This is a genomic window from Neobacillus sp. OS1-32 (genome assembly GCF_030915425.1).
Taxonomy (GTDB): Bacteria; Bacillota; Bacilli; order Bacillales; family Cytobacillaceae; genus Neobacillus; species Neobacillus paridis.
Map to the genome: position 1 here is coordinate 3,631,868 of NZ_CP133263.1, position 57,671 is coordinate 3,689,538.

A 57,671-nucleotide genomic window follows, 5' to 3' on the forward strand; every position below is an offset into this window, starting at 1 on the left:
TTAGTAGGGATTATTGTTCTGGCAATCCTGCCAAAATCGCAGGAAATCGCCATCAAGGCCGTCGGTTTTTTAGCGACATTGCCGCCGCTTGCTTTATCATTAGCTGTTTACGCGCATTATCTTGCCGGCAAAAGTCTAAGCGATTTTTCCGTATCCGTTCCTTGGATTCAGTTTCGCGGCTTACAGCCGGACGAACCGGCCTATGCCGTTAACTACGAGCTAGCCATCAGCGGCTTCCAGCTTTTGCTCGTCGTCCTCACGTCGGTCGTTTCGACACTGGCGGCTCTAGGTGCGTGCAGGTTTATCAAAAAAGAATGGAAAGGCTATTTCATGCTCTTCCTTCTTTTAGTGACCGGGATGCTCGGTGTATTTACAGCGGAGAACATGGTGCTGTTCTTTATTTTCTTTGAAGTGACGTTAATCCCAACCTTCTTCCTAATCGGGAAATGGGGTTATTTTGAAAAAGAAAAAGCAGCTTTCAGTTTCTTAATTTATAACGGTTTTGGTTCTGCCGTGTTGTTGATTGTGATTATGATTCTGCTGGAAAAAACCGGAACAACCAATATTGTAATGTTAAAGGAAATCATTGCGGACCCGTCCGTGGGGCTATCGGCCGACTTTAAGCTGGGGCTGTTCATTGCCTTGCTCATAGCCTTCGGGGTCAAACTGCCGATTTTTCCATTGCACAGCTGGATGCTGCGCGTGCACGTTCAGGCACCGCCATCCGTTGTGATGATACACTCCGGTATTTTGTTAAAAATTGGTGCCTACGGTTTAATCCGCTTTGGCATGGGAATTTTCCCAGATCAGTTTAAACAGCTGGCGGTATTGCTTGCGATCCTTGGCGTGATTAATCTGCTTTACGGGGCGTTTCTGGCATTTATTCAAACAGACTTTAAAATGGTGTTGGCTTATTCCTCGATTTCCCACATGGGAATCGTGTTGATGGGACTTGCCGCGATGAACGAAGCCGGGATTCAAGGGGCGATTTTCCAAGTGGTATCGCACGGCTTGATATCAGCGCTGCTGTTCTTCCTTGTCGGCGTATTGTACGAGCGGACGGAAACATCGCTCATCGGCAATCTTGGCGGCTTGGCAAAAGGGATGCCGCTTACCGCTGGCTTCCTGCTGGCTGCGGCGATGGCATCACTTGGTCTTCCGGGAATGTCAGGGTTTGTCAGCGAGTTCATGGCCTTCTTAGGTCTGTTTAAAGTTGAGCCGTGGATTGCCGCCGTCGGGTCAATCGGAATTATCATGACAGCCGTCTACCTGCTCCGCGCCGTTCTTGGCATGACCTTTGGCAAAGCATTCCGTGACTTTGACGGGGTGCTCGATCTGCGCGGCCTGGAATTGGTCCCGGTGCTTGTGCTGATGCTGTTGATTGTGTTAATTGGTGTTTACCCAAGTGTCCTGAGTTCACCGCTTCAAGCCACACTTGAGACTATCATGCTTGGGTTAGGAGGGTGATTAGGATTGAGTCTTGAGTCATTTCAACAACTAAACTGGAGCATCATGACACCGGAATTTCTAATCCTCGGTGTGATTGCCATCTTGGTGTTAATGGATTTATTTATGCCGAAGCATATGGATCGAAAAATGATTGGCTGGATCGGGATCGTTGCCATTTTGGCGGCAATGGTCGCAACGGCTTCGATGGTCGGCGGACCGGTTGAGTCGATTTTGCACGACACGTTCCGGATTGACAGCTTTGCGCTTGCTTTTAAACTGCTGCTGCTTGGCGGCGGGGCGCTTGTGCTATTTTTAGCGGTCAGCTATGAACCAAAGGACGGCGTTGAGCGCTATCAAGCTGAGTTCTATTATTTGTTCATGACAGCCTTGCTCGGGGCGATGTTGATGACCTCCAGCGGTGATCTGATTACGCTTTACATTGGGCTTGAGCTGCTCTCCATTCCTTCTTATATTTTAGCGGGAATTCGCAAATTTCATTCCCAGTCCAATGAATCGGCGATGAAATATGTCATCAATGGCAGTATTTCTTCCGCAATTACCTTGTTCGGGATGAGTTATGTGTATGGTTTAACCGGGACAACCAATTTGCTGGACATGGCCAGCAAGCTGGCAACGCTGTCTGACAGCAACCATGTCTACTTGCTGACCTTGGCATTTTTGATGATTGTCGTGGGCTTAGGCTTTAAATTGGCGGCTGCACCGTTCCATATGTGGGCCCCTGACGTTTACCAAGGTGCTCCAACACCGGTAACCGCCTTCTTGAGTGTTGTTTCAAAAACAGCGGGTTTTGTGATTGTGATTCGCATTCTGCTGACGGTGTTTGGCTTTGCCGCTACCGACGGACAAGGCTCGATTCCAATTTTATACAACATGCAAAACTATCTGGCCGTGATCGCCGCCGCAACGATGATTATCGGTAACGTCGTGGCCTTAAAGCAGACGGACATTAAACGGCTGTTTGCATATTCCAGTATCGCTCACGCCGGTTACTTATTAGTCGCATTTACGGCGCTGACCCCGAATATGTTTTATTCGATCTGGTTCTATTTGCTGGCTTATTTGCTGATGAACCTTGGGGCATTTGCGATTATTCAGGTTGTGACGGAAAAAGCCGGCTCTACGAAAATTACTGAATTTGCTGGCTTATATCGCCGCTCTCCGGTGCTGGCAGTGTCAATGGGAATACTACTCATTTCCTTGGCAGGCTTCCCGGGAACAGCAGGCTTTATCGGTAAATTAAATATTTTCCTTGGCGCGCTCTATGCCGAACCGGGACATTATCTGCTGGCATCGATCATGATTGCTGCCACCGTTGTGTCATATTTCTACTATTTCGGAATCATGACGCAAATATTCTTCCGTCCGGCAGCTGATAACAGTAAATTTAATATTCCATTCGGTATTGTCGTTGTATTGCTTGTCGCGGTCGTTGGTTCAGTCCTGTTCGGCATCCTGCCAAACATCGCCTTCGACTTCTTGCAAAACAATCTCGACATCATCGCCGACTTCTTCAAATAGAAAAAGCAAGGCCAAAATTACAAGCCGACCGCACCCCTTATTACGGTGCAGCCGGCTTTTTAACATGTCATGATTTTGTCATGTTTGCAATAATAATTTAAAAATTTTAGAAACAATTCCCATTTTTGTTCGTCTATATGGTAGAATAGTCATTGTGTGTGGAGAAATTTATATAAGCTTTTGTTAATGGAGATTGCTATTGGTGACTGAATCATTGTAAAGGGGGGCAACAGAATGATAAATGATTTTGGGCAGACCGCATTGCTGGGGATCCTGTCTCACTTAGTATTTATCGCCATTTCCTGGTGGGCGTTGCAAGCATTTAACCTAGAAAAATTGCTGCGGCCCAATCGTGTCTTTCAAGCACGGTTGCTGTACATATTATTGGCGATTTTCATTGGATCATCTGTTAGTAACTTTTTCCTTGATTATCTTCAGTGGTCAAGGCAATTACCGCTCATTTTTCAATAGGAAAATATTGCTATTGCGTTAAGACTATTCAACATTTCTGACATTTTTGTGACAGGTCAGTGATAAACACGGAATTAAGTGAAAATGGAAAAAATTTAGGTCTAAGTATGTGTTCCCATTTCTTAATAAATTGAGTACAATCATCATTGTGTGGAAAAACGATATGAATAGGATTGTAAAAGAATCGCTTGAGAACACATAAAAAAATTTCTATGATAAACTTGTCAGACGTATTACAACTATGAACAGACAGCGGAAAATTTTGGTACAAACACAGATTAGGTCATTGCAAGAGTAAATTTTTACCAGCCGAAAAGACCCTGCTCTGGAGTTTGTCTAAAAGTGACGATAATTCCCAAGTATGCTCTCATTCTCCTTGGAAACACTGGTAGTAAGGGGGAGAAGAGAGATGAAAGGAAATTTTTTATGCCTGATAATCCTAATATGTTTAATCCTGGTTGTAATTGGGAACCAGCAAACCGAGGCAGTCGGGGGCCTGAATTTGTTTCAAACTGAAAAATCCAGCGGCGCAGGCGGAACACTTTTTCCAACGGAAAGTGTCAACGATTTAGCGAAAATCGGCTTGATCCTTCATCACGAACATATTCTGCTAAAAAGTTGGTCTTTCTATGCACGCGAACAATTAACAGGCTTCAAAAGTGAAAAAGAAGTACAGGAATACGCGAATAGGCTTCAACGAAGGTTTCCCACATGGGACTGGGCGATTCACAAAACCGCACAAAAGTGGGAAATAACAGCGGTATCTCCAACATCTCAACACCACAATGAAATGCTTCAAATTATGGCAACCCACACAAAACAACCTATTAATGCGTATATTATTTATCGTGTGAGTGGAAAAGAGTGGAACAAGCCAGCGGCAGCTTTTTTCACGACCGAAGATTTTAAACATAAGCTATCTGGCATATTTCGGGGAAAACCGACAGTTTTTTCTTGTATGGAAGGCAAAGTCAGTGATAAGATTGAATCGTCTGTAATGAAGACAGTGGATGCATTATTAACCAGTTTTGACGCAAAAGAAATCGAGTCCCTGAAAGAGGAGACATTCCTATCAGTTTCGGCTGCATCACCAAAATTTATCAATTCTATTGGGAAAATGAATTTACAAATTGGTGCGCGTTCCGAAGGATTGGGCGTTGGGACAACCATTATCGTAGGAACACCTATTATTACGATTGAATATTAATATAGAGAAAATGGACGCGGAGGGGAATACTCTTGGAAAAGATCATCGTCCGCGGCGGAAAAAGGCTTTATGGAACGGTAAAAGTTGAAGGCGCAAAAAACGCCGTCCTGCCTGTTATCGCTGCAACATTATTAGCAAGTGACGGAAAAAGTGTAATACGTGATGTACCTACACTCTCCGATGTATACACAATTAATGAAGTGCTACGCAATTTAAATGCAGAAGTACATTTTGACAATAATACAGTGTTTGTTGATGCATCCAGAGTGTTGAAAGAAGAAGCGCCGTTCGAATACGTTCGAAAAATGCGCGCGTCTGTACTTGTCATGGGATCATTATTGGCACGGAATGGTCGTGCCCGAGTCGCTCTTCCTGGTGGCTGTGCCATTGGCTCCCGGCCAATTGACCAGCATTTGAAAGGCTTTGAAGCCATGGGTGCCAAGGTAAAAGTGGGAAATGGCTTTATTGAAGCAGAAGTAAACGGCCGTCTTCAGGGCGCAAAGGTTTATTTGGATTTCCCAAGTGTTGGTGCAACTGAGAATATCATGATGGCGGCTTCCCTTGCTCAAGGGACAACGACGATTGAAAACGCCGCAAAAGAACCGGAAATCGTTGATTTGGCCAACTTTTTGAATAAAATGGGTGGTCGTGTCAAAGGTGCCGGTACAGGGACAATCAGAATTGAAGGCGTAGATGTGTTATTTGGTGCCGACCATACGATTATTCCAGATCGGATTGAAGCGGGGACCTTTATGGTGGCGGCAGCGATTACCGGCGGAAATGTACTGGTTCAAGGGGCTGTTCCGGAGCATCTATCTTCCTTAATTGCGAAAATGGAGGAAATGGGTGTCACGATAATCGAAGAAGCGGATGGTGTCCGTGTCATCGGTCCGGAACATTTGAAGGCAGTTGATATTAAAACGATGCCGCATCCTGGTTTCCCAACCGATATGCAATCGCAAATGATGGCCCTCCTGCTACGGGCAGAAGGTACTTCCATGATTACGGAAACCGTATTTGAAAATCGCTTCATGCATGTGGAGGAATTCCGTCGCATGAATGCCGACATTAAAATTGAAGGTCGTTCGGTTATTTTAACTGGTCCTTCTGATTTACAAGGTGCGGAAGTTTCTGCAACGGACCTTCGAGCTGCAGCTGCCTTGATTTTAACCGGGCTTGTTGCTGATGGTGTAACACGTGTGACCGAACTGAAACACTTGGATCGTGGATACGTCAACTTCCACGAGAAGCTTGCTGCATTAGGTGCGGACATTGAACGCGTAAAAGAAGCAGAAGAAACCTTCGTCGAACTACCCAAATATGTCACTGACCTCAACGCGTAAAAAGTCAATAGTTACGGAAAAACCAAAGCAACAGGACCTGGTATAAAGCAGGTCCTGTTTTTTAATGCAGCTCGGCGTTTTTTTAGCTTCGTTTCAGCTTTGGTATCGAGTCTGCATTTTAGTAGTTACAGTTTGCCGCCACTAACGGTACTATGTGAAATTTTCACATGGTGCCTGACACCGTTCGTGGACATTTGTCCACGTGGGGAGGACAGTTGCTATTACCCCAAATTAATTGTCATAAATGCTTGTCCGCCTCCATATGTTTTAATGAGACGCACCCGGGCCCAGGCACGAGTTCGGCGTCAATTTTCATTCTGGAGGCACAATCATGGAAAAATTCAAACCATTCATCGTACTTGCATCAATTCTCTTTGCCTTGACTTTAGTAATACCTGCCGTGTTGGTCCTGCCGTTTAACGACGGTAAGGCAAGCGGCAAATTAGGGGAGGAGCTCGCTAAGGGCAAGGCAAGTACCAGTAAAACGGTATCTTCCTCCAAAAAAGAAGCAGCAATCGAGGTCGCCGTGTTTCGTTCGGCTCAATCGAAAATTGAAAAAGTGAAACTGGAAGATTATCTTGTCGGTGTTGTAGCTGCAGAAATGCCGGCAGATTTTAACGAAGAGGCCCTCAAAGCCCAGGCGCTGGCAGCGAGAACCTATATTGTCAACCGGTTGATTAGCAAGACTCAACTGGGGATGCCTAAAAGTGCTTTAGCTAAAGGTGCTTTGGTTACCGATACCCAGCTCCACCAAGTGTACAAAAACGATGCCGAGCAGCGACGGGATTGGGGCAAGGACTATGCCTGGAAAAAGAAACGGGTCCAAGAAGCTGTGCGCGCGACAAGCGGGCAAATTTTAACCTATAAGAATAAACCAATTGATGCCTTGTTTTTTTCCACGAGCAACGGCTACACGGAAAGTTCCGAAGAATTATGGGGCGGTTCTATTCCTTACCTAAAAAGTGTCTCAAGCCCTTGGGATAGAGGAACGGAGAAGTTCATGTCTAAAATGGAAATTCCGATTTCACAGTTTGAAGCTCGGCTTGGCGTGAAGGTCGGTTCAGGAGGCACGATTGGAAAAATTATCGCCAGAACGAAAGGCAAGCGCGTGGCCAAGGTCGATTTTAATGGAAAAATTCTAACCGGCAAAGCGATTCGCGAAAAACTTGATTTAAGGTCGACGGACTTTGCCTGGGAGCGGAAGGGCAACAAAATTGTGATTACCACAAAGGGCTTCGGTCACGGCGTTGGGATGAGCCAATACGGCGCCAACGGAATGGCAGCCCAGGGTAAGAACTATAAGGAAATCGTCAAGCACTACTACCAAGGGGTGCAAATCACCTCCGCCGACAACATGCTGCAAACAATCACAGCGCAAAAATAGACGGAAGCCAGGCTTAATGCCCGGCTTTTTGGCTGTGTAGGGGTGTGATAGATTGTGATTGGTGGTAGTACCTGCCTTCCGGTAATGTGGGAAACTCGGTTGACAAAAGTAGCTTGCCGGTAAAGCGAAAAAATGATTGGTAACAAGAGTTCCGGGGTAGGTAACGGGTGACAATCCTTCGATAAATGCCCAAAAATTCAGGCTCAAAAATCATGATCCCCCAAGCCCGCGTACTCGGCCCAGTACCCTCCCAAGCTTCGCAAACTTTCCGCCGAACAGCGCTCTGCGAATAAAATAGAAGCACACAGCAATCCCCGTAAAGTCCTTAACCAAATCAAATAAGGAAGCGGAGCGGTACGGATAAAATGATTGATGGATTTCGTCGCTGATCCCATATAGGGCGGCAAACAAGGCACAACTGACATTCAAAGCAGCCGTAAACATTCGCCGCCGTGTTAAAAACGCCAGTACCAGCAATACATAAAGGATCGCGAACTCAATTAAATGTAAGGATTCCTTAATCGTGTGGTCGAGCGCCGAATCCGGCAGCTTGACGAACTGATCCGCCGGCAGGCTTGACTGAATCCAAACCGCCGCCATATACAGCAAGGGCAGCAGGCGAAGCGCCCATTTTAAGCTATTTTTCATCAAAAGATCCTCCTTAACGGATTTTTTTTCAAAATACATGCATAAAAACCTCAGCCCTGACAAAAAATAAAAAATTTTTCCAACCATGTGTATATAATTCTACTTATCTGTTCACAATGATTGCTGAGGTGATGAAAATGAGAGAGGAAGAAAATAAACGATCTTCTCAAGGTTCAAAAGTAAAACGCTTCTTCAAAAAGCGTTGGGTGTTTCCAGCCATTTATATTGTTAGCGCAGCAATCATTTTAACCGGAGTCCTTTGGTACCAGTCAGCAAGCAATAACACGGACAAGTATCATTATAAGTCTACTGATTTGACTGGTAAAAAGAATCCGCCGGCCGTTGAAGTCAACAAATCATTGGAAAACTTCAAAATGCCAGTGGCAAACGCAAAGTCTGCTGTGATTAAAACAAAATTCTATGATTTTAATGCAAAAGCAGCAGATCAGGAAGCAGCTCTCGTATTTTACAATAATACGTATTCACCGAACACTGGTGTTGACATCACAATGCCCAATGGCAAAACTTTTGATGTTGTTGCATCTTTAGGCGGAAAGGTTGTCCGTGTAGATGATCAAGACGCTGTTCTCGGCAATGTGATTGAAATCGAACATGCCAATGGTATTGTAACACAATATCAATCTGTGAAAGATATTAAAGTCGCAGTTAACGACGTGGTCAAACAAGGTGATGTGATCGCCAAAGCAGGACAAAGCCTGTTCAATGAGAAAGCCGGCACACATGTTCACTTTGAAATTCGCAAAGATGGCGTAGCGGTGAATCCAACGAAATACTTCGACAAACCAGTAAGCGCCTTATTGGAAGACAATGTATCGAATGTGAAAAAGACAATGGAAACACCAAAATCCGAGCAAACAGAACTCGATAATTCTGAGAAGTCTAAAGATGAGAAGTCAGTCGACAGTGACAAGTCTGTTGAAGACGGCAAGTCCATCGAAAACGACAAGTCCAGTGGCGAAGACAAGTCCACTGACAGTGACAAGAACACCGATGGCAACAAGTCTTCAGGTGAAGACGAATCTTCAAACTCAACTGAAAAGACCAATTCATAATCCAGCAAGCATCTGACAAAACAAAGGCTGGCAACCAAAAATGGATCGTGCGGCTTTCGATATTCAGTGCAAACTGCTAATAGAAGCAAAGCACTATACGGAAGCAAACACAAGCTCAAAGGGGAAGAGGAAAACAACTTTCCTCTTTTTTTATGCCGCAAAAAAATCCCCGCAAGTAAAGGAAGAAATGTAAAACAAGAAAGTTTGTGAAAATTTCACATGGTGCCTGACACCATCCGTGGACACTTGTCCGCGTGGGATGGACATTTTGTAAGTATTTTACAAGTCCCTGCAATTTTAATTATATGTCTCGTCAAGCCGTGGCTTACAAGGCCCCTCCGCCTTTCTCGGTTACTTGCCACCATTATTGTGTGGTAGAATGGGGTAAAGTAAAAGCAAGGAGGGATTTTGTTGTGAAAAAGCTTGTTGGGGTGCTGCTGACAGCGGTGCTTATTCTTGTTATAGCGGGCTGCAGTAAGGAACCAACACCGCAGGATCGCTTTGCAGAGTACATAAATTTATGGAATCAGCAAAAGTTTGATAAGATGTATGATTACCTTTCGAATAGTGCAAAAAAGAAAGTCTCTAAAGAGGAATTTACAGGCCGATATAAAAAAATCTACAGTGATTTACAGATTACCCATCTTAAACTTACCTTCAAGAAACCAAAAGACGATAACCAGGCAGATAAGGAAAAAGCCGATTATACATTCAGCGCCAAAATGGATAGCCTTGCAGGCCCTATTTCATTTACCTACAAGGCTAATCTCAAGAAGGAAGAAAAGAACGATAAGAAAAACTGGTATGTTGATTGGAATACAGGGTTCATTTTTCCACAGCTAAAAGCAGGCGATAAGATCAGCCTGAACACCATCCAGCCGAAACGAGGAGAAATCCTCGACCGCTATGGCAACAGTTTAGCGGCAAACGGCCAAGTGTACGAGGTCGGTGTTGTCGCCGGTGACTTGGATAATTCTGTCCTTGACCCGTTGTCTAAGCTCCTCAAAATGTCGAAGGAAGAGATTACGAAGGAACTTGAGGCAAGCTGGGTGCAAAAAGGGATGTTTGTCCCTCTGAAAAAAGTCTCGATGGAAGATAAACAGCGGATTGCTCAGCTAGTGGCGCTCAAGCCGGTGCAAACCCGTAAGGTTGAGGCGCGGGTGTATCCATATGGCAAAGCCGCAGCTCAGCTGATCGGCTATGTAGGCCCGATTACCGCAGAAAAACTGGAAAAATTGAAGGACAAAGGCTACACAGCTGGTGATGTAATTGGTGTCCGCGGGCTCGAGCAGGTATTTGATGAACAGTTGAAAGGCACGAGCGGGGTTAAAATCTCGATCAAGAAGGCTGATGGCTCGGAAGACCTGCTGGCGGAAAAGTCGGTTGTTGATGGAAAGAATATTAAGTTAACGATCGATGCCGATTTGCAGTCGGTCATTTATGATGAAATGGGCAAGAATGCCGGGACCGCGGCCGCGATGAATCCGGTCACCGGGGAAACGCTGGCATTGGTTTCCACTCCGTCGTTTGACCCCAATCAGGCGATGCTCGGATTCACCTCAGGCGAATGGAAGAAACTTCAGGATGACAAGCAGAAGCCATTATTAACACGGTTTAGTCAGGTATTTGCCCCCGGCTCGGTGATGAAACCAATTACCGCGGCAGTCGGACTGGAAAGCGGCTCAATTAAACCGAATCAAGGTGTCGCCATCAACGGCCTGAAATGGCAAAAAGATAAATCTTGGGGCCGATACTATGTAACCCGGGTTCACTCCGGAAGCCCTATGAATCTCGAAAAAGCATTCGTGTACTCCGATAATATTTATTTTGCCCAGGCGGCGCTGAAAATTAGGAAAGCCCATTTTTCCGCCGGATTGAAAAAGTTCGGCTTCGAAAGCGAACTTGATTATCCGTATCCGCTTGAGGTTTCCAAGATTGGCGGGCTCGATAATGAGATATTGCTGGCCGATTCCGGTTACGGACAGGGACAAATTCAGATGAGTATCGTCCATTTGATGTCCGCTTATACAGCATTTATCAACAAGGGTAATATGATTAAGCCAATATTGTTAGCGGCTGACAAGCAGGGACAAGTGTTCCAGGAAGCGGTTGTATCCGCGGACCATGCAGCCTTAATAGCGGCGGATTTGCGGCGGGTGGTTGCTGATCCACATGGGACGGCCCATGCAGCCGATATGAAAGGCTACCCGCTTGCTGGTAAAACGGGAACTGCGGAAATCAAGCAGAAGCAGGGCCAAACCGGAACGGAAAACGGTTGGTTCATAGCCTACAACCCAGAAAAACCGGATTTGCTGATTGCGATGATGGTCGAAAATGTCCAGAAACGCGGCGGCTCGCAAATCCCAGTAAAAAAAGTAAAGAACATCTTTACGAAGTGGAAATAGGCTGATTCTGGCCATAGAAAATAACACCTAAAATGGGTGTTATTTTTTTCTATATTTGCGGCTGCTTTTTGGAGTCATGTGGATTTTACCGAGACGTTTTTGGTGAATGCCAGCGCCATTTGTCTCTATAAAAATGACTAAAATACAAATATCGTCAATTTGTTAATCATCCATCAGATTTTCCACTGTGACCCACGGCGATTGCCCGTTTACCAATCGGTTTTCCACTTCACCAGAAAAGGCTGGTTTCTGATGAATAAGAATTAACCAATACCATCATTCCCATCAGGGTGCCACTGGTATTTTTCCAAGTCAATCATTCCATGCAGGCCTATCTTTACCCCTTCGGCTTCAAGGGAAAACCATTGCTCATTGTAGGATTCGTCGTCTTGGATGGCGATTGCTCCTTTGGCGTTTACGACCCGGTGCCATGGCAGCCGATAGGAGCGGCTCATTGAATGCAGAATACGGACAACCTGGCGGGCAGCGCGGGGACTCCCGGCGAGTTTGGCGATTTGTCCATAGGTCATTACTTTACCGACAGGAATACTTCGAATAATCTTAATGGTTTTTTCAGTAAACGGCGTCACAGTATTCTTCCACCCTTTCTATGTCTGAAGCTCAAGTGTGTTATATGGTTCTGATAAAATACCCACTAATAAAAGTGATAGCAATGTACAACTATATATTCCCTTCTGTAAAACCACTTTGACGGTTTTCAGCTGGTTTCAATAAAAACATTATATAAAAATGTAAAAAGTAGAGCGAGGGATAAAGTTGAAGACATTGCTTTTAACCGGATTTGAACGATTTTTGCCGTTTTTTATAATGGCGGAACTTTTTGAAAAACCAAATTAAGTTGTAAAAATGTTCCTGTAACATATTTCAAATTGCAGGGGAAGCTATACTTGTAAAAATTTATTTGAAAGGAGTTTTTTATATGAAAAGAAGGCTATTGTTCATGTTTGTCTGCTCTTTACTTTCCAGCATGGTGCTGGCCGGCTGTAACAATGATAATAATGATCAAAATCCGCCGCCGTCTGTAAATACCAATTACAACAATGACAGGGATATGGCGCCGACCAATACTAAATACGATGTTACCCCAAATGATGGAAACAACGTCATTAACAATGACGACAATTTCAGTCCGGCGGAGGACAAAAACACCGACACCGATAAGGATCCAATGAAGGACAGCAACACCAAGAACGAAGAAATAATTGAGGATGATATCGACCGGAACGACCGTGATAATAAGGATGAGTAAAGACAGGCAGGGGGCCGGTTCTTTCGCTTTCAAACTGCGAAGAAACGTCCCCTGGTTTCAATTTTTTACCTTAAGTTTCGGTTTGCTCTTCATTTTTTCTTTAAATTCAGCCAGCAGTGCCTGTCCCTCAAGCCCTTTTTGCAGCAGGTTTTCGAGCAATAGTTCAGAGTAATCGCTTCTATTACGGCGCAGGTGCCCCTCCAACAGGACGCTGATGTGCTGTTCAAATTTAAGCAAGGAGCAAATCTTCGTTTGAAAATAAGCCGGGGCATTCTCCCTTTTGGTAATCTTGGCTTCGACAATAATTTCGCGATTTTCACTGTAAATTTTATTGAAAAAATCATAAAGATCCAAATAAGTGTAAGCCTCAAGCAGCCAGGTGTTGTGCTCGTCTTCCTTATTAAGCGCCAAACCATCTTCTAGGGGAACTTCAACAGATTGATTATCTTCCAAAACATCCAAAGAGAAAAGCTTAAATGTTTTCATCGACACTCTCCTGACTTATTTTTCCTCATTATAACATATGACACTTCAAAGGGAATGTCGAAAAATCTTTATCAGAGATGAAAAGAATGAGTATTAGACCGGTTAGATACTCTCAAATTTACAAAAACGCTGTGAAGTCGCTGTTTTCTATTCATTTCTCCCCTCAATGGCGGTCATTTCGCAGTTTTACACGCATACGGTCCGGGGGCTATGATGAAATTATCAAACGCAAAAGGAGTTGACGTCTTGATCAATCAAGTTACGCTTGTCGGCCGTTTGACGAGGAATCCAGAGCTAAAATCAACAGCCGAAGGCACATCGGTAACCCAGATTATCCTCGCGGTAAACCGCAACTTTCGCAATCATCATGGCGAAATTGACACGGATTTTGTCCAGTGCACTCTTTGGCGCAAGGCTGCCGAAAACACATGCTACTATTGTTGAAAGGGCTCACTGCTCGGAATCACAGGGCGGCTGCAAACCCGGCATTATGATAACAGAGAGGGAAAACGAATTTATGTCACCGAGGTAGTCGCTGAAACTGTTCGTTTTCTGAGCAGCAGGCCGCAAACGCCCCCGGCCACTTTAGAAACGCAAACGGCTCCAGCGGCAGTGCACGAAGCACCAGTAGCATCACGAACAGCCCCGGCGGAATCGCAGGCCGCCCCAGCAGCAACAGCAGCGGTAGGGGCGGAAACGCAAACGGTTAATGATACAACGAGGGCGCAATTAGTCTCCGAAAGAGCATTCGGGGATACAGCTGGTGCCCAAACGGCATCGGCTGCATCCAACGCGGTAACGGTAGAAACACAAACAACCGCCCCAGCAGCATCACAAACAGACCAAAGGGAAACCTACGCAAAACCTGCGGCGGCGGCTGTGAGCGCCAAAAAGGAGGAAGAGTATGCATTTTAATCAGAAGGATGCCAGTAATCTTGAACAGCTACTGGAAAGTTTAATTAAAATGGTGGGAAAAGCCAATAACAATGTTTACAGCTTGCAGAAGCGTGTCAGCCAGTTAGAATGGCTTGTAAGGGAGCAGCAGCTTGAACTTAGGGAGCGGGGCCCAGCCCAAATATACTCCAAACAACTGCGGAAAAGGCAGGAAAAAATCCCAAATCATCAATGAGCACAACTCTAAATTCCCCTTAAACCCTCCTTCCATTGAAAAGAAAATCAACACAAATCCTCAATAGCTTCCTCATAATTTGACATTCCGACAGCATTTTGTCGGAATTTTTTTAGCTACCATGAAAGTATAACTATTTTCATTCTTTGTGGTGCAGCGCTGATTTTGCGCTGCCTGGTGGACTAATAGGAAAGTGTAAAATTTTTTCATTTTTTACTTTCCTATGTCACTTACATTCAACTACGCCTCATGAACCGTCCTTAAGGACTCACCAGTCGGCGAGTTTTCATTTATTCAAGAATTAAAAATTACTACCTGCCTGTATATAAATTTCCCAAATGGGTAAACTTTTAGAAAACCCCCCTGCTTTTTAAAAAGAAGCCGCTGAACTCGTCCGTTCAGCGGCTTCTTTGATGCAACGTAATTTGCCGTCCACATACCCTGGAACTTCACTGCCAGCTACATCTTGCCTTTGTGCTTGTGATTCAACAGTTTAATGAAGTCATTGAGGGCGTCAATTGCGTATGCCTTCCGTTTCGGAGGCAATAGTTGAAACTCTACAAGCGCTTTTTTCATTTCCGGATGATCCGCAAGCAGCTGGTGAATGATCGCCATATCGGGGTCGGCCGGCCCTTCCTTCATGATAAACCCCGCATGGTCCGTGTTGGGCTCCTGTTGTTCCTTGCTATCTTTAAAAAAGTCTTTTCCGACTTTATATACCTCTGCAAACTTAAGTAATGTTTCTTCGTTGGGGATCGTTTTTCCTGTTTCATAGCGACTGATCGTGGAACGATGTAAATTAATCATTTTTGATAAGGTTTCCTGAGACCAGTTTTGTTTTTCGCGAAGCATCCGTAATTTTTCTGCAATAGTCATCTTATTCACCGCCGTTTTTAACATTCCTGTCCTTAACTTAACGGGAAAAGAAACCATGAAAATTAGTTGTGCGCAATTCGCACAAATAAAACCGTGAAAGTTATGCACAATCTAGTGAATGATTATTGGTCACGGCAGGTAAATGACGAAGGATGTCGAAATAGACAGAGAATGCATCATAATCAAATATATTTGGGGGTTATGACAACGGGTTCTCTATTTTTTATTGGTGACAAAGTGGGAGAGCGGGAATGGCAGATTACTAGGAAGCCTGACTTTTATGACGCGGTCCTGCTATCATTTCAGCCACCTCAAGTGACCGCAAAGTTTCACTATGAGAGTATTTCGCTTAATTCGGCAGGTATCATTTTCAACCTCCATGAGCATAACATTTATTTTACCTACCAACATCAGAAAATAGAGATTGAAACAGGTCAAAAAGAACTATCGGAAGAGGAAGTTTTCGATGCATTCCGTAATCTGTTGATCAAAGAGGGAAAAAGGGTTTCCTACTTAGTACAAATGCCGAAAAGAAAAATGAGCCAAGTAAAAAAGAAACAAGCAGGAGTCTTAGCCGAAGCAAAAAAACTCACAATCAAAGTCACCAAATAACAAACACAACAAAAAGGTTCCGGAAGCGTGATCCTCCGGAACCTTTTTGTCGTCTATTGATGGGAAATTATAACAAAATGTCCGTGTGGGGTGGAATCGTGTATTTTTATGGTGTCAGGCACCAAAAAAGCAGCGAAAATAACAGGAATATGACAAATTGTGATGGTCTTTTAATCTCTTTGTAACATCGCTGGCATATTGTTTTGTTATAACTAGATTAATAAGGAGGGAGAAGTGTATGCAGGTGACGATCAAGACGATCAAAACGATAAAGCGTATAATTCTCGTGTTACTTACACTCTTGCTGTGTGCATCGGACACGCTCGTGACACACGCAGAAACAAACAAGGAAGCCTTAAGTAATGCCAAGCAAAGGCTGCAAGAAAAACAAAGTTTAGTAGAACAGAAGCAGCAAGAAAAGCAATCGGTTAATCATGAAATAGAAGCAATTCAGCAGGAATTGCAAACGATACATAGTTCGATCACCAAAAACCAAGAAGAAATGGCAGCAACGAAGGAAAAAATCACGGCGGTGCAGCAGCTGATCGAACAGAAAAAGGAGGAAATCGTGAAGCTGGAGGACAATATTCTGGCCCGCAGGGATATTATGAAAAAGCGGGCGGTGGCGCTTCAGCAAACTGATACCTTCGACATTTTTATTAATCTCTTATTTGAGGCCGACAGCATCAGCGATTTCATTCAACGGGTAACTGCCGCATCAACCTTATTGGATGCAGATAAGGATATTTTAACGGCGCAAAAACAAGACCTGCAACAAATCGAAAAGGATAAAAAAGAAATTGATGACCAAGAGCAGGTGCTGGAAAAAGAACAAAGCACCCTCGCCGAACAGCAGCAAAAACTCAACCAATATTTGCAAAAAAGGCAAACAGTTTTAGCCGACATGCAAAAAAAATATGATCGAATTATCCAGCAAATGAAGCTAGCACAACAGGAAAAAGCAGGCATTGAATCGCAAATGAACGACATTCAGGAAAAAATTAAGCATGAACAACAGGACGCCAAAGCGCGTGAACAGCAGTCGGGTTCATCAACGTCAGCGGGCGGCGATTCGCAGCCGAGTACGGCTGTCAGCGGCGAGGAGATGTACGTAACCGCCACCGCCTACAGCCCTGGTGAGTCACATTACATTACCGCGGCTGGCTATAATATCAAAAAGAACCCCAATATGAAATTGATTGCGGTCGACCCGCGAGTGATTCCACTGGGAAAAAGAGTCTGGGTCGAGGGCTATGGTGTAGCCGTCGCCGGTGACACAGGCGGGGCCATCAAAGGTCATATCATTGATGTCCTTCTGCCAACCAAAAATGCAGCAAGAAATTGGGGACGAAAAACAGTTAAAATCATCGTTCTTAACTAAAAAAATGGTTCCGGGAGTCTTGCCCGGAACCATTTTTTTATTAGACATAAGGTGCCTAGCACTACCATGTGAATTTTCCCCGGTAGTGCCTGGCATAAACATCCGTTATCCCAAATACACCAAATCTTTCAGCTCCTCCGTTGACAGCTCGGTGATCCAGTTTTCACTCTGGATAATTTGATCATTGAGAAATTGCTTTTTCTCGAGCATGGCGTCTATTTTTTCCTCAAGTGTGCCAGTGCAGATGAGCTTATGGACATGAACAAAGCGTGATTGGCCGATGCGATAGGCGCGGTCGGTCGCCTGGTTTTCAACCGCCGGATTCCACCAGCGGTCATAGTGAATCACATGGTTCGCAGCTGTCAGGTTCAACCCGGTCCCCCCGGCTTTCAACGACAGCAAAAATACCGGAAATTCCCCGTTCTGGAATTGTTCAATCATCATATCCCGCTGCGACTTGGCCACACTGCCATTCAAAAATGGTACATTAACGGCAAATTTCTTCTTCAATACACTCCTGATCATTTCGCCCATCTCGAGGTACTGGGTAAAAATGAGACAGCTTTCGCCCTGCTCCAACACCGCCTCGATCAGCTCCACAAGCTTCTCCAACTTATTCGAGCGCTCTTGCAGCTGCAGTTCGCGAGCTGCCGAATCTTCCTTCAAATACAGAGCCGGGTGATTGCACAACTGTTTCAAACGGCTCAGCATTTGTAAAATTAGCCCCTTGCGCTCAAACCCGGACAGCTGTTCAAGCTGCGCAAACGAATCATGAATCAGCTGCTCATATAGCGATGCCTGCTCTGCTGTCAGCGGGCAGTATTCCTTTTGCTCCAGCTTATCCGGCAGATTGAGGGCTACTTCTTCATCCTTTTTCGTGCGGCGTAGCAGGAAGGGACGAATCAGTGCTTGCAGCTGCTGAATTTTATCTTTATTTTCTTCTTTTTCAATAGGAATAATAAACTTTTTCTGAAACTGTCTAAGGCTGCCAAGATAGCCGTGATTGATAAAATCAAAAATCGACCACAACTCGGACAGGCGGTTCTCCATCGGTGTCCCTGTTAAAGCGATATGATGGCGGCCACGCAGCCTGCGAACGGCCCGGGATTGCTTCGTACCGGCATTCTTGATGTTCTGCGCCTCGTCAATCGCAATCGTTCCCCAGAAGATGGACTCAAACTCCTCAGAATCGAGATGGCTCAGGCCATAGGAAGTCAGTACCACATCGACATTCCGTACCATTTTGGAAAATTCCTGACCTTTCAGACGGTTCGGTCCATAGTGTAAATAAACCTGCAACTCCGGCGCAAACCGCTCCAGCTCCTTCTGCCAGTTCCCCAAGACCGAAGTCGGACAAATTATCAACGCTGCCTTCGCCACAGCTTTCTCTGGAGGAGGAGCAATGTCCTTTTTCTTCCTATTTTTCTTGGCGTCAGGCACCCTATCCACACCAGGAATGTCGCTGCCAAAGTTGGTGTCAGACACCCAAACCGTATCGTCACCTTGGACGGTATCAGCCACCATGCCTGCCTTATCACCATCTTCGGCAACACTTTCGATCCCCAACTGTCCACCTGGGGTGGAATTGTGTCTTTTTGTGGTGTCAGGCACCACGTTTAATGTCGCAGGATCCTTATCCAAAGGATCGTTCGCCTCCTTGACTTTGAGCAAGTAGGAAATCAGCTGGATGGTTTTTCCGAGGCCCATGTCGTCGGCGAGGCAGGCGCCGAATCCGTATTGCCGTAAAAACCAGAGCCAGCTCATGCCCAGCTGCTGGTACGGCCGTAACTCCCCCTGGAGCCCACTCGGCACTTCGATCATCGGGATTTCCAGAACCTCCGATAATTGCTTCATCATCTGCTTCCACTGCCGGTTCAACTCAATTTGAATCTTGGCAAACGCCTTTGGATTTTCCAATTCCTCCTCGGCCTCAGCCGCTTCAACCAGCTCCTGCTCCAGTAAATCACGGATATGCAAGCCTTCCTTCTCAGCCCGTTTCACCAAATCCTGAATTTGCCGAATAAATTGCGGGTCTAGCTTCACCCAGCGCCCGCGGATATAGACTAATCGCCGTTTTTCCTCGACCAGCTGGTTAAACTCCTCCTCGGACAAATCGACGCCGTTCATCGAGAACCGCCAGTTGAAATCAAGCATCGCATCGAGCCCGACAAACGAAGGGCGGTGGCTCGATGTCCCTTTCAGCGCCGCTTTCACCCGCAAATTGGCATTTTTCATCGCCTGCCACCAGGAGGGGAGAAGAATTTCCACATCAAGTGCCAGCAGCGTTTCACTTACCTCTGTTAAAAATAACCACGCTTCCTCCTCGGTTAGCCGGGATTTCAAGGCTCCAGCTTCTTCTTCACCAAGCCACGGGATCAGCCGTACCCAGCGGCGCTGTTCGCGGTCAACACGGTCGAGATGCGGCCGCCACTTTACCGGAATCCGCTTCACATCTTCGGCATCAAAGAGCTGATCAGGATTCTTTTTTCCACGTAAAAAAATATCCAGCGTCCAATCTCCTTCACCTTCAAGCGGCTCATCAAGCCGCAAGCCAATCGTAAAGGGGGCGTCGCTTTTTTTCACGCCGACCCATTCTAGCCAGGACTCCTCATCAAAGTAGCGCGCCAGCTCGCCGCCGGAGATATTTTGTTTTTTTAATAACGCTAAGCTTGGGTCCAAACAGTTCTTTCATTTTTGTATTTCGCGTTAAATACGTATTAAGCGCCACGTTAAACAAATCGGAGATGTACTGGCGCGCATCTCTGCCTGTGCCGGCAACTTCCTGCTGCCAAAAGGAGGAGGCAAATTCCTTTTTGACCCGTTCTGGAAGCTTCCAGCGGAAATCACCGTCGGCTTCGCCCCAGACGGAAAAGTCCGGCAGCCAGTCCTTCCCAAGTATCCCCTCATAAACGGAGAGAGCGGCGGCCAGACAAATCTCAGATTCCTCATTCCAATCCCACTCAACAAAGCGATTAAATGACTCTTTGGCAAACAGCGAAACAAGCTGCCAGCCGTTCAAAGTCACACCATCGATGTTTCCTGCCGACGTTTCCTCAAGCGCCGTTCCGTAAAAACTTTCCGCATGGGTGCTAAAGACGAGATCCTTCCAGACAAAAGGTGGAAGAAAACGCCCATGCTCATCCTGAGCGCTAATCAGAAAACGCCCATCCTCTAATGTTGTTGTCGATAATTTCAAAAATCTCGTTCTCAGCATAAGACAAATGCCCCTTTATATCTCCCGAGTGGTGTCAGGCACCACTTAAAAAATCCATATTCTTTTATTATACCCAAAAATAGCGGTAAGGGGAGGGGGAAGGCAGAAGGTTTTACGGTATCCCCATGATGTGTGATTAGAAAGAGGGGGCACTCCGCAAAATGGCGAGATGCTTGGCGTCAATTGGGGAGTGTGAAACGCCAGTTGGAGGTTGAGAAACACCAATTAACGAGGAGAAACGCCAATTAGAGGTTGCTAATCGCCAATTGGAGGGTGCGAAACGCCAATTGGGGGTTGCAATCCGCCAGTTGGAGAGTGCAAAATGCCAATTGGGATGCGGATCCGCAAATAAACGCACCCCATGCGCAAGTATGCACGCCCCATCCTCAAGTAACACCGCGCCTGATGATCTGCGTAGCTTGTTACCCGGATACAATAACCCAACCAATTAACTAATCAACTTCCCGCGCGCACACTCCTCATGAAATGCCCGCAGTCGCTTCGTCCGCTCCAGCAGCCCTTCGAGAAAATACTCCCAATCGTCAACCCGCTTCAGCTTTTTATACAGCGTCCGCAATTTTTTCAAATGCCGCACCGCCATCCGGTAGCTTGCCCGGTTTTTCTGATCAATCTCCTGCTGGGCCGATTGATGCAGCATCCCCAATAGCACCTCCGGCTGCTCCTTCTCGATAACCTTCACGCGATCCCGCGGTAAATCCTGATACTCCATCCCAACCAGCGCCTGCAGTTCACCCCAGCGCTCATACATCCTGCGCTCAAACAAAAAATACTCATACTCCGCATAACTATAAGGCAAACTGCACTGCATCGCTCGCTCATACACATCCATCCGGCCGTTCTCCGACACATATGGCGAAATCACCCGCAGCACCGTCCGCACAACCCCGGCCCGGCCTTGAAAGCCGCCAACAAACACTTCCGAATCCAGGTACCCCTTCAATTTATGCAAAAACAAATCAATATACCGGCCAGCCCGCTTCCACACCTTCAAACCCGACAAATACTCAATCCAATACACCATATAGGGGACAGCCACTTCATCCTCAATCCAATCAAGTGACTTAAGCGCCTTCTCATCCTCGCCGAGCAGCACATTCAAATGAATCCCGGCCAGCACCAACGGCAGTGGGTTCTCCTCGTCCGTAACCGTCCGCAGCCGCGCCAGCACCCGTTCAAGCTCCGCCTCCCGCCAAGCCGTCTTGCGAAACAGCCCGCTCCACAGCTCCCGGTACAGCTCAACCCGATGGTGCACCAAGCCCGGCACCACCGCCAGCAGCGCAAACACCTCATCCTTCAAGCCAACTATAAACTCATCAAAATCAAACGGCAGCGTCTGCATCCCGATTTTTTCAATCAAATCCTCAGCTTCCTCGACCAACGACTCAAACAAATGGCCATAAGAACGATGCACCGCATCCTCACCATGCCCCATCTGCTCACTAAGCACCGCTAGTTTGCGAAACGACACCACCGTCGCCACCAGCTCATACAGCAGCCGCCACTCCGCCTCTAATGGCGCACTCGCCTGCAGCCGTCGCCGATAAATTCCAAACAACTCTGGCACAACAAACGGGTTCGTGTACTTCTTCGTCGCCAAAAGCGCATCAAAGCTCTTCTCAAACGAATCCACCCAGCGCCCATAATCCGGCTTCAGCAGCCCGTTCGCCTTCACCAAATCCTTCGCTTTCTGCAGTCCCCAGGCGACAACCGATTTCTTCTCGCGTATAGGCTCGCGCCACTCCGTCACCCAATCGCCGACACTGCCGACCTGTGCATACGCAGCAAAAAACACCGCCAGCTGATGCCGACACAGTTCATCGGCCGGACATGAACACTCACTCAGTCCCAAAAACTGCGGATCTAGGAGCACTTTCACCGCCGCCACATCCTGCACCGTCGCCTGTATACCCGACTCCGCCACCTGCAGCTGCGATACCATCCCCTGCCGGTACAACATCAAACCCTTCTGCACCAGCCGCGCATCCTCTGGCGCATTCGGATTCAACAACTCCCGCAACTCATCTGCAAGCTCCTGAACAAACTCCATCCCTACACGACCTTTCACCGAAAACTCCATATTTTTATATTATACCCAAAACCCAGACCAATGAGGAACCCCAACCCCCTTTGGAAAAATGAACACAGCGAAGCACGCCTGAGTCTGTGACCGTTGATGGAAACGGTGGGGCCCGCCGGACTAGTGGAGGGAGCGGCGGCGGAACCAAGTGAAAGTGTCTTTCATAAGCAGGATTTACTGTTTACCCGTCATTTTTCTGGATTTGCCCGTCAAAATTGGAACTTTACCCGCCGGTTTTAATCTTTTAACCGATAAAATTAGAACATTACCCGTAATTTTGATCAATACCCGTTAAAATTAGAACTTTCCCTGTCAATTTTGATCAATACCCATTGGTTTTGATCTTTTACCCGTCAATTTTCAAAGTTTACCCGCCAACTCTTTTAATCAACCTATTTGTTTCACCTCCCTTATACATTATGAAACAAGTCAAAAACGAATGGAAAACGCCAAAAATGTTTTTACACGATTGTAGCTGATGTTTCGGTGAAGGATGATACAAAGTTATTCCTAATTGTTTCATCATGTTTTTTATCTTATAGTTGTTGCAAGAGAACAATCAGGATTTTAGGAGTTGAAGAAAATGAAGGATTCTACCCTCACTCGTTTTGGCGTGTCCATGGATAAGAAACTATTAACGGAGTTTGACCAGTTAATTGCAAATAAAGGTTACTCCAATCGGTCGGAGGCTGTCAGAGATTTGGTTAGGGATGCCCTATTGGCAGAAGATTGGAAAGACCCGGAGCAATATGTTGCAGGTTCCATTTTATTGTTTTATGACCACGGTCATAAAGGGTTATTAGAACAGATGACAGAGATTCAACATGATTATCATCATGAAATATTGGCAACAACCCACTTTCATTTAGATAAACACAGTTGTTTAGAATTAATCATTGTCAAAGGAAAAGCCGGCACACTGCAAACGCTGAGTGATCAACTGGTATCGATGAAAGGAGTACAGTACGGTAAATTTACCGTAGCACCCGTAAATGAAATAGACTAAAGCCACCCCGGGTCAGGGCTGGTCGAGGTCAAAAAGAACCAATGCTCTCGTGCGTTCGTGTTCAAGAAGTACCGTAGCACCCGTCAGTGAAATAGACAAAAAGTTCATTTGATTGTCATACTTTCCTTCGTGTTACGGATTTATAAATTTGTGTTACTTGATATAATGGACTAAGATTCACCATTCCAACAGGAATTTAAAGGACTCGGCTGACAATGCCCGTTACATCCATTTGGCAGGGAGGAGAAACTATGCATATTCCAGACAATTATCTCAGTCCATCTACTTGTATGGTGATGGGGGCGGCAATGCTCCCAGTATGGACAGTTGCCGTAAGTAAAGTGAAAACGGAAGCAACAAAGGCTAAATTACCGATGATTGGTATTGGGGCGGCGTTTTCCTTTCTACTTATGATGTTCAATATTCCTCTTCCCGGTGGAACAACCGGCCATGCCATCGGAGGAACGTTATTAGCCATCCTGTTAGGCCCATATGCCGCCTGTATTGCTATAACCGTAACGCTATTTATTCAAGCCTTACTGTTCGGCGATGGGGGCATCCTGTCGTTTGCGGCAAATAGCTTTAATATGGCTTTTATTGCTCCTTTCCTTGGCTATTTTATCTATAAATTTATCAAAGATCGTGCTAAAACAGCAAAGGGTGAATACCTAGGAATCATCGTGGGATCATATGTCGGCCTGAACATGGCGGCACTGGCGACAGCGATCGAGTTTGGCATCCAGCCGCTCCTTTTCACAAATGCAGAAGGACTGCCGCTGTACAGCCCTTATCCATTATCGGTATCGATCCCGGCGATGATGATTCCCCACCTTTTAGTTGCGGGTGTGGTCGAAGCCCTTTTTACCGTTGCTATCTACAGCTTTATAAAAAAAGTCTCGCCGGACACCATCTTTGAAGGGACAAAACATAAAATTCACCCAATCTATGGATTGCTGGTTACTCTCATTTGTCTGACACCACTCGGTCTGCTTGCTTCGGGCACCGCCTGGGGAGAATGGGGAGCGGCCGAAATTAAACATGTCGTTTCTGGTGGCAAGCAATTGGGCTTTACTCCTGCGGGAATGAAGAATGGCTTCAGTTTTAACGCCATCTTGCCCGATTACTCGGTGACAGGACTGCCGGAAATAGCAGGATATCTCTTATCAGCCGTTGCCGGAGTTGCCATCATGATGATTATTTTTAAAATCATTAGCAGCTTTCATAAAAAAAATTCAAGAGAGATTCCTAAATCATAAGGAGCATCAAGGACATGCCTGACTGGTTAGTAAAAAATGAACCGTACAGTCCTTCACCAGACAAGGATCAGTTTATCAACAAAAGCATCCTGTCGATCCTGAGGATTCTGTCGAAGCTAAAGTCCCAAAGTGGCTATCAAATGGATAAATTTCAGGTAAATGCAGCTCTTAAGGTGGCATTTACTTTTTTACTTGTGATCCTTCTGTCACTATCAACTAGTTATACATTTATCTTGGTTGTCGATGTATACCTACTGGTCGTTCTGAGCCTTATGGAAGGAAAAGAAATTGTAAAAATTCTTAGTGTGAGCTTGGCGATGGCCATTTTTACATTCATGATTCTGTTGCCAAATGTCGTTTTAGGGAACAGCTATACGAGCATGATGATTACTTTGAAGGTGCTTTCAACATTAATAGCGGTAAATATACTTTCTCATTCCACCAGATGGCATTCAATTACAAGTGCCTTGAGAAGGTTTGGCGTCCCGAATATTTTTATTCTCGTCCTGGATATCACGATCAAATATATTTCGATGCTCGGGGATTTTTCCTTGAATATGCTTTATTCTTTAAAGCTGCGGTCAGTAGGCAGAAATAACAACAAATATGCCTCGATGGCCGGAATTTCGGGAACGATGTTTATCAAGTCAAAGGAAATGGCCGAGGACATGTATACTGCTATGGAATGTAGAGGATTCACCGGTGAATACACCGTTCACAATAAATGGAAATGGTCGATGGCGGACTTGCTTTACATTTTGAAAACCGTCGCCATCATCACAGCGTTTTTATATTGGGGAAGGATATAACACATGATCGATTTAAAAGAGGTTTCCTATTCATACGAAGGTACGATAGCATTGAAAAATATCAATCTCCATATTGAGAAGGGAGAAGCTGTCGCCTTATTGGGCGCAAACGGCACCGGTAAATCAACGCTGCTGAAATTGTTGAATGGGCTGTTGTCTCCCAATCAGGGTGTTTACCGATTCAATCATCAGGAGATTACGCCAAAAAAACTGAAGGATCCCATATTTTCCAAGAAGTTTCACCAAAAAATCGGTTTCGTGTTTCAAAATTCTGATACACAGCTGTTTTGCCCTGATGTCTATGATGAGATCGCCTTTGGCCCCAGACAAATGGGGATGAATGAGAGCGAAGTGGCCCAAAGAGTAAACGATTGTCTTGATTTACTGGGGATTCAAAGCTTTAAGCACAGACAGCCTTATCATTTGTCCGGCGGCGAGAAACGCAAAGTGGCCATTGCCTGTGTGCTGGCATTAAATCCGGAAGTTCTCGTCCTGGATGAACCCATGAACGGATTAGATCCGAGAACGCAAAGATGGCTGGTTGATTTTCTGGCCTCTTTAAATCAAGCGGGGAAGACCGTAATTACCTCAACGCATAATCTTGATTTAGTTCAAGAACTTTCAAAAAGAGCGATATTGTTTGATGAAAACCATGGAATTGCTGCCGACTTACCAACCGAAACCTTACTTGAAAAAATTGACCTGCTCAAAAGAGTGAATCTTGTCGACGAAAACTATCCATTTCATTCAATTAAATATAGCTAAGCAAAAGTCAGCAGTCCGTGCTGACTTTTCAGTTGCAATTATCCCAAACCCTTTGGAGAGATCCCAAAGAGGGTCAAGAAAGTTCAAAAACCATCAAAAAGTTGAAATCTCTCAATAAAATAGAAATCCAGTCCTGACATCAAAAACAGGACTGGATTTTTTTACAGCTTTAATAAAACCTTTTGAATCCATCAAAATGTTGCTTGAAATAGCTGTCTGTTAAACTAGAAATTTGCACACCATTGATTTTTGAACCGTCATTGGCGTGGATAAATAAATTACTGCCGAGATAGATGCCCACATGGGAAATGCCTTTTTTATAGGTATTTTCAAAGAAGACAAGATCTCCGGATTTTGGCTGGTCAACATAGTAGCTGCGGCTGTAGTATCCTGCGGCGGAAGTACGGCCGATGGAAATACCGGCTTTGTTGGTCACATAATAAATGAACCCGCTGCAGTCGAAACCGTCAAGCGTAGTGCCGCCCCAGACGTAAGGAACGCCCATTAAGCTTTTGGCAACCGAAACAAGCTTAGCAGCAAAGTTAGCATCATAACCTGTATCCGATACCGCCGGTTTGGCTGGGGCGGTGTTCTCCGGTTTGGATGCGTAGACTTGACTAGGCACCTTCAACTTTTGTCCGACATAGATTATATCGGATGTGAGTTTATTCAATGATTTCAAGTTCCCGATAGTTGTGTCAAACTGGTTGGCAATTTTGCCAAGGAAGTCGCCACTTTTAACAATATAAGTAGTCGTAGCTGTCGTTTGACCACCGTTTGCAGTGGCCGGTTTTGTTGCCGCTGGTTTGGCTGCGGCCGGCTTCTTTGTACTTTGAGCCTGTTCCTTGACCACTTTGGCCGGAACTTTCAGCTTCTGCCCGACACGGATTAGGTCGGACTTAAGTTTATTGAGTGATTTTAAATGGTTCACGGTCGTGTTGTATTTTTTAGCAATTTTTTCTAAATAATCGCCGCTTTTAACGGTATAAGTAGTTGTCGACACGGAGGCAGCCGGTTTCGCCGCGGTTGTTGTCTTTGACTTAGCAGCTGACGTCTTCAGCGTCGCTGTAGACCCATCCGAAACCTTCAACACCTGGCCAACATAAATAATCGAGCTGTCCAGCTTGTTCCACTGCTTGAGTTCGCCAACGGTAACATGGAATCGGTTGGCAATTTTGATAAGGGCATCCCCTTTGACCACTTTGTAGGTAGTTGGTGTGGATGCTTTAGTATTTTTGGCAGTAGTGGAAACTTGGAGGGTTTGGTTAATGTGGATGAGATCTGACTTTAAGCCGTTCAGTTTTTTCAGTTGAGCGACACTCGTTTTATATTTGCTGGCAATTTCCGATAACGTATCGCCTTTTTTAACTTTGTATGTATCAGCGTGTGCCGTCCCCGCGTAAATGATGGAAAACAATGCGGCTGTGGACAATGTCCGAACGATCGTTTTCTTCACTAGACAAATCACCTCTATTTCCCCTATTTTTCTCTCATTTTACCATAGTTTGATAGTATTTTGGGGAGAAATAAAAAAAAGGTGTTATTTTCCGGGAAATTTTGTGGAATTGCGGTGGTATTTTGCCCTTGAAAAGCCTTGAAAAAGAAAGGTTTGAGCGCAGTTTGTCATGTTTCGAAGAGATTCAACATTTTTAGCTGGAAATAGATTTACAAATTTACAACTTTATTGTAATATGTGTAATTATAATAGTTTAGGAGGATTCGTATTGGAGAAGGAGGATTCGAAAAAAAACCCGGATATTGCTGCTTTTTCCGAAATTGTGAAAAAGGCATATGATAAAGGAAGAAACGAGACAGAACTCACCCTCGAACAATTAATGGAAGATTTGAAAGCCGATCTGCGAAATTTGTTGATTGGCTAATTAATAAATAAACGAAAAAGGTCGTCGACAACACATATCGACGGCTTTTATTTTTAATGCAAATATTTAGAAGAGGTTCACCTTGGTCGCAGGAATAATCTCCTAAACGGGAAGGATACGTATATAAAGATCTATCCTTTATATTTTCAGTATTGAAAAGATATATCCTGAATTTTATTGGAAATAATATACCTAGTGGATTGAAAAGAAGGGGGTTATGAAAATCATGAAGTATTCCAAGCCTTTGTTGCTATTGATAATGATACTTCCTTGGTTCACCATTCCATTGTTCGGTGAACGGCCTTTTAAACGTTTTTTGCCTTCAGGGGTATTCATCTCTTTACTGGTGAGAATTGTTAATATAATCGCTAAAAAGCGAAAATGGTGGTGGTGGTATGAAACCATCCACCCAAAATTATCGGGGGTCTTTCCTTTTATGTTAGGGCCGTTCTTAGTTGGTTCGCTGTGGATATTAAAATGGACTTACGGGAAATTTTTCCGATTTATGATGTTGAATTTTCTTTTTGATTCATTTTTTACATATATTGTAGTGCCTTACTTAACAAAATTTGGAATAGTGTCTTTGGTACGAATGAAAAAAATTCAATTAATGTATGTTTTTACAGTTCTATCCTTGCTTTTATATATTTTTCAATGGTTGAAAGAAAATATCAATCGTTTACTCATTAGGTTCCAAACCATCAAACGATTTACACTAAGGGAAGATCCTAAAGTATGAGTTTTCTTTTTTTTGATCATATATTATATTAGATTGTACCCGAACGAAAACGGATTAGTTTTTGCAGAAATGTGGCTTCTTGTTGTTTGAAATAAAGAGATAAAAGGAGGAGGAATGGAATTGTCCTATATCGTTGATTTTAAAAATGTCTCTACGGTTGGTTTAGAGTCTTCACCTGTGGCAGAAGCGCTTGCTGGTTTACGGGCTAATGAAGCCCGTTACTTTATGAACAAATACAAGCATGAATTTACGGTTGTACCAGCGAGCGAGTCCGGCGAGATCCTTGATTATGTGAACCGAATTTTGAAGGAAGAACGGGAGATTGAATTTGCCGCCAAACCTCTAGAAACGTCGCGTTTTCAAGTGGAAAATATCAAATGGACCTACGTCTTTTATGAGGATGGTCTCTCGGTCAACGTCATGTATACGGTGGACAACCCTAAGAAGCGGGCCGTTGGCTTCAAGCTTTCTGAGGGGATGGAGGTACCAAGGGAGTTGGAAGGGAAGTTTAAGTTTGCCAGGCAGAAGTCAAAACTAGCCGGAACGATTCGGGGATCGTTTTTTGTCATTAAAGGAGAATATTAGGCAAAGTACAAGCGGAAATATTAACGGTATTAAACTGCATCTCAATTGTTTATGCTTTTCGGCAAGAAGACTCCATCTGATTTGTTGAACATAATCTTGATGTCATTAGACAAGCAGATTACATCGTAGAACTTGGTCCTAATGGCGGTGAACAAGGAGGAAATATCGTATTTAGCGGAGACATCATTGATTTTATTCAGGCGGACACTAAGACGTCAATATACTTGTAGGTAAAAAGTACCTGTCACCACCGGCTACTATAGGGGAGTGACAGGCCGCCTATTAAAACAGTTCATTTTGCTTTGACCTTTAAGTCGTCCAGTTAAGGCCGATTATTGTTACTAGACGGCCCCCTTGTCATTGACATAACCAATTAGCCGCATTCTTTTTGGAAAAATCGGCTTGAAACCGTTCAAACTAAATAAATTGACCCGAAATGGCAGTTTGTACTTCAAGACTACTTTTCACATAATCAATAAATCTAAGTACATTTACGGTAAATTCCTTATCTCTTTTACGGCTGCAAAGATAGACAGGCCGTCTTACTTCAATTCCTTTAACAATCACTCTCCCTATTTCCCCCCGATTCAAATAGTCCTTGACTGCTAGTGATGGAGCCAGCATAGTACCATATCCGGCAACGACCGAACGAATGGATTCGTTGAGACCGTGATATTGCAAGCCAATATGGGGGATAGGGACACTCTGAATTTTGCATAATAAAAATAAGATTTCCCGCGTAGAACTACCTTTTTCTCTCAATAAAAACGGTTCCTTCATCAATTCTCCTAATGAAACTTCATGACCATCGTATTTATGACCATGGGGCACAATAAACCAATAATCAATATCCATTAAGTGATCAAGGTGAATATCAGGATGATTCCACTCCTCCTTCACGACGAAAGCAATATCAGACTTGTAGTGAAGTAGGTTTTCTAATACTTGATGGGAATTGCCGCTATACAGGTTGACTTTAACTGAGGAGTAATCCATTTTGAATTTTGCCAGCCAGACAGGTAATAAAAAATTGGCTGGTAAATAGGTAGAGGCTATTCGCAGTTCTTGCATTTCGCCATTCTTTAGCTGTAGAAGCTTATTTTCAATATCCTTTTCTATGTCAAATAGGCCTTCCGCATGTCCAACCAAAAACTCTCCTTCTTTAGTAAGCTTAATCCCTCTACCTTCTGTTTCTATTAGTTTTAGTCCGGTTTCCTTTTCCAAATTTCTGATTTGAACGGTTACTGCAGGCTGGCTGATTGAAAGGGCTTCGGCCGCTTTCGTCACACTTTTTAATTCAGCCACTTTCATAAAAATGCGCAACGCATGAAGATTCATAATCGCCATCCTTTCATAAAAATAATTTATGAATTTGCTAAAAACATATATTAGAATTATCAATAATTATTATATATTCTTTTCTTATCAATAGACGATTAAAAAGGAGAACATGATGAAAAAACAAGTAATTTTATTTCTTTTACTGGGCATAGCACTGTTCATCACAAGTACTTCACCCTTAAACCATCAGCTTATGATCCTATTTTTTATCGGAATCGTTTCTTCTTTTGTCGGGACATTAGCTGGTGGTGCCGGGCTGATTACAATTCCGGCGATGATGTTAACGGGCATTTCCATTCAAACGAGCATTGCGACCAATAAATTTTCCTCGGGAATTGCTGCTTTTTCAAGTATATTCTATCTGATCCACATGAAGCAGTTAAGGATTAAGACAATCATACAAAACTTATTTGTAGCATTTTTAGGAGGGGTTGGAGGGGCTTTAATTACGACACGTCTCGCTGAAAAAACAATGAATACAATTGCATTTATTCTCCTTTTTTTGGCCTTAGTGGTTACCATTAAAAATAAAGGATGGATTAAGGCGGCTCAAGGTGGTCAAAATGAAGCTGCTAAAAATAGATGGACATCTTTGATTCTCTTTTCTATCGCGGCTTATGATGGGGGATTCGGCCCCGGCTCGTCCACATTTAGTATTTTGTATTACATGAAAAATCAACAAACTTATTTAAAAGCTGTTCAACTTACAAGAGTTTTAATTTTTGGCAGCTGCACGGGCGCCTTTATCATTTTTTATCAAACTGGATTCCTTCAATGGCCCTACGCCATCGCAATGGCTTTCGGCTCCATTATCGGTTCCCAAATAGGCCTGTTTGTTGTCCCTAAGGTCCCATTGAAACTAGCGAGGTCATTATTAATCACCATTATGTGCTTTTTGATTACCCAGATGGTTTATAAAATAATTTAATGTGTTGACCGGGCCATGAGCGGTTCACTGGGGATTTTCCTGCAAAAAAGTGTTGATAGAAGGGTGTAATGAGGACTTCGCTGGGGTTCTTCCGCAATAAAGTGTTCGTTGAATCGTGCCATGGACACTTTGCTAAGGCTCTTCCCTAAGAAAGTGTTCATTGGATAGCACCATGAGCACATAGCAGAGGCTTTTCCCCAGGAAAGTGTCCATAGGAAGTGGCTATGAGCACATAGCTGGAGCTCTTCCCTAAGAAAGTGTTCATTGAACCGCTCCATGAACACTTCTGTATGGCTTTTCCCCAAAAAAGTGTTCATTGAGTCGGGCCAAAAGTAAATTCAATTAAGCACTGATGATAAAATAGTCTTGTCTACCGGTAATATGGAATAAATGACCTGATTTATTCTGTTATTTCTCGTTATTGTTCTTTTTTTCATCATCAAACACCATATCTTATTATACATGAAATAAAGATTTGCATTAATTGGTTGCAACACCGTGTTAGAACCACTCGAATTATATCAAAGAAGCCTGTTTTTTTTACTTGCAGTTGGACCTGTTAGGATGGACAGGCTGTCAATTACGTTTTCCATTTTTTTAATTCGGATTGCAGCTGAGCATTCTGAGGGAGGTTGGATTCTTTTTTCTATATTTTTTAAGGAAGGGGGAGAAGATCATGGAAACAGAAAGGTCCAACTTTCTGTCTAGGACGGACTAGAAAATTGACCCTGCCTGATTCTGTTATTAGATGCTGCGAGCGATGTGGAAACCTTGGTGTACAGCGGTTAGAATTTTATCTGGACGAACTGCATCACCAATTTTGTCAACATCTACTTTGCCGTTTAATTGATCATATAACTCATCATTGGCAACAAAGCCCGAAGCAATCACATAGGTATCAGCCGTTAGAGATTTTTGCTCACCATCTTTGATGTACTCAATTGCTTCATTGGATAGATTGGTTACCTTTGCATTTGCAATAGTGGAAACTCCTCTATCTTTTAAAAGCTGTCTAAGGGCTTGATCGTTATTTAAACAATGTTGAGCAGTCACCAAGATGTTATCCAGCATTTCAATGATCGTGACATTTTCTGCTTTTTCAGCACAATGGGCTGCTACTTCACAGCCAACTAAGCCGCCGCCGATGACCACGACATTTTTTCCAAATGACTTTTTATTGGTCAAGACATCATTCGCTAAGACAACCTTATCCGTTTCGTCAATGCCATTGATCGGCGGGATTAAAGCGCGAGAGCCTGTCCCAAGAATGACTTTATCGAAATAGCCTGCCAGCACTTCGTCAGCGGTTGCTTCTTTCATTAATTTAACTTTCACATTGCTGCGGTACAATTTGCCGGTTATATATTCTACATAGTTAGCAACGTCTTTTTTAAATGAAGGTCCGCCAGCGGCTAACAATGTTCCGCCCAATGTATTGGTTTTTTCCCACAGTTCGACGTCGAGTCCTCTTTCAGCTGCCACAATGGCGGCTTCCATACCGCCTGGTCCTGCACCAATAACAAGCACACGTTTTCTTTCCTTTGCCGGTGTTACCTGATAATAATCTTCACTAAAGCAAAGTGGATTGACAGAGCAGTGAATGAATTTCCCTGAAAACCCGGCAAAGAGACATTCGTTGCAGCCAATACATGGGACAATGTCATAGGTTTCATTCCGTTTTACTTTGTTAACCCATTGAGGATCGGCTAAAGATTGGTGGCCTAAGCCAATGAAATCGGCTTTTCCCCCTTGGAGGCACTTCTCAGCCAAGCCTGGATTTCCCAGCTTACCTTGGGACATGACAGGGACGTTGACATGTTTTCTCACTTCACCAGCGATATCAATTTGGGTTGGTGCTTCTTGGTAAACCGTATTGATGGCTTTGTACCATGCTTCATAGCAGCCTACGTCAATGTGAAGGGCGTCTACCCCGGCTGCTTCAAGCATTTTTGCCATCGCAATACCTTCAGGAAGCTCACGGCCTCCTTCGACACCATGGTAAGGTGTGAATTTTACTAAAATCGGGAAGTTTGGCCCACAGTTTTTTCTGATCTCAGCAATGATTTCAAGGGTAAATCTCATTCTGCCTTGTAAATCACCGCCATATTCATCGGTACGCTTATTCCACATGGTTGATTGGAATTGATCGATTAGGTATCCGCCATAGGCATGAAGTTCGACGGCATCTGCGCCAGCTGCCTTTGCCTTGGCTGCGCCTTGGCCCATTTTTTGGACAATGCCCTGAATTTGCTCAACTGAATAGGCCTTACAGGTTACATCAGGGAACCAGAAGCACTGATTTTCACTTGCGGAGAAAGGAGTACCACCCCGTGTTGGCAACTGCATTCTTCCTAGTCCAGGCGTGATTTGCACGCATAGTTTGGCGCCGTTGTTGTGAATCCGTTCGGCCAGGAAGCTGAGTTGTTCAAAAGAGCGAGGAGTATCTAGCACGTTACATGCTTTTGCTTCATATTCAAGAGTGACTTGGTTTGCACCGGTGATGATTAAACCTGTTCCGCCTTTGGCTCGTTCTTCATAATAGCGAATGGCACGGTCTGAAAAAGCACCATCAGGCTCGGTGGCTGTTCCCATTGGCGCCATAAAAACGCGGTTTCTTAATTCCATCTTTCCAATGTAGCCTTTTTCTAATAGTTTCATCTGGTTCCCTCCTGTTTTCTTGTGAATAATTGAGCATGATGGAATAGCTTTAATCAATTGCTTAATTATTCAGGCTATTTTTTATGTAAACATTCTACACATTTAAATTCTATCAGAGGCAAGGACAGATGCAATGTTGTGAAGACAAGCTTCACAAAGAATTCTTAACAATATTTTTATAGTATAAAATCATTGTGAAACGGCCGAATACTTCTAATTCTTTACTCTCTAGTCAATTATTAAAATCGTGTTATTTAAAGAGGAGGATAACTGCAAACTAAATGAAAAAACCGTTGTAAAAGGTTACCTTGATAACAAGGCTGCTTTGCCAGTATTAGAGAGTAGTTAAAAGGACATCTTTAATGGATGTCCTTTATTAAGCTAAATATCAACAATACTATTTAATGAAGCCTTTTTTAATTAGAACTAAGGATGCGTGGACACAAGAGCCGTCTAAATAAATTAATCGGTGCTTTTACAGGCAACATTCTAATCTTCATAATAGAAATCTACACTTACCTACCCAAATTGTGACAATATCTACACTTTTTCAAAAAGTAACTTCACAAAACGATCAGATTTCATCAATTTTCCTTTTTCAGGAACCACTCTCCAAGCTTCATTCCTCATACTCGATTATGATGTTCTCATCATGCCGTTTGGAAAGGACTTTGCTCTTTTTGCGATATTCTTTTGTTTTAAAAATGATGTCGAAGTTATAGTCGTTTGGGTATAGCTCGGAAGCGGCGATATAGAGACTTAACCGTTTGTGGTTGATCAACAGCTTTTCTCCTTTCACCTGAACAACATAATTCCCCTGTGGGTCGGGGCCGGTGTAGACAATACCGAACTCGTTTGAGGGTGAAATTTTTACGTTATCCCCTTGACGATAATGCGGCACTTTCTTCTCAGGCTCGACCGCTGGCTTTTGCCTGTCTTTGTACTTGTTTACGATTACCTGTTTCTCCATGTCCCGGCGTTTCCAGGCTTCCGTCGCTTCCGCTTGATACTGCTTCACTTCTTTATAGGTGATGGCATGAGCTCTTTCGATGATTTTCGGGTGCATGCCGAGCTTAAGCGCAATTGCGAACGCCTGACTCTCGCCGCCGCGGCCAATGATTAACCTGTAGGTCGGGCTCAAAGTGGTTAAATCAAACTCCATCGATCCGTTTAAAAAGCCCTCATGTGTTTCGGCGAATTCCTTAATCTCACTGTAGTGTGTCGTCGCAAAGATCACAGCTCCTTTTTCAAAAAGCATCTCCAAAATAGCGGTTGCGAGTCCCATTCCTTCACCGGGATCCGTTCCTGAGCCGAGTTCATCCAGCAGCACCAACGTCCGGCTGTTCGTTTCTTTTAAAATCTCGATGATATTGACGATTCTTGAACTAAACGTGCTTAAATTATCGGCAATGCTTTGCCCGTCGCCAATATCAACCAAGATTCGTTCGAAGAGGCTTAAGCTGCTTTCCGCTGAAGCTGGGATATGAAGACCGCATTGCACCATTAATGTTAACAGTCCGACCGTCTTGATTGTCACCGTTTTCCCTCCGGTATTCGGCCCGGTAATCACCAAAGCTCGCTGCTCGCCGTTCAGCTTAACTGTTAAGGGAACGGCTTTATCGCCTAAAAGGGGATGCCTTGCCGCAATCAATTCAATCGTACCGGATTCATTGATCCTAACGGTGGAACCGTCAATCGAACGGGAATACTTAGCCTTGGCAAACAAAAAATCATAATGAATCATGGTTTCCATTGCGAGGCGGAGCTGCGGCTCTTTGGCTTCCACTAATCCGGTTAAATAGCTCAGTACCTTTTCTACTTCAACCTCTTCATCGGCGATAAGCCAGGTTAATTGATCCGTGAAAACCGCGATTTCTTCCGGCTCAATAAACAGCGTTGCCCCCGAGGCGGACGTATCCAGTACGGTGCCTTTGATTTTGTTGCGGTATTCCTTTTTTATCGGAATGACATAGCGGCCATTCCGCTGGCTGACGACATTTTCTTGCAAGTAGGCCTTATACTTGTTGGAGCGGACCAGCTGCATTGTTTTTTCCTTAAGCCGCTCTTCTTGTATCGCTATTTGCTTTCTGATTTTTAGAAGCTCCTTGCTGGCATAATCATCGACCCGGCCATTGCGGATGCAGCGGCTGATTTCAGCTTCCAGCTCCGGCAATTCCTCGATCGCATCAATGTAGAGAGAGACCCGCGGCGCAATAAACGACTTATCCTTCATAAACCGGCGCATCTTGCCGCAGCAATCCAAAAAGTCATAAAGCTTCATGAACTGATCAGTCCTTAACGGCGCGCCTTTATTCAAATTTCCAAGCAGCTGCTCCATGCCATCGAGCCCATGGACCGGCACACTCGAGCTCTTTTTCAAAATTTCAACTGCCTCCGAAACCTCATCCAGCAGGGCTTCAATATTTCTTTTATTAAATGAAGGTGCAAGGTCGGCGATTTTCTTCTTACCTTCTTTTGTTAAGGCAAAATAGGCAATGGCGTCTTTAATTTGTTTGAATTCCAATGTCTCAAATGTGTTCTGGTTCATTTTGGTTTCCTCCCGAAAAATAAAATAGCCGCAATGAACAATGTCATTGCGGCTTACATACACGGGCAGCAGCGCCGCCCATGGTATCCCCATACTTCTTCCAATGAATCCAAAATAAAAACTGTCTACAAAAATGTACACAGCAGCATTGGAAAATAAAAAGTATGCCGATGTCGTGCCATTGTTCTTAACCTTATTCCCAACCATAGCCAAATAAGCCTTCTTCGCTCCTCAAAAAAACGAAAAGGCTGACCGGGAATGAATCTATCCAATTGATTGGATTAGTTAAGAACAACACCTAACATACAACATACTCCTTTATCAGGAAATATCTAATTCACCTATAGAATAGGCTGAATGGAGAAAATTGTCAAGGGACATTTCGGAAAAGGGCGGGACCGGCCTAGGCCATTATAATGATCGTTCTTTTTGACATTTTATCATTAAAAATTTAAATGGAGGTTTATTTTCCATATTCTTATGTGGCTCTACAATTTCTGAAATCTCTATCAGCCCATAGTTTCCAAATTCTTGTTTGATTGAATCAGAGTCATAAAAAAACATTTTTACCCCAGCCGGTGTCTCGAAATAATCTTTCCCCAGTTGTGTGCCCTTTCCAAACATGGGGGCTTCTTTTGAAATAGTCGTAAAAATCATATATCCGTTGGGCTTTAACTGATGATAGCAATCTTTAATAAACTTCTCTCTCTGATGTTTATTCAATAAGTGAATAAGTGCATAACAAAAGATCCCATCATAAAGCTTGTGATCAAAGGGCATATCGGTGACTGAACCATGAAAAATACTAATATCAAGCCCATTTTGCCTTGCTAATGCAATTGCTGTTTTTGAAATCTCAATACCTGTTACATTTATTCCGTTGTCAATAAAAACCTTCGCATTTCTACCATAACCAATACCAGGAATCAAGATATTCTTCACTTTCTTTTCCAGGAAAAAGTCCTTTGTCAAGATGGCAGAGTCTGAAGGTTCAAATCCCCACATCATTTGATTTTCGATAAAACTTGATTCCCAAAATTCTGTCATACCTCTGGTCTCCTTTACAAATTTTAAATCACTTTCATTAATTTTTGCTGCCGTTGTATAAGAAAGGCTGCATTACATTGAACCATAAAGTTTATTTTCCCTTTTCAAATAGTTTACGCTATTTGAACCAATACATCTAGTTACTGATATATTTCGTTGCAACACCATTAAACTATTTCCATCGGATGGAAAAAAATTCCTACATTATTGGAGTCAAATATTGCCGGGAGGTGAAACTTTAAAAAATTTTTAAAAGCTGATATTATTAGTAGGTGATAAAAGTAGAGTATAAGTAATTAGCAGTCTGTGTATTAAGTCTTTAAAAATTTTACATGAATGGGGATTGACACTAGTGAATTTGGATTCATTAATCGCACCGGAACACTTTAATGTCGCCAGTGAAATTACCAAACATACTTCGGACAAAGTGGCTTTAAGATGGGAGGATGAATCGGGGGAATCCCGGACAATTACGTATGATGCTTTGAATCGGCGGGCGAATCAGCTGGCCAATGGTTTTACCTCACTCGGGTTGAAAAAGGGTGACAAGTTGATTGTGATGACGACCCGCCTGATTGAGACGTATGTGATCTATCTTGCCAGCCTAAAGGCCGGACTTGTGATCAGCCCTGCTTCCGAATTGCTGCGGGCCAAGGATTTAGTCTACCGCCTCAATCATTCAGAGGCAAAAGCGGTAATTTGCTATGCTCCTTTTGTGAAGGAATTTGAAAAAATCCAGGAGGAGACGCCGTTTCTGAAATATCAGATTGCCTTTGGCGGAGAGGTTCCAAACTGGCTTTCCATGGCAGAACTGACAGACGGACAACCAGAAACTTTTCCTGATGCAGATACGTTGCGGGAGGATTCCGCGTTTCTAGCCTATACCTCAGGAACAACGGGTCAGCCAAAAGGGGTTATTCACACCCATGGCTGGGGCTATGCCCATATCCGCATTGCCGCGCAGTATTGGCTGAATATCGGGGAGAATGATCTTGTCTGGGCAACCGCTGCGCCCGGCTGGCAAAAATGGGTCTGGAGTCCGTTTTTATCAATTTTGGGTTCTGGGGCCACCGGCTTTGTCTATCATGGCCGTTTCCAGCCGCATAAATTTTTGCAGCTGCTGCAGGATCAAAAAATCAATGTCCTCTGTTGCACACCAACAGAATATCGAATGATGGCCAAATATGATGATCTTGGAACTTTTGATCTTTCGAAGCTGCACACGGCGGTATCCGCAGGTGAGGCGCTGAATCGGGAAGTCATCGATATTTTTAAAAAGGAATGCGGGATCCTCATTCGTGATGGTTACGGTCAGACGGAAAGCACGTTATTAATAGCTAATGTAAATAAGGACGAGTCGAAGCTGGGATCGATGGGTCAGCCGCTGCTGCCGGAATTTGTTGAAATCGTTGATGAAAATGGCCAGCCAGCGCCGCTCAAGCAGGTTGGAACGATCGCGATTCGCAGTGACTTCCCAGCGCTATTTAAACACTACTATAAAAATCCCGAAGCAACGGCTGCTGCTCATTGCGGTGATTATTTTCTAACCGGGGACCGTGCCTATAAAGATGGAGAAAACTATTTCTGGTACCAAGGCCGCAAAGACGATGTCATCATCAGCTCCGGCTATACGATTGGACCTGTTGAAGTCGAAGATGCATTAATGAAACATAAATCCATTAAAGAATGCGCCGTTGTGGCTGCGCCCGACCCAATTCGCGGCAATATCGTCAAAGCCTGCGTTGTCTTGAAAGATGGAATTTCTGGCACACCTGAGTTAACAAAAGAGCTGCAGTCATTTGTGAAAAATTTAACAGCTCCCTATAAATACCCGCGGCAGATTGAATACATGGACGCACTTCCCAAAACCGAATCAGGGAAAATCCGCCGCGTAGTCCTTCGCGGGAAGTAAGCAGAGCACCGCTGCTAAGTTAAAATTAAAGTGTTCATGGGATAGTCCAATGAACAGTTTTTTGGGAAAGGCCTCAGTGAAGTGTGCTCATGGGATGGTCAATGAACACTTTATTGTGGAAAAACCCCCGAAAAGTGCTCATGGTGCTGTTCAATGAACAGTTTTTTGGGGAAAGGCTTCAGTGAATTGCTCATGGGATGGTACAATGAACACTTTATTGTGGAAAAACCCCCGAAAAGTGCTCATGGTGCTGTTCAATGAACAGTTTTTTGGGGAAAGGTCCAAGTGAAGTGCTCATGGGATGGTCCAATGAACAGTTTTTTGGGAAAAGGCCTCAGTGAATTGCTCATGGGATGGTCCAATGAACACTTTATTGTGGAAAAACCCCCGAAAAGTGCTCATGGTGCTGTTCAATGAACAGTTTTTTGGGGAAAGGTCCAAGTGAAGTGCTCATGGGATGGTCCAATGAACACTTTATTGTGGAAAAACCCCCGAAAAGTGCTCATGGTGCTGTTCAATGAACAGTTTTTTGGGAAAAGGCCTCAGTGAAGTGCTCATGGGATGGTCCAATGAACACTTTATTGTGGAAAAACCTCCGAAAAGTGCTCATGTCTGTACTATTTTGGACTTTTTAAGAGGATAAAAAAAGAGGCTGTTCAAAAGCCATGGTGTCAGGCACCACGTGAACAGCCCCTGTTGCGCTTTTACTAAACCTTTGCTCCTTTTTAGGGCGTCTGATTATACAGAACGAGCTACTTCGTAAGCTTCCCAAATAGCTGCGCGGATATTACGGACTTTTTTGCTGTCGCCTAAACGATAAACATTTGTATATTCGTTCTTCAGTTCATCGTATAAAGGGCTGGTGGATTTATAGCCGACCGAGATGATCACTTGGTCTGCCGCGAGTTCCTTTTCTTCGCCGTCCACTACGACTTTCGCCCCGGCAGCGGTCACTTCAGCCAATTTGGCATTGGTGACAATCTCCACGTTATTGAAAGCTAATAAGTCACGCAGCATGAAGTCATTCATTGGCGGTAGCGGAATGCCAGACGTCAGTATATCATTCATCGCTTCGACAATCGTTACCTTTTTCCCTTTTTGTGCCAGATCCAGCGCCAGCTCGCAGCCGACTAAACCGCCGCCGACAACCACGCAGGTCTCGTCTACCTTGTTTGGATCGAGCAACACATCTTGAGCATAATAAACATAATTACTTTCAATACCAGGCAGATTCAATTTGATTGGCTGGGAACCTTCCGCTAAAAATAGATAATCTGGTTGTAACACTTCGATTATTGCTTTACCAGCTTTCGTATTGAGGTGGACATCGACCCCTAATTTCTTCAACTCGTATTCATACCACTTGATGAGTTCACGGTCGTCCTTTTTGAAATCGGGCATGCCTCCTGGAACGAGCTCGCCGCCCAAGCGATCTTTTGCTTCAAATAAGGAAACTTGATGTCCACGGATGGCGCTGACACGGGCTGCTTCCATCCCGGCAGGACCGCCGCCGACAACGACCACATTTTTCTGCTCTTTGGCCGGCTCGATACCGGTGAAGATTTCACGTCCGCATTCCGGATTGACGGCACATGAGCCGATTCCGCCTTCCAATAAACGGCCAAAGCAGCCATCATGGCAGCCCAGACATGGACGGATGTCATGCAGTTCTCCGGATTTTACTTTATTTACGTAGGCCGGATCTGCCAATAGAGGACGTCCTAAGCCAACGGCATCAATTTTTCCAGAATTTAAGGCTTCAACCGCCATATCCGGATCATCCATCCTGCCGGCGACCATCACTGGGATGTTGGCTACTTCTTTTAACTTTTCACTTAGGTGCAGGTAGACTCCTTTTTCAAAGTACATTGGTGGGTGGGCCCAGTACCAGGAATCGTAGGAACCAGCATCGGCATCAAAGGCATCATAACCGGCTTCTTGTAAAATTTTTGCAGCTTCCAATGCTTCGTCAATATCGCGGCCCAACTCCTTGAAGTCTTCACCTGGCAGACCGCCTTGGCGGAGTTCTTTTATGTAGCTTTTTATACTAAAGCGAAGAACGACTGGGAAATCTTCGCCGCATGCGGCTTTAATGCCTTTGACGATTTCGGTCGCAAAACGGAGACGGCCTTCGAGATTGCCGCCATATTTATCCGTGCGCTGATTAAATAAGGCCATTGTAAAGCAATCCAGGAGATAACCTTCATGGACGGCATGAACTTCGACGCCATCAAATCCTGAATTTTTGGCGATTACAGCCGATTCAATCATTTTTTGGATAATATGTTCGACTTCTTCGGTTGTGATTTCACGGCATTCGGCATTCGGGATCCAACGGTTAGTTGTTGGTGACGGTGCCACAAAGCCGCCATGAACAGCAGTCGGTAAGGCTGAGCGCCCGAGGCCGGCAGTGATTTGCATGAAAATTTTTGTATCATAGGTATGGACACGGTCCGTCAATTCACGGGCCCGTTTTTCATAGAATTCCGGTGATTTCGTAGGGCATGGAAAGAGGACGCCGGTATGCTGCTCGACATCATTTTCGACAAAGTGGGCCCCGGTAATAATCAGGCCGACTCCGCCCTTCGCTCGCTCCACATGGTATTGGATGCTCCGGTTTGTGTAGGCGCCATTTTCATCTACTTCCGACAAAGTTCCCATCGGCGCCATAAAGAACTTGTTTTTAATCTGGACCTTGCCAATTGTAAATGGCTCAAACAGGGGTTCATATTTTTTGTCCACATTGATCACGATCCTTATAGGTATTTTTTAAAAAATTGTGAACTACTGAACAAATTGTAAATCTTTATTTTCGGGAGAACAATGGGGGCACGAAAGTCTTAACAAAGTTTTCGAAATTGAACGCTTTAATTATAAAGAGATAACGAAATGGGATTGGATCAAAGAAAATTCAATTCCAAGATAAAAAGACTTTGAATTGCTCGATACCAGCGGATAGCAAAAAGACGGTTTCCATACTTCCTGTTATGAACAGGAGCTGGGAAACCGTCCTTTCTTTAATTTTTTCGTTCAGCGGTGGATTCCCTGATGAGCAACTTAGTTGGCAGCAATATTTCATGGATGGGATCATCACGGTTTTCGATTCTCCAGCACAGCTGTTCAACCGCTTTTTTGCCAAAGTATTTCAGGTCTATATCTACAGTGGTGATTTTGGGGGTCGATATTTGTGATAATTGTCCGTTGTCAAAGCTGCAGATGGAAACATCGTCGGGAACTTTAAAGCCTTTTTGCTGCAGAAGTGACAGGATCAGGAATCCATGTCCGTCGTTGACGCAAAACCATGCTGTTGGCTTTCTTTCCAACCCTTCAAAAAAATCAGTTAATTCATCCTGATCTTCATGTGCTGTTTTAAACATAAAATCTTCGTTCGGAGTAATGCCGTATTTATTTAGAGCGAGCAGGTATCCTTCTAACCTTTCTTGATAGCTTGGTGAAAACTCTACATCTCCAATATAGGCAATATCACGATGGCCCAGTTTTATTAGGTGTTCGACGGCTGTAAATGCCCCAAAGCGATTATTGGTCAAGATCGAATCAGCCTGCAGCCATGGTTCGTGATGGTCGATTAAAACGGCCGGGATCCCTGTTTCGAGGATTTTTAAAATATAATCTGTGCTTATATGAGATAGAATCAGGATACCATCTATATTATGGGTAGAAAGCAGAGCAGGCAGGGTTAAGCTTTCTTTCGCCTCGCGATCAATTGATTCGATAAATAAGTTCATTCCGCGCTCTCTTACTTCTTTTTCAACGCTTAAATAAATTTCTCCAAAAAAGCTTTTAAATGAGAAAGCATAATCTGAGGCAATTAGGGCAATGTTTTTAGGTGCGTTTTGTTCAGCCGGCTTTGCCTTTCGTGATTTGGTATAATCATAACCTAACTCATCGGCCGTTAGTTGGACCAGCCGCCTTGTTTCCTCGCTGACACCCGGTTTTCCGGATAACGCCTGAGAAACAGAATTTTTTGAAATGTTGAGCCTGTCTGCGATATCCTGCATGGTAATTTTTCTGTCCATATTTAAACGATCTCCTCTAAATAATCAATAGATAAGCATGATTACGAATTTAGTTTGTAATTATATTGTAACGTTACAAAATATATTTAGCAATAGTAGAATTACCTTTTTAATAGTCCTATTTCATCGTTTTGTCATAATTTGCCCCAATATTTTATTTGACATTATATTATCAAGGTGTAATAATTACATTGTAAGGTTACAAAAATAGTTACAAACGAAATAAGTAATTTAATTTGTAATTTTAAAAAGAAAGAAATAAGAAAAGAGGGGTCTTGACAAACATCATTCGATCATTACCTTTCTATTTTACTCATTTTTGATAGCGTTACCATATTATTTTAGTAGATTTGCTTTTACTAATTAGGTTTATCATGGATGGTCATAATAATAACTGGAGGGAAGAAGAATGAAAGTTAAAAAGGTTGCATCAGTCCTATTAGCGGCTTCACTTGCTGTATCCGGACTGGCCGCTTGTTCCGGGAAGGATCAAAGCAAAGGAGAAAGTTCAAAGGATGGAGTAACAACGATTGAGTTTTGGGCAGCTCCAAACCCAACACAGCAAGTATATTGGAAGGAAGTAGCGCAACAGTTTACCAAAGAAAACCCAAAAATCAAAGTTAATGTAAGCCCAATGAAAGAAAGTCCAACTTCGGAAGCTAGTATTCAATCTGCAATTGCCGGCGGCAGCGCTCCAACAATGTCTGAGAATATTAACCGTGGATTTGCTGCTCAATTAGCTGAAAGTAAAGCGCTTGTTCCGCTTGATACTTTAGCTGGCTGGGATGAAGTGAAAAAAGAACGCAATATGGAAAATACCATGAAGGGTTGGCAATTTGCCGATAGCCATCAATATGTATTGCCAATCTATTCAAACGCTATGTTGTTTGGCTGGAGAATTGATGTTCTAAAAGAACTTGGCTATAACGAAGCGCCAAAAACTTATAGCGAAATGTTGGATGTAGCGAAAAAATTAAAACAAAAATATCCTGATAAATATGTCTGGGCAAAAGCGGACCTTGCTGACCCAACTGCTTGGAAAAGATGGTTCGACTTCTTTATGCTATATGATGCCGCTTCAAATGGGAATAAATTTATCGAAGGTACAAAGTTTACCGGGGATCAAAAAGCCGGTGAACAAGTGCTGACATTAATGGCTGACCTGCAAAAGAATAAGGCGCTATTAACGAAACAAGCGAAGGATCCATTTGAAAATGCTTTAGGAATTTTCTCGGATATTGGTCCATGGACGATTGCTTATTGGAAAGATAAATTCCCGAAAATGAAATATAACGAAACCTATACATTATCATTGCCTCCAGTCCCAGATGGTGTGGATACGACGAATGTTAAGACATTTGCTGATACAAAAGGTCTGGTCATTTATGCTTCTGCAACCAAAGCACAACAAGAAGCAGCAATGAAATTTATTAAATGGGTTTATTCAAAACCTGAAAATGATGTGAAATGGCTTGAAAAAACAAGCTTACCGCCTGCGCGTGATGATTTAACAACTAATGATTCTTTTAAAGCGTTCTTTGACAAGAATCCAGCGTTACAACCATATGCTGCAGCTGTACCAAATGCAATTCCGCCAATGGATAACGCAAAATACAATGACCTGCAAACGATTATTGGTCAACAGGCATTCAATCCGGTTGTAAAGGGAGAGAAAGATCCGAAAACAGCCTGGCAGGATATGCAAAAGGCAATTGAGGGGGCTCTCAAATAATGAGAACAAAGGAAGGACGGTTGGGCTGGCTTTTTGCCAGTCCTTATCTTTTATATGCGGTCGTTTTTTTCTTGATTCCGCTCGTTTGGTCGCTCTTTTTGTCGGCGACGAATTGGAACTTAATTTCACCGACCTTTAGTTTTGTCGGAATTCAGAACTATCTTGAGGCGTTTAAAAGCCCTGGGGTACAGGCCGCCTTTTTTGTAGCCTTTAAATTTATGGCTGTATTCGTACCTTTGGTGATTGCTTTATCGATTATTGTCGCATTAATTGTTCAAGGTCTGCCAAGATTTAAAGGGATATTTTTAATTGGCTTCTTCTTGCCTTATTTAGCATCGGGTGTTGTCTCGTCTTTAATCGTTAAAGGGATCTTATCTTACAACAGCCCTGTAAATGAATTTTTGCGGAAGGCCTTTGGATTGGATATTGACTGGCTGGGGTCGCCATTTGCCGCCCTGTTCGTAGTCGCCTTGATTATCGCTTGGAAATTTACCGGATATTATGCCTTAATCCTAACGTCCGGCTTTGAAAGCATCAATAAAGAGGTATATGAAGCGGCGATGATTGATGGGGTCAATGCTTGGCAGCGGTTTTGGAAAATTACCTTTCCTCTGCTTTATCCGGCGTTATATACCGTTTTAATTTTAGCGATTGGTGTTACATTCGGTATTTTTACTGAAGTGTACCAGTTAACCGGCGGGGGACCGAACTTTGCCACGAATACATGGCAAATGGAGATTTTCAGCCGAGCCTTCACGAATCTTCAAGCTGGCTATGCATCAGCCATTGCCATTATTGCTTCAGTTGTCACATTTATTTCTATTTATGTCATTCGAAAACTATTAGAACTATGGGGGAAACGAAATGGCTGGGACTAAGAAAAAAGGTTTATGGTTTCGTTACCTAATAGCGGTGGTCTTTTTACTCGTTATGATCTTTCCTTATATCTATATGGTATTGAATTCCTTTGCGGATTGGGATCAAGTGGACAGAAAGTTAATTCCCACTCATTACACTCTCAAGTCTTATCAATGGCTCTTGGGTGGTGGAGAAGCGGTCATCCCAAGGCCATGGATTCATGCATTTTTCAACAGCTTTATTGTATCTGCCGGATCGACATTTTTGATGATGGTAACGGCTGTAATGGTTGCTTATGCCTTAGCAAAAATCCCTTTTAAAGGAAGAAATACGATTAATAACATTATTCTGTTTCAAATGTTCTTCCCGGCGATTATTTTACTGATCCCAACTTTCCTGGTTATTCAAAAGGTAGGGATGTACGACTCTTACTGGGGAATGATTTTGCCAAAAGCGCTTAGCTTATGGGCCATCTTCATGTATACAAACTTTTTCAAGGCCATTCCGGAAACCTTTATCGAGGCCGCGAAACTGGATGGGGCCAGCAACCTGCAGATTATGTTTAAAATTGTGCTGCCAATGTCCAAATCGATTACAACGGTTATTTTCTTATTCTTATTTATGGAAAGATGGACAGAGCTGTTATGGGACATGATTGTCACGAAAAGCGACAATATGTTAACGCTGAACGTCTTGTTATCACAAATGTTTGGTCCCTACGGCGGCTATCCAGGCCCCATGTATGCGGCCTCTGTTTTATTGACCATGCCAATCATTATTATCTTCTTGGCTTTCGCGAAAAAGTTCCAGGAAGGTATGCAATTTACGCTTAAATAAAATAGCCGGGAGCTGCTATCGTTATGAAGAAATGGTGGAAAGAAGCCGTATTTTATGAAATCTATATGCCAAGCTTTAAAGATGGAAATGGGGATGGAATTGGCGATTTTGCCGGGATTACCTCAAAACTTGATTATCTGAAGGAATTGGGGATTGATGGTTTGTGGCTGACGCCTTTTTATCCATCGCCAAAAGTCGATAACGGCTATGATATTGCTGATTATTATGATATCGACCCTGATTATGGAACGCTGAGTGATTTTGAGCGATTGATCAAAGAAGCCCATCAGCGGAATATTCGAGTCATTGCTGATTTGGTATTGAACCATACATCGAGCGCCCATCCGTGGTTTCAGGAATCCCGCTCCTCCAAAGATCATCCAAAGCGGGATTGGTATATTTGGCGCGATCAGCCCAATAATTGGGAATCATTCTTTGGCGGTCCGGCATGGGAATTGGATGAAGAAACTAATCAATATTACTATCATGCCTTTGCCAAAGAACAAGCGGATTTAAATTGGGCCAATCCCGAGGTTAAACAAGCAATGTTTGACGTGATGAAGTTTTGGCTTGAAAAGGGAGTCGACGGCTTCAGGCTTGACGTCATTAATTTTTTGACAGTTCATGATTTGTTTCCAGACAATCCGTTTGATGCTGCTAAACAGGAACAAATCCATGTATATGATAAGGACCAAGAACGGGGTTTTAGAGGTTATTTCGGAAATTGCTGCTTTCGTTCATCAATATCCCGACAAATTCCTTGTCGGGGAGGTTGGTTCCGAGGATTTGGATGTTTTGAAACACTATTCGGGCACCGGCAAGCTTGATGTGGTATTTAATTTTAACATTGGCAGTATCGAAGAGTTTAATCCGAAAAAACTTTATCAGGAGTTATCGGCAACTGAAAAGACTTATGACCTGGAACAAACGCCAACTTTATTCTTTTCCAGCCATGATATGCCACGGTTTATTTCTCGTTTTGGCGGCGGTGAAGACCGGGCGAAACAATTTGCTGCCTTTATGCTGACAGCAAAAGGGGTGCCGTTTATCTATTTTGGTGATGAAATTGGTATGCGTGATTGGGTGACAGATGACATTGAAAAAATGCAGGATGTTCAAGGAAGAATTGCCTATACGCTGGCATTAGAGGAAGGCAAGTCTGACGATGAAGCCCTCTTGATTGCTAATGATAAATCACGTGATAAGTCACGAACTCCGATGCAATGGAATGGAGATATCTATGCAGGATTTTCAGAGACGGAGCCTTGGATTACGATCCCAGCTGATTATCGGGAAGTAAATGTCGAGAAACAGCTTCAAGATCCAAATTCGATGCTGTCCTTTTACAAGCAATTGTTACAGCTGCGAAGGGAACACCCATCGTTACGCACGGGTGAGTATGAGTTATTTGATTATGATTCAGGCATGATCTATTTCGTTCGAAAAGATCCTTCAGAAAGGGTTCTTGTCCTATTCAATTTCACCGACCAGATCAAAACATTAGATCTAGATCGGTATTTTTCAACCGATGTGAAATTATTACTATCAACTAAGCGAAAACCAATCGAGGCTGGTAATACCGTAAAGATTCTTCCCGATGAAGCCTTGATAGTAAAGGAGGAAAAAGGGTGACCGGATTACAGAAAGGCAACGTGAAAACATGTGAACAGCTGCTGCAGGAATTTTCCGTAAGATCTGTTCAAGTTGAAAAAATCCGCTTCTCTGGAGTTGGCGAAAAGGATGTCTATAATATAACGGCACCATTTGAAGATGAAGGTGAGCTTGTCATTGCGGGACGGGTGGAAGCGCGTGACAGTGAACATTCCCAGGTTTACTTTTTTGTCGAGCGGGGCGGGCAGTGGATTCCAAGAGAAAACGCCCCTGTATTTGAGCTGCAGGATCCTTTTTTTACGAAAATAGCCAGTGAACTGGTGTTGGGAGGCGTACAAATTTTTCCTCACGCTACTCTTGCTGGTCAGCTGGGCTGGCGCACCGTACTTTATCGGGGCAAGTCGATTGCCGAATTAACTGAATTTGCCAAGGGCCCGAACGGCATGAAGGACCTCCGTCTGATTGAGCTAAAGGACGGAACAATTGGCGTGTTGACAAGGCCGCAGGGAGAAAAGGGCGGTCGGGGAAAAATTGGCTGGACACGTATTTCCTCGTTAGCGGAACTGTCAATTGAGGTCATCAATAAGGCGCCTTTATTGGAGGGACAATTTATTGACGAACAGTGGGGCGGTTGCAATGAACCACATTTATTGGCAAATGGTTTAGTAGGTGTTTTAGGGCATATTGCTAATTTTGATACGGAAGGGAATCGTCATTATTATCCAATGGTTTTTGCTCTTGACCCAGATACCGGGGAAATCTCCGATATGAAGTTAATTGCAGTGAGAAGTCAGTTTCTGCCCGGGCCTGCAAAACGTCCAGATTTAATCGATGTCGTCTTTAGCGGCGGGCTTGTCCGTCAGGCTGATGGCAACGCTGTATTATATGCCGGGATTAGTGATGCAGAAGCGCAAAAGATGATTCTGCCCGATCCTTTTTTACAATATGAACGTTAATTTATGAATAGGAGCATTAAAAATGAAAGTATATCGATATGAACAAAACCCATTGGTTACCCCTGCCGATGTTAAGCCCCATCGGGACGACTTCGAGGTAATCGGTGCGTTTAATGCTGGTGTTACCACCTATCAAGATGAAACGATTATGCTGCTGCGCGTAGCGGAGCGGCCCATTAGCGAAGATCCAAACATAATAAAAGCTCCGATTTACAATCCTGACAAGGGACAGCTGGAAATTTTAGAATTACGTTTAGATTACCCTAAATATAATTTTTCCGATCCCCGGGTCATTCGTGAAAATGACTCATCCGAAGGGTTTAAATACTTAACTTCTTTATCATATTTGCGGATTGCCAGAAGTAAAGACGGTCATCATTTTACAATTGATGACAAGCCGTTTGTGTACCCTTCTAATGAATTGGAGACGTTTGGAATTGAGGATCCGCGGATTACTAAAATCGATGATACGTATTATATCTACTTTAGTGCGGTTTCTCCTGTTGGTGTTGGAGAGGCGATGGTTTCAACCAAGGATTTTATCCATCTTGAGCATCACGGGATGATTTTTGCGCCGGAAAACAAGGATGTATTGATTTTCCCGGAAAAAATTAATGGCAAATACTATGCGCTTCACCGACCTGTTCCACGAAGTGTGGGTAAACCAGAAATTTGGATTGCTGAATCTACCAACCTTTTACATTGGGGAAATCATAAATACTTGCTGGGTTTACGAGAAGGCATGTGGGATAGCGGCCGTATGGGCGGAGGCGCCGTGCCGATTAAGACAGAAAAAGGCTGGCTCGAGATTTACCACGGGGCGTCCAAGGATGACCGCTATTGTATGGGGGCGGTGCTTTTGGATTTGGAAGATCCGACAAAGGTCATCGCTCGTTCAGATAAGCCTGTACTTGAGCCGGAGGCTGACTATGAAGTGGATGGTTTCTTTGGAAATGTCGTCTTTTCCTGCGGCGCAGTTGTTGCTGGCGACGTGGTAAAACTGTATTACGGGGTCGCTGATACATCCATGGCTTGCGCAGAATTAAGCTTGCAGGAAATCCTTGATTCTCTAAACTATGGAAACTAGTAGGTAACGGGCCATAATTGCCGCAGCAATTCTGGTCCTTTTAAGTGTGCATCTACTTTTTGAATCACTTCAGCAAAGAACAAGGCAGGCGAAGTTTCAATGAAATTAAATGATAACTGGAAAATTCGGCAATTTGATGTGGGAGCTGCTCGTGATCTTGAAGTGGCTTCCCCGGAATATATTGATTATTTTTGGATGACAACGAAGGTACCGGGTGATGTTCATTCTACCTTAATCGAGCACAAGCTGATCGATGCCCCCTTTTACGGTCATAACGATTTAAAATGCCAGTGGGTGGAGGAAAAGGTATGGTGGTATCGCAGCACCTTTGAATTTCATGCTGATATAAGTCAGGAAGACCGCTATGAATTAATTTTTGACGGACTGGATACCTTTGCCACCGTCTATTTAAACGGAATTGAGCTAGGTTCAACGGAAAATATGTTTATTAGCCATACCTTTGAAGTGACAAGGGAGCTGCGGCATGGAAAAAATGTTTTGGCGGTTAAATTTGACCCTGTTCATATTCACGTGAAGGATAAGGTGCAATATTATTGGTCTGGTTTTAGTAAAAAGCGGATTTGGACGAGAAAAGCCCAAAGCCATTATGGCTGGGATTGGGGACCTCGTCTGGTTACTGCTGGCATTTGGAAAGATGTTCATTTAGAAAAAAGAACAGCAGCCAAAATTGATGCCGTGTTTGCCAAAACGACGTTTATTTCAGCAGATCAAGCGCGAGTTGCAATTGAGCTAGAGATTGAAAAGTTTCACAGCAATAAAAGTTTCGAGGTGCAGGTCAGCCTTGTGGATTCTGATAATGCGGTTACGGTTACGGCTCATCAAAAGATTGTCGGTAAAAGCACGGTAATGAATTTGGAAGTGCCTGCTCCCAAGCTGTGGTGGACCCATGATATTGGAACACCACATTTGTATCAGCTTCAGGTAGTTTTGTTTGCAGATGGGATCCAAATTGATTGCCGAAGTGAGGATTTTGGGATAAGGACGATAGAGGTAATGCAGACGGATGAGAAAGGAAACCATCGTTTCACCTTTGTTCTAAATGGAGTGAAGATTTTTGCTAAAGGAGCTAATTGGATTCCCATTGATAGCTTTATCGGGGCCGTACCGGATTCTCGCTACCAGCATTTAATCGGAATGGCGAAGGATGCCAATATGAATATGCTTCGTGTTTGGGGCGGCGGCATTTATGAAAGGGAAGTCTTTTATCACGAATGCAACCGGCTGGGAATTTTAGTTTGGCAGGATTTTATGTTTGCCTGTGCCTTGTATCCTGATTACAACAGAAATTTCATGGCTAATGTGCGCGCGGAAATCATCCAGATTGTCAAGCGATTACGCAATCAGCCGTGTTTGGCGATTTGGTGTGGTAATAATGAGAATGATTGGCTCTACGAGGCTCTGGCAGCTTCAGGGGAAATCCCGCATCCTTTTTATGGAGAAAAGATCTATCATGAATTAATGCCCGAGCTGTTGGCAGAATTGGACCCAACCAGACTGTTTTGGCCAAGCTCGCCCTTCGGAGGGAATGACCATAACTCAAGGGAACAAGGCGACACTCATAATTGGCAGGTTTGGCATGGCAATATTGAGCCGAGAAAGTTTGGTGAACCGCAAAGGGTGGATTACAGCGTAGCAGGTTTATCGTTTAAAAACTTTAAAAACGATACAACCCTGTTTGCCAGTGAATTTGGAATGCATGCCTCATCAAACCGCTATACTTTAGAGCGCAATATTCCGAAGGAGCAATTTTTCTGGGGCAGTGAAGAAATGGCATACCGCAATAAAGATATCCATCATCCAAAGGGCATTTTGTTGATGGAAGGGTATACGGGGGTTCCCCAGAATCTCGATGAGTACATTGCTTATTCGATGTTAACCCAAGCGGAAGGCTTGAAGTTTGGGATTGAGCACTATCGCAGGAACAAACCGCATACGAGCGGAACATTGGTTTGGCAGCTCAATGATTGCTGGCCGGGAACAAGCTGGTCGGTGATCGATTATTATCTGTTGCCGAAGGCTGCTTATCATTATGCACGGAAGTTTTACAGCCCAATTTTATTAACGGCAGACCATGAACCGGGTGAAAAAATCGCCATTTGGGTTGTCAATGATCGATTATCTGCCTACAAGGATGAGATTGAATTGGCAGTCTATCACTATAATGGGGAAAAAGTCTTTTCCAAGACATGGTCTGTATTGGTTGAGGCCAATGTTTCAAAACAGATTGATATAGTAGTGGAAACTGAGGCATTAGGCGGGCTTAATCCGACAGAGGCCGTTATGGTGCTCCGCTCGAAAAATCATCAAGTCTATGAAAATATGTATTATTTCCGTGATCAAAAGGATTTAAGCTTAGGTTGTGCTGAGTTAACGGTAAAGGTAAATAAAGCTGCAGGTGAGTTAACCATTACCACGAATGTATTGGCACGGATGGTAACGATTGAACTGGATATGGAGCAGTTAATTATCGAGGATAATTTCTTTGATCTGCTTGCCTATGAATCCAAAACAATTAAAGTTTCGCAGGCGCAGGGAAAAGAAATTCCTTGGGGTACATTAAGAGTCAGTGCACTTAATAGTACGGGTATTTTTAAGTTTGGAGATGAGACGAATGAAAGCAGCGGTGTTACAAGGCGTTAAGCAATTAGAGGTTATCGATTGGGCCTATCCCAAACCGGCAGAAAAGGAAGTGGTCATTAAGGTCAAAAGCTGCGGTATTTGTGGGACCGATCAGCATATATATCATGGGCACCCGGGATCTGCCGAGGTCCATACCCCGATTGTTCTTGGCCATGAATTAGCGGGGGAGGTAGTCGAGATAGGTTCAGAGGTTACGAACTTGGAAATAGGGGACCGGGTTTCAATTGATCCCAATATTTATTGTGGGACTTGTAAATATTGCCGTAGTAACAGGGCACATTTATGTGACCATCTTCAGGCAGTAGGTGTGACCCGGGATGGCGGTATGGGTGAATACTGTACAGTACCGGCGGCAAATTGCTACCCCTTTCCTGACAATTTAACGTTTGAAGAAGGATCACTGATCGAGCCTTTGGGCTGTGTGTTGCATGGCTTTAAAAAGATTCAACTATCCCCACTTTCAAGGGTATTGATTATTGGCGGCGGCTTTATTGGACAGTTATTTTTACAATTGGTCAAACAGCAGCATGTCCAATCAATTATCGTGAGCGAGCCTGCCGAGAATAAAAAAGATCTCTTGTATAGGCTTGGCGCCGACCAGGTAATCAATCCATTCCATTCTTCTAAGTTGGCGGCAGACGTTGTGATTGAATGTGTCGGCAGACCGGAAAGTATGGAGCTGGCTGTTCGTTCTGCTGCTAAAGGCGGGCAGGTATTGCTTTTTGGAGTAGCTGCTCCGGAAACGGTTATGATGGTTTCACCGTTTGAGATTTTTTCTAAAGAGCTGACTATCAAGGGCTCGTTCGTCAATCCCTTCACACATGAAGAAGCTATTTCCTTAATTGAAAAAGGGGTGGTAGACGTCAAATCACTTATTTCTCATCGCTTTACCGTTGACGAGCTGCCGAAGGTGATGGGGGATTTTGCAAGCTTGCACGTTTCCAAGGCTGTTATTCTTTACGAATAAGAACAGGGTGTAATAAAATCTGTTTTTTGAAGGGTCATTTAGATGATAAAAATTTTTAATTCCTTTTCAACTGAGTTGAAATTTTACCTAATCATGAATGGTTTGTTTTCCTTTGGCACGTCTCTGTCAGCTATTTTTCAAAGTGTCTTTTTATGGAAATTGGACAAAACGTATTCCTTATTGGCCTATTACAGCTTATTTTGGTCGGTTTCGATTATCTTTTGTTTTGGAATATGTGCGTGGTTTGCCAGGAAAACCAGTCCGATGATTACGATGCGCTTAGGGTTTATTTTTTACCTTATTACGTATTTAATCATGCTGCTATTTCACCATAGCTTAAGCCATCACATTTTTTTGATGGGGATCTCCATGGGCTTGGCGATGAGCTTGTATTATGTCGGGGTGCATATGGCTGTACTGGACCTGACAACTAATGATAAACGTGACCAATTTTTATATATTGAGGGAATTTTGTTTACTGTTGGCGGGATCATCGCTCCTTTTCTTTCTGGGATCATTATCTCTCAATTTAAAGGGATGATCGGATACTATATTGTCTTTATTGCAACCTGTATTTTCTTTTTTCTTTCATTTTTGGTTTCGTTAAAAGTAAAGGGAAATCCTGTTTCTGAAAAAAGCTATCTCTGGGAGGTACTGAAGAATCCATCGCGGGAATGGAAAAGAATGTATCCGGTTATGCTGGCTGATGGGGTTGTTTCGGGAGTCTATACGACCTTCCTTATTACGATGATTACATTCAAGGTGGCTGGCGGGGAATTTAGCCTGGGTGTCTTTAACACAGCAGCTGAGGTAATGTCGATGTTGGCTTTTTATGTATTGGCCAAGTTTTCAAATCCCGATTATCGCATTGCTATTTTTTCGATTGGCTCCATTAGTATTTTATTAGGATCGATTTTAATCTCGGCCTATCCGGTAATCCTATCATTAATTATTTTTGCTGTGATTCAGCCAGTTGCGATGAATATGATTAACACATCGATGAATGCGATGATTTACTCTTCGATTGAAAAGGATCCACAATATAAAGTTAGACGACTGGATTATATCATTATTCGTGAAATTCCACTTGGAGTTGGTAGAATAATAGGTATATTGATCTTTTTGCTGATGAGAAAATACTTAAATATGGAACAACTGTTGCCGATTTCGTTTAGTCTTTTTCCAATTATTTATGTGATAATGGTTCCAACGTTATATTGGATTTGGAAAAAGCCAAGCCTGGTGACAAAGAACGGGAATGGTTAGTTTGCTTTTTTCAAAAAAGCATCCCGTTACTTCTGGTAAAATATATGATTGAGCGGTAGGAGGGAAATGTTAATGTTAGGGGCAATTGAAGCAGGTGGAACAAAATTTGTTTGTGCTGTTGGGGATGAAAAGGGAAATATCGTGGACCGGGTTCAGATTCCAACGACGATTCCTGAAGAAACAATTGGGAAGGTGATCGAGTTTTTTCAAGGACATTCAATCAAGGCGATTGGAGTGGGCTCTTTTGGACCGATCGACGTTGACCGCGAAAGTCGCACTTACGGGTACATAACGTCGACTCCAAAACCGGGATGGCGGAATTATCCGTTTGTCCAAACATTGAAGGATGCGTTGGCTCTACCCGTAGGTTTTACGACGGATGTGAATGCCGCTGCCCTGGGCGAGGTAACGCTGGGGGCGGCCACAGGGGTAGACAGCTGTTTATATATTACCGTCGGGACAGGAATCGGCGCTGGTGCGGTCGTTCACGGACAGATTCTTGAAGGGCTTTCCCATCCTGAAATGGGGCATATTCTGATCCGGCGTCACCCAAACGATTCTTATCAGGGCAAATGCCCTTATCACCATGATTGTCTGGAAGGCTTGGCTTCCGGGCCGGCGATCGAAGAACGTTGGGGCGATAAAGGGGTCCAGCTTGCTGACCGGGCAGAGGTGTGGGACCTAGAAGGGTATTATCTGGCACAGGCTTTGATGCAATATATTTTGATTCTTTCGCCAAAGAGGATTATCCTAGGTGGTGGAGTCATGAAGCAACAGTCGGTATTTACAGCAATCTATCGGTATTTGCCGGAGTTTGTTCAAAATTATATCTCATTGCCCGAGCTGCCTGATTATATTGTTAGCCCAGGTTTGGGAGACAATGCCGGGATTACCGGAGCGCTGATCCTGGCCCAGCATGCGTTAGACGCGTGAAAGCGTCATCGCGGCCTCTCGCATTTTTCATACTGAATTTCATTCAAGATTATTGCTATTTTTGATTCGCTAATAAAACCTTTCAATCCGCTAATAAGTGATCTGAATTCGCTAATATAACTTAAAAATTTGCTAATAAATTTATTAAATTCGCTAATTAGCTATGACTCTACACTGTATTTTGTCTTTTAAGAGTGATTTTAAAAAAAAGTTATCACCATGAAATGTAATGGGAGGTTTACAATGTACAATAATGAGCCGATTTTTTTGCAGCCAGTATTTCAGGAAAGGATTTGGGGCGGGCAAAAGTTAAGCACAGAATTTCATTATCAGATACCGTATGAGCGAACAGGAGAAGCTTGGGTAATCTCCGCTCATCCGCATGGCCCAAGCGTGATTATGAACGGCCCGCTTGCGGGGAAGACGTTGGCGGATGCCTGGAAAGATCATAAGGAACTTTTTAATAAAGATGCGGGCGAAACAGGAGAGTACCCATTACTCATTAAAATCCTCGATGCCGCTGATGATTTATCTGTTCAAGTCCATCCAAATGATGAATTTGCCCGTGAAGTGGAAGGCGTTCCTTATGGCAAAACGGAATGCTGGTATGTGTTAAGTGCGGAAGACGGGGCTGAACTTGTATATGGCCACCATGCCAAGACAAAAG

Annotated in this window: 49 protein-coding genes and 1 pseudogene (2 of these 50 running past the window's edge); 36 read left to right on the plus strand and 14 right to left on the minus strand. The window is 43.7% G+C overall.

The window, feature by feature from the left end; all coding sequences use genetic code 11:
• From RCG24_RS18025 to spoIID, 6 genes are all read left to right on the plus strand, one after another.
• Nucleotides 1-1,467 carry the 3' portion of an NADH-quinone oxidoreductase subunit M gene (locus tag RCG24_RS18025; RefSeq protein ID WP_308077634.1) on the plus strand. Its footprint begins 42 nt before the window's first position, so the window shows 1,467 of its 1,509 coding nt (coding positions 43-1,509); the start codon falls outside the window, past its left edge; it ends in the stop codon at nucleotides 1,465-1,467.
• 6 nt (nucleotides 1,468-1,473) lie between these two features.
• On the plus strand, nucleotides 1,474-2,988 hold the full coding sequence (gene nuoN / locus RCG24_RS18030) for an NADH-quinone oxidoreductase subunit NuoN (RefSeq protein ID WP_202653025.1): 1,515 nt from the start codon (nucleotides 1,474-1,476) through the stop codon (nucleotides 2,986-2,988).
• A 234-nt stretch (nucleotides 2,989-3,222) separates the two neighbouring features.
• On the plus strand, nucleotides 3,223-3,459 hold the full coding sequence (locus RCG24_RS18035; RefSeq protein WP_202653026.1) for a DUF1146 family protein: 237 nt from the start codon (nucleotides 3,223-3,225) through the stop codon (nucleotides 3,457-3,459).
• 409 nt (nucleotides 3,460-3,868) lie between these two features.
• Complete coding sequence (locus RCG24_RS18040; protein ID WP_308077635.1) at nucleotides 3,869-4,666, plus strand: YwmB family TATA-box binding protein; 798 nt, start codon at nucleotides 3,869-3,871, stop codon at nucleotides 4,664-4,666.
• 32 nt (nucleotides 4,667-4,698) lie between these two features.
• Nucleotides 4,699-6,009 (plus strand): UDP-N-acetylglucosamine 1-carboxyvinyltransferase, encoded by a 1,311-nt coding sequence (gene murA / locus RCG24_RS18045; protein WP_202653028.1) that lies wholly within the window; start codon nucleotides 4,699-4,701, stop codon nucleotides 6,007-6,009.
• Between the two features lie 331 nt (nucleotides 6,010-6,340).
• Entirely contained in the window at nucleotides 6,341-7,393 is a 1,053-nt protein-coding gene (spoIID, locus tag RCG24_RS18050) for a stage II sporulation protein D (RefSeq protein WP_308077636.1), read from the plus strand.
• Nucleotides 7,394-7,603: 210 nt separating this feature from the next.
• On the opposite strand, the gene RCG24_RS18055 is transcribed toward spoIID, so the two are convergent.
• Complete coding sequence (locus RCG24_RS18055) at nucleotides 7,604-8,128, minus strand: VanZ family protein (RefSeq protein WP_308077637.1); 525 nt, start codon at nucleotides 8,126-8,128, stop codon at nucleotides 7,604-7,606.
• 29 nt (nucleotides 8,129-8,157) lie between these two features.
• Here RCG24_RS18055 and RCG24_RS18060 point away from each other — a divergent pair, with 29 nt between their 5' ends.
• Together RCG24_RS18060 and RCG24_RS18065 are read left to right on the plus strand one after the other, a co-directional pair.
• A complete protein-coding gene (locus RCG24_RS18060; protein ID WP_308077638.1) occupies nucleotides 8,158-9,114 on the plus strand; it encodes a stage II sporulation protein SpoIIQ in 957 nt (318 codons plus the stop codon).
• Nucleotides 9,115-9,527: 413 nt separating this feature from the next.
• Nucleotides 9,528-11,519: a penicillin-binding transpeptidase domain-containing protein gene (locus tag RCG24_RS18065; RefSeq protein ID WP_308077639.1), complete on the plus strand. Its 1,992-nt coding sequence runs from the start codon at nucleotides 9,528-9,530 to the stop codon at nucleotides 11,517-11,519.
• Between the two features lie 263 nt (nucleotides 11,520-11,782).
• On the opposite strand, the gene RCG24_RS18070 is transcribed toward RCG24_RS18065, so the two are convergent.
• Entirely contained in the window at nucleotides 11,783-12,109 is a 327-nt protein-coding gene (locus RCG24_RS18070) for an MGMT family protein (RefSeq protein ID WP_308077640.1), read from the minus strand.
• 350 nt (nucleotides 12,110-12,459) lie between these two features.
• On the opposite strand from RCG24_RS18070, the gene RCG24_RS18075 reads away from it, so the two are divergent.
• Nucleotides 12,460-12,789: a hypothetical protein gene (locus RCG24_RS18075; protein WP_308077641.1), complete on the plus strand. Its 330-nt coding sequence runs from the start codon at nucleotides 12,460-12,462 to the stop codon at nucleotides 12,787-12,789.
• 57 nt (nucleotides 12,790-12,846) lie between these two features.
• Here the strand turns inward: RCG24_RS18075 and RCG24_RS18080 are convergent, their stop codons facing one another.
• Complete coding sequence (locus RCG24_RS18080) at nucleotides 12,847-13,275, minus strand: YwpF family protein (RefSeq protein ID WP_308077642.1); 429 nt, start codon at nucleotides 13,273-13,275, stop codon at nucleotides 12,847-12,849.
• Between the two features lie 246 nt (nucleotides 13,276-13,521).
• Here RCG24_RS18080 and ssb point away from each other — a divergent pair.
• The 3 genes and pseudogenes from ssb to RCG24_RS18095 all read left to right on the plus strand — a co-directional run.
• Nucleotides 13,522-13,845 (plus strand): annotated as a pseudogene (gene ssb, locus RCG24_RS18085) (single-stranded DNA-binding protein); the annotation flags it as partial.
• 42 nt (nucleotides 13,846-13,887) lie between these two features.
• Nucleotides 13,888-14,190, plus strand: coding sequence for a hypothetical protein (locus RCG24_RS18090; RefSeq protein WP_308079238.1), 303 nt, complete (start codon nucleotides 13,888-13,890; stop codon nucleotides 14,188-14,190).
• Nucleotides 14,180-14,404 (plus strand): hypothetical protein, encoded by a 225-nt coding sequence (locus RCG24_RS18095; protein ID WP_308077643.1) that lies wholly within the window; start codon nucleotides 14,180-14,182, stop codon nucleotides 14,402-14,404. The genes RCG24_RS18090 and RCG24_RS18095 overlap by 11 nt, the downstream gene beginning before the upstream one ends.
• Nucleotides 14,405-14,863: 459 nt before the next feature.
• On the opposite strand, the gene RCG24_RS18100 is transcribed toward RCG24_RS18095, so the two are convergent.
• A complete protein-coding gene (locus tag RCG24_RS18100) occupies nucleotides 14,864-15,304 on the minus strand; it encodes a helix-turn-helix domain-containing protein (RefSeq protein ID WP_308077644.1) in 441 nt (146 codons plus the stop codon).
• Nucleotides 15,305-15,481: 177 nt separating this feature from the next.
• On the opposite strand from RCG24_RS18100, the gene RCG24_RS18105 reads away from it, so the two are divergent.
• Nucleotides 15,482-15,892, plus strand: coding sequence for a hypothetical protein (locus RCG24_RS18105; protein ID WP_308077645.1), 411 nt, complete (start codon nucleotides 15,482-15,484; stop codon nucleotides 15,890-15,892).
• 238 nt (nucleotides 15,893-16,130) lie between these two features.
• Nucleotides 16,131-17,273, plus strand: a complete 1,143-nt coding sequence (locus tag RCG24_RS18110) for a 3D domain-containing protein (protein WP_308077646.1) — start codon at nucleotides 16,131-16,133, stop codon at nucleotides 17,271-17,273.
• A 105-nt stretch (nucleotides 17,274-17,378) separates the two neighbouring features.
• Here RCG24_RS18110 and RCG24_RS18115 read toward each other — a convergent pair whose 3' ends face one another.
• From RCG24_RS18115 to RCG24_RS18125, 3 genes are all read right to left on the minus strand, one after another.
• Nucleotides 17,379-19,952, minus strand: coding sequence for a DEAD/DEAH box helicase (locus tag RCG24_RS18115; RefSeq protein ID WP_308077647.1), 2,574 nt, complete (start codon nucleotides 19,950-19,952; stop codon nucleotides 17,379-17,381).
• The gene (locus tag RCG24_RS18120; RefSeq protein WP_308077648.1) at nucleotides 19,885-20,487 is read right to left on the minus strand and encodes a hypothetical protein; all 603 of its coding nucleotides are present in this window, start codon (nucleotides 20,485-20,487) and stop codon (nucleotides 19,885-19,887) included. Before RCG24_RS18120 ends, RCG24_RS18115 begins: the two co-directional genes overlap by 68 nt.
• Before the next feature lie 448 nt (nucleotides 20,488-20,935).
• Nucleotides 20,936-22,555 (minus strand): SWIM zinc finger family protein, encoded by a 1,620-nt coding sequence (locus RCG24_RS18125; RefSeq protein WP_308077649.1) that lies wholly within the window; start codon nucleotides 22,553-22,555, stop codon nucleotides 20,936-20,938.
• A 123-nt stretch (nucleotides 22,556-22,678) separates the two neighbouring features.
• On the opposite strand from RCG24_RS18125, the gene RCG24_RS18130 reads away from it, so the two are divergent.
• From RCG24_RS18130 to RCG24_RS18150, 5 genes are all read left to right on the plus strand, one after another.
• Nucleotides 22,679-22,825: a hypothetical protein gene (locus RCG24_RS18130; protein WP_308077650.1), complete on the plus strand. Its 147-nt coding sequence runs from the start codon at nucleotides 22,679-22,681 to the stop codon at nucleotides 22,823-22,825.
• A gap of 343 nt (nucleotides 22,826-23,168) precedes the next feature.
• The gene (gene nikR / locus RCG24_RS18135; protein WP_202653041.1) at nucleotides 23,169-23,591 is read left to right on the plus strand and encodes a nickel-responsive transcriptional regulator NikR; all 423 of its coding nucleotides are present in this window, start codon (nucleotides 23,169-23,171) and stop codon (nucleotides 23,589-23,591) included.
• Between the two features lie 251 nt (nucleotides 23,592-23,842).
• Nucleotides 23,843-24,847, plus strand: coding sequence for a cobalt transporter CbiM (gene cbiM, locus RCG24_RS18140; RefSeq protein ID WP_308077651.1), 1,005 nt, complete (start codon nucleotides 23,843-23,845; stop codon nucleotides 24,845-24,847).
• 14 nt (nucleotides 24,848-24,861) lie between these two features.
• Nucleotides 24,862-25,656, plus strand: a complete 795-nt coding sequence (locus RCG24_RS18145) for an energy-coupling factor transporter transmembrane component T family protein (protein WP_308077652.1) — start codon at nucleotides 24,862-24,864, stop codon at nucleotides 25,654-25,656.
• A gap of 3 nt (nucleotides 25,657-25,659) precedes the next feature.
• Nucleotides 25,660-26,421, plus strand: a complete 762-nt coding sequence (locus tag RCG24_RS18150) for an energy-coupling factor ABC transporter ATP-binding protein (RefSeq protein ID WP_308077653.1) — start codon at nucleotides 25,660-25,662, stop codon at nucleotides 26,419-26,421.
• 169 nt (nucleotides 26,422-26,590) lie between these two features.
• Here the strand turns inward: RCG24_RS18150 and RCG24_RS18155 are convergent, their stop codons facing one another.
• Nucleotides 26,591-27,877 (minus strand): C40 family peptidase, encoded by a 1,287-nt coding sequence (locus RCG24_RS18155; RefSeq protein ID WP_308077654.1) that lies wholly within the window; start codon nucleotides 27,875-27,877, stop codon nucleotides 26,591-26,593.
• Between the two features lie 268 nt (nucleotides 27,878-28,145).
• Between RCG24_RS18155 and RCG24_RS18160 the strand changes: the two genes are divergently transcribed.
• The 3 genes from RCG24_RS18160 to RCG24_RS18170 all read left to right on the plus strand — a co-directional run bounded on the left by RCG24_RS18160 (nucleotide 28,146) and on the right by RCG24_RS18170 (nucleotide 29,625).
• Nucleotides 28,146-28,301 (plus strand): YwzD family small protein, encoded by a 156-nt coding sequence (locus RCG24_RS18160; protein WP_308077655.1) that lies wholly within the window; start codon nucleotides 28,146-28,148, stop codon nucleotides 28,299-28,301.
• Between the two features lie 226 nt (nucleotides 28,302-28,527).
• Complete coding sequence (locus tag RCG24_RS18165) at nucleotides 28,528-29,040, plus strand: hypothetical protein (protein WP_308077656.1); 513 nt, start codon at nucleotides 28,528-28,530, stop codon at nucleotides 29,038-29,040.
• A gap of 120 nt (nucleotides 29,041-29,160) precedes the next feature.
• Nucleotides 29,161-29,625 (plus strand): DUF8821 family protein, encoded by a 465-nt coding sequence (locus RCG24_RS18170; protein ID WP_308077657.1) that lies wholly within the window; start codon nucleotides 29,161-29,163, stop codon nucleotides 29,623-29,625.
• Between the two features lie 417 nt (nucleotides 29,626-30,042).
• Here RCG24_RS18170 and RCG24_RS18175 read toward each other — a convergent pair whose 3' ends face one another.
• Nucleotides 30,043-30,972, minus strand: a complete 930-nt coding sequence (locus tag RCG24_RS18175; RefSeq protein ID WP_308077658.1) for a LysR family transcriptional regulator — start codon at nucleotides 30,970-30,972, stop codon at nucleotides 30,043-30,045.
• 187 nt (nucleotides 30,973-31,159) lie between these two features.
• Here RCG24_RS18175 and RCG24_RS18180 point away from each other — a divergent pair, with 187 nt between their 5' ends.
• Nucleotides 31,160-31,894 carry a sulfite exporter TauE/SafE family protein gene (locus RCG24_RS18180; RefSeq protein ID WP_308079209.1) on the plus strand — a complete coding sequence of 245 codons (735 nt, stop codon included), beginning with the start codon at nucleotides 31,160-31,162 and terminating at the stop codon, nucleotides 31,892-31,894.
• A gap of 744 nt (nucleotides 31,895-32,638) precedes the next feature.
• On the opposite strand, the gene RCG24_RS18185 is transcribed toward RCG24_RS18180, so the two are convergent.
• From RCG24_RS18185 to RCG24_RS18195, 3 genes are all read right to left on the minus strand, one after another.
• Complete coding sequence (locus tag RCG24_RS18185) at nucleotides 32,639-34,552, minus strand: oxidoreductase (protein ID WP_308077659.1); 1,914 nt, start codon at nucleotides 34,550-34,552, stop codon at nucleotides 32,639-32,641.
• A 619-nt stretch (nucleotides 34,553-35,171) separates the two neighbouring features.
• A complete protein-coding gene (locus RCG24_RS18190) occupies nucleotides 35,172-37,307 on the minus strand; it encodes an endonuclease MutS2 (protein WP_308077660.1) in 2,136 nt (711 codons plus the stop codon).
• Between the two features lie 204 nt (nucleotides 37,308-37,511).
• Nucleotides 37,512-38,147 carry a class I SAM-dependent methyltransferase gene (locus RCG24_RS18195; protein ID WP_202653077.1) on the minus strand — a complete coding sequence of 212 codons (636 nt, stop codon included), beginning with the start codon at nucleotides 38,145-38,147 and terminating at the stop codon, nucleotides 37,512-37,514.
• 352 nt (nucleotides 38,148-38,499) lie between these two features.
• On the opposite strand from RCG24_RS18195, the gene RCG24_RS18200 reads away from it, so the two are divergent.
• Nucleotides 38,500-40,059, plus strand: coding sequence for an acetate--CoA ligase (locus tag RCG24_RS18200; RefSeq protein WP_308077661.1), 1,560 nt, complete (start codon nucleotides 38,500-38,502; stop codon nucleotides 40,057-40,059).
• Nucleotides 40,060-40,797: 738 nt separating this feature from the next.
• On the opposite strand, the gene RCG24_RS18205 is transcribed toward RCG24_RS18200, so the two are convergent.
• Together RCG24_RS18205 and RCG24_RS18210 are read right to left on the minus strand one after the other, a co-directional pair.
• The gene (locus RCG24_RS18205; protein WP_308077662.1) at nucleotides 40,798-42,801 is read right to left on the minus strand and encodes an oxidoreductase; all 2,004 of its coding nucleotides are present in this window, start codon (nucleotides 42,799-42,801) and stop codon (nucleotides 40,798-40,800) included.
• 275 nt (nucleotides 42,802-43,076) lie between these two features.
• Nucleotides 43,077-44,096: a LacI family DNA-binding transcriptional regulator gene (locus tag RCG24_RS18210; protein WP_202655993.1), complete on the minus strand. Its 1,020-nt coding sequence runs from the start codon at nucleotides 44,094-44,096 to the stop codon at nucleotides 43,077-43,079.
• 409 nt (nucleotides 44,097-44,505) lie between these two features.
• Here RCG24_RS18210 and RCG24_RS18215 point away from each other — a divergent pair, with 409 nt between their 5' ends.
• From RCG24_RS18215 to manA, 12 genes are all read left to right on the plus strand, one after another.
• Complete coding sequence (locus RCG24_RS18215; RefSeq protein ID WP_308077663.1) at nucleotides 44,506-45,828, plus strand: extracellular solute-binding protein; 1,323 nt, start codon at nucleotides 44,506-44,508, stop codon at nucleotides 45,826-45,828.
• Nucleotides 45,828-46,706, plus strand: coding sequence for a carbohydrate ABC transporter permease (locus tag RCG24_RS18220; protein ID WP_202655991.1), 879 nt, complete (start codon nucleotides 45,828-45,830; stop codon nucleotides 46,704-46,706). The genes RCG24_RS18215 and RCG24_RS18220 overlap by 1 nt, the downstream gene beginning before the upstream one ends.
• On the plus strand, nucleotides 46,693-47,523 hold the full coding sequence (locus RCG24_RS18225; protein ID WP_308077664.1) for a carbohydrate ABC transporter permease: 831 nt from the start codon (nucleotides 46,693-46,695) through the stop codon (nucleotides 47,521-47,523). The genes RCG24_RS18220 and RCG24_RS18225 overlap by 14 nt, the downstream gene beginning before the upstream one ends.
• Nucleotides 47,524-47,546: 23 nt before the next feature.
• Nucleotides 47,547-48,350: an alpha-amylase family glycosyl hydrolase gene (locus tag RCG24_RS18230; RefSeq protein WP_308077665.1), complete on the plus strand. Its 804-nt coding sequence runs from the start codon at nucleotides 47,547-47,549 to the stop codon at nucleotides 48,348-48,350.
• Nucleotides 48,247-49,155, plus strand: a complete 909-nt coding sequence (locus RCG24_RS18235; protein ID WP_308079210.1) for an alpha-amylase family glycosyl hydrolase — start codon at nucleotides 48,247-48,249, stop codon at nucleotides 49,153-49,155. Before RCG24_RS18230 ends, RCG24_RS18235 begins: the two co-directional genes overlap by 104 nt.
• Complete coding sequence (locus tag RCG24_RS18240; protein ID WP_308077666.1) at nucleotides 49,152-50,090, plus strand: MTP-1 family protein; 939 nt, start codon at nucleotides 49,152-49,154, stop codon at nucleotides 50,088-50,090. Before RCG24_RS18235 ends, RCG24_RS18240 begins: the two co-directional genes overlap by 4 nt.
• Nucleotides 50,091-50,112: 22 nt before the next feature.
• The gene (locus tag RCG24_RS18245) at nucleotides 50,113-51,177 is read left to right on the plus strand and encodes a BtaManbiosPhlase (RefSeq protein ID WP_308077667.1); all 1,065 of its coding nucleotides are present in this window, start codon (nucleotides 50,113-50,115) and stop codon (nucleotides 51,175-51,177) included.
• 99 nt (nucleotides 51,178-51,276) lie between these two features.
• On the plus strand, nucleotides 51,277-53,838 hold the full coding sequence (locus tag RCG24_RS18250) for a glycoside hydrolase family 2 protein (RefSeq protein ID WP_308077668.1): 2,562 nt from the start codon (nucleotides 51,277-51,279) through the stop codon (nucleotides 53,836-53,838).
• Nucleotides 53,810-54,805 (plus strand): zinc-dependent alcohol dehydrogenase family protein, encoded by a 996-nt coding sequence (locus tag RCG24_RS18255; RefSeq protein ID WP_202655986.1) that lies wholly within the window; start codon nucleotides 53,810-53,812, stop codon nucleotides 54,803-54,805. The genes RCG24_RS18250 and RCG24_RS18255 overlap by 29 nt, the downstream gene beginning before the upstream one ends.
• 75 nt (nucleotides 54,806-54,880) lie before the next feature.
• Nucleotides 54,881-56,071: an MFS transporter gene (locus RCG24_RS18260; RefSeq protein WP_308077669.1), complete on the plus strand. Its 1,191-nt coding sequence runs from the start codon at nucleotides 54,881-54,883 to the stop codon at nucleotides 56,069-56,071.
• Nucleotides 56,072-56,143: 72 nt separating this feature from the next.
• Entirely contained in the window at nucleotides 56,144-57,004 is an 861-nt protein-coding gene (locus tag RCG24_RS18265; protein ID WP_202655984.1) for an ROK family protein, read from the plus strand.
• Between the two features lie 243 nt (nucleotides 57,005-57,247).
• On the plus strand, nucleotides 57,248-57,671 hold the beginning of the coding sequence (gene manA, locus RCG24_RS18270) for a mannose-6-phosphate isomerase, class I (protein ID WP_308077670.1). 536 nt of this gene lie beyond the right edge of the window; 424 of the gene's 960 nt are visible here — the first part of the coding sequence; the start codon lies at nucleotides 57,248-57,250; the stop codon falls past the right edge of the window.

Bases quoted from the DNA above. Each gene is read 5' to 3' on its own strand.
- RCG24_RS18035 (WP_202653026.1), top strand. From the start codon at position 3,223: ATGATAAATGATTTTGGGCAGACCGCATTGCTGGGGATCCTGTCTCAC.
- RCG24_RS18040 (WP_308077635.1), top strand. From the start codon at position 3,869: ATGAAAGGAAATTTTTTATGCCTGATAATCCTAATATGTTTAATCCTG.
- spoIID (WP_308077636.1), top strand. From the start codon at position 6,341: ATGGAAAAATTCAAACCATTCATCGTACTTGCATCAATTCTCTTTGCC.
- RCG24_RS18055 (WP_308077637.1), bottom strand. From the start codon at position 8,128: ATGGTTGGAAAAATTTTTTATTTTTTGTCAGGGCTGAGGTTTTTATGC.
- RCG24_RS18060 (WP_308077638.1), top strand. From the start codon at position 8,158: ATGATTGCTGAGGTGATGAAAATGAGAGAGGAAGAAAATAAACGATCT.
- RCG24_RS18075 (WP_308077641.1), top strand. From the start codon at position 12,460: ATGAAAAGAAGGCTATTGTTCATGTTTGTCTGCTCTTTACTTTCCAGC.
- RCG24_RS18080 (WP_308077642.1), bottom strand. From the start codon at position 13,275: ATGAAAACATTTAAGCTTTTCTCTTTGGATGTTTTGGAAGATAATCAA.
- RCG24_RS18095 (WP_308077643.1), top strand. From the start codon at position 14,180: ATGCATTTTAATCAGAAGGATGCCAGTAATCTTGAACAGCTACTGGAA.
- RCG24_RS18100 (WP_308077644.1), bottom strand. From the start codon at position 15,304: ATGTTAAAAACGGCGGTGAATAAGATGACTATTGCAGAAAAATTACGG.
- RCG24_RS18105 (WP_308077645.1), top strand. From the start codon at position 15,482: ATGACAACGGGTTCTCTATTTTTTATTGGTGACAAAGTGGGAGAGCGG.
- RCG24_RS18110 (WP_308077646.1), top strand. From the start codon at position 16,131: ATGCAGGTGACGATCAAGACGATCAAAACGATAAAGCGTATAATTCTC.
- RCG24_RS18120 (WP_308077648.1), bottom strand. From the start codon at position 20,487: ATGCTGAGAACGAGATTTTTGAAATTATCGACAACAACATTAGAGGAT.
- RCG24_RS18125 (WP_308077649.1), bottom strand. From the start codon at position 22,555: ATGGAGTTTGTTCAGGAGCTTGCAGATGAGTTGCGGGAGTTGTTGAAT.
- nikR (WP_202653041.1), top strand. From the start codon at position 23,169: ATGAAGGATTCTACCCTCACTCGTTTTGGCGTGTCCATGGATAAGAAA.
- cbiM (WP_308077651.1), top strand. From the start codon at position 23,843: ATGCATATTCCAGACAATTATCTCAGTCCATCTACTTGTATGGTGATG.
- RCG24_RS18145 (WP_308077652.1), top strand. From the start codon at position 24,862: ATGCCTGACTGGTTAGTAAAAAATGAACCGTACAGTCCTTCACCAGAC.
- RCG24_RS18150 (WP_308077653.1), top strand. From the start codon at position 25,660: ATGATCGATTTAAAAGAGGTTTCCTATTCATACGAAGGTACGATAGCA.
- RCG24_RS18165 (WP_308077656.1), top strand. From the start codon at position 28,528: ATGAAGTATTCCAAGCCTTTGTTGCTATTGATAATGATACTTCCTTGG.
- RCG24_RS18175 (WP_308077658.1), bottom strand. From the start codon at position 30,972: ATGGCGATTATGAATCTTCATGCGTTGCGCATTTTTATGAAAGTGGCT.
- RCG24_RS18180 (WP_308079209.1), top strand. From the start codon at position 31,160: ATGATCCTATTTTTTATCGGAATCGTTTCTTCTTTTGTCGGGACATTA.
- RCG24_RS18185 (WP_308077659.1), bottom strand. From the start codon at position 34,552: ATGAAACTATTAGAAAAAGGCTACATTGGAAAGATGGAATTAAGAAAC.
- RCG24_RS18190 (WP_308077660.1), bottom strand. From the start codon at position 37,307: ATGGTTGGGAATAAGGTTAAGAACAATGGCACGACATCGGCATACTTT.
- RCG24_RS18195 (WP_202653077.1), bottom strand. From the start codon at position 38,147: ATGACAGAATTTTGGGAATCAAGTTTTATCGAAAATCAAATGATGTGG.
- RCG24_RS18210 (WP_202655993.1), bottom strand. From the start codon at position 44,096: ATGGACAGAAAAATTACCATGCAGGATATCGCAGACAGGCTCAACATT.
- RCG24_RS18215 (WP_308077663.1), top strand. From the start codon at position 44,506: ATGAAAGTTAAAAAGGTTGCATCAGTCCTATTAGCGGCTTCACTTGCT.
- RCG24_RS18220 (WP_202655991.1), top strand. From the start codon at position 45,828: ATGAGAACAAAGGAAGGACGGTTGGGCTGGCTTTTTGCCAGTCCTTAT.
- RCG24_RS18225 (WP_308077664.1), top strand. From the start codon at position 46,693: ATGGCTGGGACTAAGAAAAAAGGTTTATGGTTTCGTTACCTAATAGCG.
- RCG24_RS18230 (WP_308077665.1), top strand. From the start codon at position 47,547: ATGAAGAAATGGTGGAAAGAAGCCGTATTTTATGAAATCTATATGCCA.
- RCG24_RS18245 (WP_308077667.1), top strand. From the start codon at position 50,113: ATGAAAGTATATCGATATGAACAAAACCCATTGGTTACCCCTGCCGAT.
- RCG24_RS18250 (WP_308077668.1), top strand. From the start codon at position 51,277: ATGAAATTAAATGATAACTGGAAAATTCGGCAATTTGATGTGGGAGCT.
- RCG24_RS18255 (WP_202655986.1), top strand. From the start codon at position 53,810: ATGAAAGCAGCGGTGTTACAAGGCGTTAAGCAATTAGAGGTTATCGAT.
- RCG24_RS18265 (WP_202655984.1), top strand. From the start codon at position 56,144: ATGTTAGGGGCAATTGAAGCAGGTGGAACAAAATTTGTTTGTGCTGTT.